A 57,671-nucleotide genomic window follows, 5' to 3' on the forward strand; every position below is an offset into this window, starting at 1 on the left:
ATGCTGTTTCGAAAACGTGAAGTTTAAAACTTAGTTGATTTTAGGAAGTCTGTCAAGAGTTATCAGGTCATTAATGACTCGTGACAGACTTTTTGTTTGGCTTTGTAGTGAATCAATGAAGTTTTAACGCAACTTGATCAGCAACTTAATGCATGCTTGGATTAGTGGCGCTATTGTTGGTATCGGCAATGATCCCTGCTTTTGCTTGTGCGCTTGTTGATCCAGCGATAGTGCAACCCAAAACGACTGATGCACCTAATAATGTCAGATAAACTAGTCTTTTCATGATAAATGATTCGCCCGAAGCGTTATTTGTTAAGTTCCAGTATAAAACAGGATAGAACCAGATACTAGATAAGCCTGAGTGGACTGAATATTCGGTCATTTTCTAATTCAATTTTTTAGAAAAATATTGGCAATAACTAAATGATCATTTAGTATAAAACACATGCGAAAGATAGATGAACAAAAGAAGCAATTGATTGAACAGACTGTTTTTGTGATTACCAAGGAAGAGGGGATTCAAGGATTATCGTTTGGTAAGATAGCAAAACGAGCCCAAGTCAGTTCTGGTGCACCGTATGTTTACTTCAAAGACAAAACAGATATGTTGTCACAACTGTATTTGAAGGTCAAACTTTTGGCTGATGATCATTTACAGCAGGACATTGATAAAGGTAAAACGATTGAAGAAAAGCTGTTCTTAAGTGTGAATCACTTTGCACGGGTGTACGCTAATTATCCATTAGAGGCGAACTTCATGACGGAGATTAGGGCTAATCCGAAACTAGTCACCGCTGAAGTGAGAGCGGCTGGTAATCGTTCGGCTAAACCATTAGTTGAGGTGATGCAGGCAGCGATTGCGCAAGATTGTGTGACAACGACTAATGTTGAGTATGCGACGGTGTTACTGTTTGCGCCGTTCATGATGTTATTGTCGGAGCGGGCGGCGGTAGGACAAACTGCTAGTTTGGATGAACTGGAAGCAGTCGTGCATTTAGCCGTTGAGGGTATTTTGAAAAAATAAAGTGAAGAAACGCTTTATTTTTTGCTATTTAACTAAATGATTGTTTAATTAAAAGGAGACGTTACACTTGCAAATAACTATTTTTGGCGAAACCGGTAGTGTTGGTGATTACCTGATTGATGAAGCGCTCCGTCAAGGTCATACGGTTGTGCCAGTGAGTCGGCATCAGCATACCGCTGACACGCGCATAGCAGTGAAGTGGCAAACGGTTGATTATGACGATATTGCTAGTCTTGCTAAAACAATGGCTGGCAGTGATGCGGCTGTCATTTCATTGGGGGATTATAGCGTGGTGAAACCGACTGAACATATTCTGCTTGCGATGAAGCAAGTTGGTGTGACTCGAGTCGAAATCATTACTGGATTCGGAACTAGTCCAGCAAGTCGTCAACAATTAAGTCTCGGCATGCGAGCGGTGATATTAGGCAAGCATCCGATGTTAGTAACGAAAGAGAAACAAGATAAGGTGGTTCGGCAATCTGGATTGGATTTTACGATTATTCAGCCGCCAACGCTGACGTTCGGACCGGCCACCCATGCTTATCGCTATGGCGATTATCCGCATAAGTCAATTCGAGGTAGTATTTCGCGGGCTGATCTAGCTGAGTTTATGATCACTAATCTGAGTGAAAATCGGTACCATCAAGAATCAGTATATATTCAAAACTAAATGAAATTATAAGGAGATTATGAAAATGCAAAAGAAAACAGTTTTAATTACCGGTGCTTCAAGTGGGATGGGCTACGCGGCGACAATGTTGTTTGCCCAAAAAGGTTGGGAAGTCTATGCTGGTGCTCGACGAGTGGATAAGATTCCAACTGGAAGTGGGATTCACCCAGTAAAATTAGACGTTACTGACGCAGTTTCAAGAGCGGCATTTGTACACGCAGCCCAAGTTGAGGGCAGCTTAGATGTGTTGATCAATAACGCTGGTTATGGCGAATATGGACCATTAGAAGAAGTGAGCTTAGCACATGCCCATAAACAATTAGAAACGAATTTGTTTGGCGCGACCGAATTAACGAAGTTGGTATTACCGACAATGCGTCGTCAACGTTCAGGTCGGATTGTTAACATCTCCTCAATTGGGGGTGACATGTATTCGTCATTAGGTGGCTGGTATCATATTGCCAAACACGGTTTGAATGTTTGGTCAGACGTCTTAGACACGGAAATCAGACAATTCGGACTACGGTCGGTTATTGTTGAACCAGGTGGTACCGCATCGTCATGGAGTGAGATTGCTATGGGATCGATTAAAAATAACCTCTCACCAAATACACCCTATCAAACGTTAGTAGATGGCACCTTAAAGATGATTACTAATGTGGGCAGTCATTCTTCCGCAACCTCAGAAGATTTGGCTAAAGTTTTCTATCGGGCAGCAACGGATCAGCGCGCAAAACGGCGTTATTACTATAATTTTAGTGATCGCATGATGGCACGGATGGCACGTGTTCATCCAGAAATTTTCCATCAAGTGGTCATGCGGATGTCTGCGCGGGCCATTCGCTAGCGTTGGTGTTAAGAAAATTAAGCTTTTGAGTTCAACGATTAATCGGCAAAATGAATGTTGCTCCATTACCAATGATTAAGAGACAGCCAACGAAAACGGTCCAATTTACACTAATCATGATGTATTTGATTTTGAATAGACTGACGAGGAGATGGCGCCAAAAAGGTTCTGAATGAATGGAAATTATGTCGACTCATTCAGAACTTTTATGTTTAAATCAATTGATATTCAATAGAGATTTGATTGGAACTAGCCTTGGTTGTTAAGCGTTCCGCAAGATTTAATTGCCAATAGTTATCAGCGATTTTTAATTGTTGCTGATGGACAGTTTTCTGAATCTTAGCTAAGGCGGCCATAATATCAACGCGTTCACTGGATGCCGTCATCACTAAATATCTGCCGGCTGGTCGCGTAATAATGGGTACCGTAGTTTGTTTTGTATTGCTAACGGTTTTAATGATGCGGAAGTTGGCTTCGGGATAGTGTTCAGGTGAGCTGTCTTTGAGTGCAGTTAAAAAGCCAGATTCTTGTTTATTAAGCAACTTCAGGGGATTAATTAAGCGATAAAATTCCTGATAAAGCTGACTAATATCATCGTCGGTGCAGCCAACAGATTGTGATGAACACCAAAAATCAGTAGCCGGTCGTTCAATAATGGTTGGGGTCAACGTCATCGTTGGAATTGCAGATTGCGGATGTTCGTAACGTTCAGTCAGCACCGTTTGTAATTCAGTTAAATTCGTGATTTCAGATTGGATTTTGGCAAGTGTTTGTTGTAATTGTTGATCCAAGCTTTCCGGTTGTTGCTGTGCTTGTAGGTGTTTAATATCTTTGACTGATAAACCGAGCTTACGTAATTGTAAAATGAATTTTAATTGATAAAGCTGATCATAATCATAGTAACGATAGCCATTAGGAGCAACTTTGGCTGGTTTGAATAATTCATTCTCGTCATAAAAGAGTAACGTACGCCGGGTCGTACCAGCTAAAGCGGCAAATTTTCGAATTGTTAACATTTTTTCAGTTTCCTCCTTGAGGTGTCCCTTACGTTACAGTTTACACTAAGCCTTGTAGAAATAAATGAGTTAACTTAATGGAGGTTCGATTATGAAAGCAGTTGTGGTTAATAAACCTGGCGATTCAAGTGTCTTAGAACTAGTTGATCGGCCAATGCCGGTTGCGGATGCCACGCATTCGGTAATGAAGATTAAAGCCTTTGGTGTGCATCGCTATGAAGTGTTGACGCGTGAGGGCGGGTCGCCCAGTGTTCAATTTCCACGCGTGATTGGGGTGGAAGCAGTTGGTGAAATTGCGGCTACTGATCCGGCGTCAGCCCTAACGGTTGGTCAACGGGTTATCACGTTAAACGGTGGGTTTGGTCGTGAATTTGATGGGAGTAATCAGGAATATGCCTTAGTCCCCAATGAACAACTTTATTCGGTTCAATATCAAGGCAGCTGGGTCGATCTCGCCCAATATCCAGAAACCTTTGTGACGGCTTGGGGCTCAATTAAGAGTTTGCGTTTACAACCAGGGCAAACGATGTTAGTGCGAGGCGGGACTAGTGCGGTTGGTCTGGCAATGATTCAATTGGCCCATGCGATTGGGCTTAACATCGTGGCTACGACGCGCAAATCAGAACGAGTTGCACAACTTAAAGCTTTGGGAGCAGATGAGGTCGTATTAGATGTTGATAGTCAATTGCAGACGGACCAACAGATTGATGGGATTGTTGATTTAGTTGGTACAGCCACGGTTAAAGACTCCATGCAACACCTACAAGTCGGGGGCACATGTTGTGTTGTCGGGTTGCTGGCTGGTGAATGGATCATGCCAGATTTCTCACCATTTGAGTTACAAAATCGGTATTTGACTGATTATGATTCTGGTTTCGTTGACCAAGCGTTAATTGATGAATTGTTTACTTTGATTAATCGTGACCATCTTGAAATTCCAATCACGAAAGTCTTCAAGTTAACGGAACTTGCGGCGGCCCATGATTTTGTGATGCGCAATCCAGCAATGGGTGAAGTCATCGTAACGACTGATTAAGTAGAAAAATTAGATTGAAAGTGCGTTTTAGTGCTTAGTTTTATTGGACTAAAGTACTAGCGCACTTTTTTGATTTTAAAATGAAATAATGTTCGAAATAAAAAAATTTATTTGTTGTGGAAAAAAGTGCAGTTCAACAGGGGGTTAAGCGGCAAACCATGATTGTGTGTTGACGGAATAATCTAGTCCATCAAGCTTAGTTTCAATGCGGCATAGATTCTTGGTTATGATCGTTGAATATTGTTGATAACGCAGTGATTAAGAGCAATAATCATTGAGTTTAATAGACTGGATAAAATAAGTATTAGTAATTAATAGTGTTAATTAAATTAATGATATTTTGAAGATAATTTCATATCTTGATATCAATGAAAATTGTAAGTCTTTTTATCATCATGCTCTACTCAAAATAATGTAAGATAATTAGTGTTCAGAGATGTTAGAATTAATAAATTGAAAGGAGCGATGAGTATGCAACACCGGCGATTATGGTACCGGAGCGGCCTCGGTCTAGCATTAGCAATAGGCATGATTGGCTACCCGGAACCACAAACGATTATTCGGGCGGTACCCCAATCGCAAGCGAGCATCGAGAAAAAATTATCATCGACTGCTAGTGTGTTTTCTGATACGACACCGGTGTCGGAGAGTGCCGCTAGTAGTCAGACATCATCGGCAGCAACTGATTCGTCTGTGGATGAGAAAGTGAATAATCATTCCGATTCAGAAGCAAGCAGTGATAGTCGTTCAAGTACAAAGCTGGAAAAAGATAAAAAATCAGAAACGGCTATGACGAAAGCGACTAGGGCAGCGGAGATGGTCAATGGGACTGTTGCGATGACATTGGATACAAATGGTACCTTGCATTTAAGTGGTGGCTCATTTGGGACTGATGTTGGAAATTGGATTACACAAACGTTGACCGCTAATGGCTATAATCCAACGCAAGTTTCAAAAGTGGTGATTGAGGGGCGAATTACGACCTATAACATCAGTAATTATAATTACCTGTTTGCGGGGTTAGCTAACTTAACAACTATTGAGGGTTTAGCTAATGTGGATCTGTCTAATGTGACCAGCCTAGAATATCTATTCAACGAAGACCGTCAGTTGCGGCAAGTTGATTTCGGACAACGTAACCTGTCGAGGGTTCAAAGTTTTAAAGGCATGTTTTATCAATGTTCATCTTTAACAACGATCACTGGGATTAGTCAGTGGCAGACCACGAGTGTGACGGATCTCTCACAAATGTTTACCGGTTGTTCGCAATTGGTGACACTAGACTTGAATGGTTGGGATGTTAGCCAAGTGGTCAGGCTGGTTGCAACATTTAAGGATTGTGCTAAGTTAACAACATTGAATGTCGCTGATTGGAGTACTGGCTCGTTGATTACGTTGGAAGATACATTTAATGGTGATAGTTCTTTAACGACACTGCCGGTTGGTAAATGGAATGTTGGTAAAGTCGGCACTTTAATTAGAACGTTTAATTATTGTTCTTCGTTAACGTCATTGGATGTTGCCAACTGGGATACGCGGCAGGTGATGGTCATGTCCGCAACATTTAGAGGAATGTCCAAGATAAAATCGTTACCGATTGATAAGTGGCAAACAGGGCGTGTGCATAATATGCAACTTACGTTCTATGAAGATGCCAGTTTGGAAAACATAAATATCGCTAATTGGGATACGAGTCAGGTTAATTCGTTAGATTATACTTTTGCAAAACTTTCTAGTATAACAACATTGCCAATTGATAATTGGAAGACAAGTAATATGCAGTCATTGCGCGGTACTTTTTATAACTCGCCTAAATTGACAACTTTGCCCATTGGTAATTGGGATGTCGGTCAAGTTTTCGATATGAATTCGACGTTTACTGATTGTAGCGGTTTAACAACGCTGCCGATAGCCGGGTGGAATACCAAAAATGTGCAAAATTTGGGTGCAACATTTGCTGGTATGATCAGTATCACAACGTTACCAGTCGATAATTGGCAGACAGGAAAAGTGACGAACATGTCGGAAACCTTTAGACAAGTTAATAAGGTAACTAACCTGCCGATTAGTAAATGGGATACGAGTCACGTGACGACGATGTCACAATTATTTGCCGACAATCCGCAATTAACCAGTTTGCCAATTACCAATTGGAATACTAGCTCATTACTTGATGTGTCTCAGTTGTTTTCCGGTGATTCAGGGTTAAAAACGTTGAGCCTAAGCGCTTGGAATACCGCTAAAGTGACTAAATTTGATGCAGCTTTTGAAAATACCAATCTAGATAAATTGGATTTATCGGGTTGGAATACGAATCAGGCGCAAAGTTATGCCAATACTTTTAGTGGCAAACTGCCGCCTAAACACCTTTTGTTAGGTAAGGGCTTTAATTTCTTTAATAGTACAAGCTGGAACTTGTCAGATCCTAGTCGTGAATCACCTTACATTGGTCGATGGCGCAGTTTAAATAATAATAAGGTTTATACGTCGACTGAGTTGATGACTAAGTATGATGGTAAATCGATTGTTGGTGAATTCGAATGGGCCACCGGTAGTACGATTACCGTGAAGTATGTCGATGCTAATGGCAAGTCGTTGGCGCCAGATACGAAGATTTCGGGTGCAGCTGACGAAGCTTATCATGTCAAGCCAATCGAGATTGAGGGGTATCTTCCTGATCAACCGGATGGCGTTAAAGGAACCTTCACGGACAAAGATGAGACGATTATATTAACGTACAAGGCTGAAAATGTTATGTTTACTTCAGTGCCTGAAAAAATCAACTTTGGGAATAATCAAATTACCGGTCAATCAGAAAGTTATGATGCCACATATGACACAGGATTAAGTGTTCAGGATAACCGGATCCTTGGGTCAACGTGGTCACTAACGGCCAAGCTTGAAGGCGCATTTACCGGTGAAAAGACTGATCGGCCATTAGCCGCAACACTCAGTTATAAAAATCAACAAACTGGTAGTGAATCTGTTTTAATTCCGGGATTTGACAATCAGATTATTGAGAATCATCAAACGACTTCGCATGAGAATGTCAATGTGATTGGAGAAAAGGCAGCTCTTGGGACGTTGTATTTAAAGGTGCCGACGGATCGTGCTCTGACGGATACGTATCGAGCGACAATAACTTGGTCGATCAATCAAATGGTTCCTAATCAGTGATGAGAATGGCTAGTTCGTATTGTATTTGTAGGTTTAGTTAATTAGTGAATATTAGTTATGTATATTTATTATTGTGCGATGCATAATAGTGAAGCTTATAAGTTGAATCTTTTAAACGAGGAGTGGTGTTGATGAAGCAGTGGGGATTCATCACAATTATCATCAGTACCCTACTTTGGTGGGGGTGGTTGTCAGCACCGATCGTCGGTGTGGCTAGTACGACTGATAGTCCGGCGACCATTCGGTTTAATGGCAAGACTGAATCGTCAACTCAAGGTACTGATGATGATCAGTTGAATGTTACTGAAAACTCAAAATCCAGTCATTCAGTACCCACTAAATCGAGTAATAGTCAGGCTGTGCACCATCGGCGTCCGGGATGGTTACCACAAACTAGTGAGCAATGGTGGTTACGGGCATTCATTGGTGGGATTGGATTATTGGTACTTTTAATTATTTGGCAATTAATTACTTATTTAAAAAAAAGGAGATCATTATCATGAAAAAAACATTATTAGGACTTTTATTCTCAGCAGCATTGATTGCAACTTCGGGGTTAGCAGCAAATGCAGACGATGCTAAGCCACAAACATCAAATGGGACAGTTGGTTTTGAAGGGGGCTCGATCACCATTGATAATGGTGATACAGACTTGTCAGGAGCCAGTCTGGATTTTGGGACGAACAAGATTCAAGCTGCTAATACGGATGATAATTATGATAATACCAATAAATCGGCCGCAGTTTCGGTAGTCGATTTACGGGGAACGGCTGCTGGCTGGGACTTACGTGTTAAACAAAATGATGTCTTTAAGAACGACAAGGCTGCCGCGAATAAAGAATTGACGGGTGCCGTTTTGACATTAAATGGGGTCTTAGACCAAAATGCTTCGACAACTGGTGCAGATGCAACTGTTAATACCGGTGTTGCCTTAGATACGATCAATAGCGATAAGTCTTTGATGGCTGCAACTACGGGTAAAGGGAATGGTAAAAATGTGGCTGATATTAAAGCGTCACAATTGATGGTACCAAAGACAACAGCACGAGCTGAGGGGAGTTACAGTACGACCTTAACTTGGAGCTTAAACGCAACGCCAGCCAATAGCTAATAGATATTGATCGGAAAAATAAGAGACAGGATTAGTTAATGTCATTTTTCCGAATCATGATTAGGGGGAGAAATGATGTTAACTAAAAGATGGTGGCAGCTGGGAATCGGATTGTTGGTCGGACTGGCTAGTTTGAGTTGGGGATATGCTGGATCAGCTAATACGGTTGGATTTGAAGTTGCGCCGATACCGTCTAAGTATCAAGTCGGCAAAGCAGCTGCATACTATGATTTGAAGTTGGAGCCCGGTCAGACAACGACATTGGCTGTTAAGGTCACAAATACTAGCACGCAAGAAATTACCGTGCATACGGGTGTTGCAACTGCGACAACTAACCCTAATGCTGTTGTTGAATATCAGGCGACGACAGCGGGAAAGAATATTGATGCGCCGGCCAAAGCCAGTCAGTTAATTACAACCAAAAGTGATAAATTAACTTTGGCTAAAGGCACTAGTAAGATTGTGTCCTTTAAAGTTAAGATGCCAATCCATAAGTATCATGGGGTTGTGGTTGGCGGGTTGAGTTTCTTGAAAAAGGCGGCAAAGCAACAGAGTAAGAGTGCAATGGCCATTAAGAACCAATATGCTTATTCTGTTGCAGTCGTCTTGCATGGGGATCATTTGCTCACCAAAAATCGATTGACCTTGGGCAAGATTGATGCAACCCAAAATAATGGCTACAACCAAATCAGTCTAGCTTTGGAAAATCGAACAGCAGCGTTTTTAAATCAGGTCAAAACCGATGTTAAAATTTATAGCCGCGGTGGCGATACAGTGCGCTATAAGCAAGTCAATCAACACGGACAGATTGCACCTAACTCGATTTATAATTTGCCGTTGCGAGTTGGACGTGATGCATTAAAACCAGGAAAATATACGGCTAAGTTGTCGGTCACATCGAAGAAACAACATTGGACTTTTTCGAAAGATTTTGAAATAACAAGCGATCGTGCTAAGCAATTAAATAAAACCGCGGTGATTGATGATCATATCAATTGGTGGTTGTGGATCGGCCTTGGGCTATTGGCGATCCTGTTATTGCTGATTGCTTGGTACATTCATCGTAAGCAACAAAAAATTAAACGTTTAGAAGCGCAACTTAAAGATAAGCAGTAAGTTGTCATCGTTATGAAAGACCTGGCCGAGTTGGCTGGGTCTTTTTTGGCTATAGGTGTCTTTATTAATGTCGATAAAATTGGTTATTTTACTACTCTATAATTAGTAATAGTCTTTTGTTAGTTTAACTGGTAAACTATGTAATGCAGTAATTATAAACAGTTGATAAAAAGACTAACTGTTACGATTTAGGGGAGAGACAAATTCAACAATGAAGCGAAAAAAGATAATTGGGATAGCAGCAAGTAGTTTTGCTACTATGATGATTGTGAGTAGTCTAAATTTAATTGCCCATGCAGATGATACGATGACTGACGTGACTAGTTCATTGGTGACTAATAATCAACAAATTTATGGCACCGGTCAGACAGCAAGTACTAATCCACTAGGAACCATCACGTATCCGACACTAACAAATATAACGGCCAACTATGCACCTGACGGCAAGATTACGCGACGGACCACAGTTATTCAAACGACATATAATGGTACTTTTGGCATTGGCTCTAAGTATCGTTTGAAGTCAGCGCAAACGGCGGTGTTTACGACGAGTACTGTTCAAGCAGCCTCGGGTAGTAGTTTAATAACGAGTGGAACACCTAGCTCAATTAGTCTGACCGATGTGACAACAAAGCATTCTTTAACATCATCAATAAATACACAAAACTGGTACTTAGGAATATATTCGCAAATTACGACGAGAAGTAGCTATGATAGAGTAGCGGTTGCTAAGATACCGACACCTGTTCAATATCCATTAAAGCCGACGATTGATGATGATCCTATTAAGGATAATGCAACCACGATTACTGGTAAGGGAACCTTTGCCGGTGATACCATTTCCAGCGATGCCAGTGATGCGACGACAAAAGTGGGCAGCGACTTGACCTATACGTTAGATGTTGGCAGTTCATTGAAGGGTAAAAGTAGTGTTGAAGTAACCGAAACAGGGACTACCAATGATGAACCTGGTACTGCTTCAGCAAGTATTAAGCCCGCTGTTGATCTTAAAATTAGCAGTACTAACCCCGATATTCAGTTGGCACCAGATGATGTTACTGAATTGGATTCGAAAACAGATGCTGAGATTGTGAGTTGGTTAGTTAAGGCCGCCGGAGTGACGGCTATTGATCAAACAACTAATACAAGTGATGATATCACGTTTACGAGTGATAAGAGTGACTTGGCAACTATCATTGATGAACTAGCTGATGATGATACCGTCACTGTACCAATTTATGCGGTTAAAGATGGCGTTAAGTCAGATCCAGTCGATGTGGTGATTAGTAAAACCGCGGGGAGTGTCAGTTTTAGTACGGTATCCGGTACAATGGCTTTTAAGACGATAGCTGTGCCGACTACGGAAACGTTGGTCCCGACGACTAGCAACTGGGATGTTGCAATCAAAGATACTCGTAAAGTTGGGTCCGCTTGGTCAGTTTACGCGACGGCATCAAAAATGACATCCAGTAGTCATGATTTAGCAGGTGATGTGGTATATGTTGATGGTAGCGATAAGCAGGTCATGACTAATAGCTCAGTATTGATTGGTTCAGGTTCACGACAGACCGGTTCCAATACTGAGACTGTTACGAGTGATTGGTCAAACACTAAAGGTATCTTTTTAGAGGCACAACCGAGCGTATATGCTGGTAGTTATCAGGGGAAGGTCAATTGGACCTTACAAGATACAGCCGCCAAATAGTGTTTTTCTAAATAATGCAATTCCGTACTAATCTCAACTAGTACGGAATTTTTTGATGCATCAAATTTAGGATTAGGTTGTTTTGAAAAGTGAATATTCTTATTCATATCATTAGCAATCGTCAATCGTTTTCCCGTATACTAAGGTTCACACTAAGATTAAAATGAAGGGAGTGGTTTGAATGTATTTGGGATTAAAGGAAATGGCTCACGAAAAGTTACGTTATACGCTCTTAACAAGTGTCTTACTATTAATTGCATTAGTTGTTTTTTGCCTAGCTGGCTTAGCATCTGGTTTAGCGTATGGTAATCGGCAAGCAGTCGATGCTTGGCAAGCAACTAGCATTTACTTGAATAAAGACGCTAATCAAAACTTGTCTGCTTCACAACTCAAATTAGCTGACGATAAATATATTACTGGTAACAAAGTAGAACCAATCGCAACCTTATCCGGTACTTTACGTACGAAGAATGATGGGTTAAAGACGTCGATTAGTGCGTTAGGAACGGCTCGTAAAAGTTTCTTAATGCCTAAGGTTACTAGTGGTCATCAGATTGACGGCAAAAATCAAATTATTATTTCGGCAGATATCTATGCCAAAGGATATCGAATTGGCGATCGTGTCCGTATTGGTACAACTGATAAGACAGTTAAAATTGTTGGCGTTTATGCCAAGAATACGTACTCGATTGCGCCGACAATCTACACCGATGTGACGACCCTTAATCAATTACGTTCAGCGCCCATCACTAGTGGTGATAATCAACCAGTTAACGGTTTTGTGACGCGGCGTAGTCAGTTTAAAACAGATCAACATGGCGAACTTGAAAAGTTGACGATCACTAAATTCATTCAAAAATTGCCAGGTTATCAAGCACAACAGTTAACGTTAAATACGATGATTTATTTCTTGTTCGTGATGGCCCTAGCGATTATCGGGATCTTCATGTTCATCTTAACTTTACAAAAACAGGCCTTGTTCGGAGTCCTAAAAGTTCAAGGGATTGGCACCAAGCACATCTTGGCCGCAATTTTAACACAAAGCATGGTGATGGCCATTGCGGGTATTGCACTAGGCCTGCTGATTACTGTAGGACTCGCTCAGGTCATGCCAGCGGCCTTGCCATTTACCATTGATTGGTTGCAAATGGGCATTTACAGTGCTGCGTTACTAGTTGCAGCCGTCTTGGGGGCATTATTATCATGGCGAACCATTGCTAAAATTGATCCGGTTGTCGCTATTGGTTAGGAGGGATAACTATGACAACACCGACATTGTCACTGCATCAAGTCGACAAGACTTTTGGGCACGGGCGAACCACGGTGCACGCGTTGAAAGGCGCTGACTTTGAGATCTATCCTGGTCAATTTGTGGCAATTATTGGGCCATCAGGATCTGGTAAGAGTACCTTTTTAACGATTGCGGCCGGCCTGCAAACACCGACTAATGGTGAGATTCGCTTAAACGGCGTGCCATTAACATCGCAAAGTGAAAAGTCGCGATTGGCTTATCGCTTCAATGAGATTGGCTTTATCCTACAGAGTTCAAACTTAATTCCATTTTTAACCGTGACCGAACAATTACGACTGGTGGATAAGGTAGCTCGACGCAAGTTTCAGCAGGAACACGCTCAGAAATTACTGACAGAATTTGGCCTAACTAAGGTGAGCAATGCCTATCCGAGTGAGTTATCGGGTGGTGAACGACAACGCGTGGCAATTGTGCGAGCCCTCTATAATCACCCCAGCGTTTTATTGGCCGATGAACCGACGGCTAGTTTAGATGTAGCCCGTTCACAAGATGTGGTTGCCCGCCTGGCGCAAGAAGCGCATCAACATCATAAAGCCATTATTATGGTAACGCACAATCAGCGCTTGATTGGTGACTGTGACGTGGTTTATCGGATTGAAGATGGGGTGATGTCTAAATCGTGAGAATAGATTCTAAATTAAAGTGAACCCCTAAAATTGGAAAATCCAATATTGAGGGTTCACTTTACCTTTTTGGCTAAATTATATTCGAAAAAATTTTAAATTCTATGAAAAACTGTGCAAAGTAGGAAACGTTCACAGCTAGATAGTTAACCGTAACAATCTTTATCTGAGTAACCGTTTTAGGATTTTGTAAATAAAATGCCACCTTTAAATATTACATAGATGATTTTAATATAATATCTAATGCTGACGAAAGGTGGTTTGATAATAGAAATTATAAGTTCTGATTATTGATTTAAACTGATAATGGCAGAAAAATTAAGTACTTTATTCATTTATTGGTTGCAAAATATATATGCATTCGATTATTTTTGTGCTATTATTACTTCGACAAAAAAATTAATTGATAACATTGATTGTTAAATCATTTTGATGTTAGGCCGAAGAGTTAGGAAATGACTTAACTAATCATTTGCATGGGGTGATGACATGAAGAAACAACAATTTATGGTAGTAAATGGGGTTACTCATTATAAACTGTACAAGTCAGGAAAGAGATGGCTAGTTGGTAGTATTACGGCATTGGTATTGACAGCAGGACTGTCAGCGTACCAACCATTCATTGGTCATGCGGATAGCACTGCAGATACATCAATTAACGAGAGCACGACTGCTAGTGATGCTAAAGCGGTTGTGACATCGGCTACTAGTGCTAATCCGTCTAGCCAGGCGACGTCATCAGCTATTAGTACTAATTCGGTTAGTGATACCGCAAAAAGTGCGACTATTCATCAAATCAGTCGCAATCTAACGTTACTAGTCATGATAGTAAGGCAAGTGAGGCATCAGCTCAGTCAGTAACAAGTCAGGCAGCTTCAGCGAATAGTACGGAAACTAAGCCAGCTGATGTTGTTACCAGTCAAAGTACAAGTAATCAGAGCAGTTTGGTTAGCGCATCAACAAGCACGGTAGTTAGTCAAGCTAGTTCGGCGGCAAGCTCAGCAACTAGTGCATCGGCAGTGACTAGTCAAGCCAGTTCCACGGCAATGACGGTGGCTGAACAAAAAGGCATTCGTTCAGCCACGACGACTAGTGCTGTTACTACGACATCACAAAAAAACTTACGATCATCGGCAGTAGCATCAACTGTTACACCACCAACTTTATCAAGTGTTCCTCAACCAGTAAACTTCTTTGTAAGTCCAAACGGAAAGTATATTCTATATAATGCTAAGGCAGCGTTAGAGTTATATCCGTATAATGGTAACGTAGCAAACACACAACTATATGGTTTTTACGTTATCTTACCGAATAGCATTACGGGTACTTTAGCAGATTTTCAAGCTGGCGCCGATGCATTTGTTAAAGGATTACCAGCAACCGGTATTTATGCTAATTTTAATTCCTTGAATGTTTACCAATTTAACAATACGACTGATGGCCGACAAATTTTTTATTTCCGACCAAATGATGGTGCTCAAAGAGTATCGGAACTGTTGCTTAGATCATGGCCAACTCTCAACTTAACCGTATCTACCGGTGCGGACACGAATAATACACCAGCAAGCATCCAATTTAACGCTAATAACGATAGTGAAATTGCTAGTAAAGATGTTATATTTGCTGGCGCCGGTAGTTACAGTTCGGGAGGGCCTGGGTATCCAGCGATTAGTTCAGCATCGTTAGGGACTAATATACCTGATCAATATTTAATGGGTATTTCATATAATGGTATTAACCGAATTGTGACCTATACGCATGTACAGGTTAAAGACAGTTATCAAATTATTGATCGTACGACTGGTAAGGTAATTAAGACGATCACGAGCACCGGTCAAGATGGCGCGACATATCAACGAAAAGGCTTAATTGATTCATTATCAGCATTGGGACTGGCAACCAATAAGTATTATCAACCTTCGTTAACAGTTAATAGTGGCCTTTTGACGGATACGATGGCTTATCAGCCGAGCAAGTTGTTTGTGTCGGATAGTGATGTTAGCAATGGTGTTGCCGGCAACACTTATCAAGTCTATGTTGATGAATTGAAAACAAGTTTGATTGCGCACGACACGACGGTGCCAATTATTGCGGGGCCCAAGGCACAATGGCAATTAAGCGATAATTTAACCACGGCCATTGGTCCAGATGGATCACCATTGACGATGAACCAGTTAACAACAAATTTGACGCCAGATGTTCAAACGCCGGGCACATATAACGTGATTTATCGTTATCATGATGATCAAGGAAATGTGACAACTGCGACAGCTAAAGTAATTGTCGTTTCTTCAAAGGCCAAGATAAATGCTCATGATAGTCATTTGAAAGTGGGGACAACTTGGAATCCAGCTGATAATTTTACGAGCTTTACGACTGCTGATGGACAAGTGTTGACGGACTTTAGTCAAGTAACGGTTGTTGGTTCTGTTAATACTAATCAGGCCAATCAATATCCGATCACGTATCGCTATACAGATTCTGTTGGGAATGTTAGTGAACAAACGATTACAGTGAGTGTCTTCAAACCAATTATGGTTCATTATCTCGATGAAAACGGTCATGAGTTGCAAGCGCCTACAGAGTTAATTACCAGTGTTAGCAATCCGGATGTTGGTCAAGAATATACTGGGCGAGCCAATACCGTCGCAATTGCTGGTTATCAATTTATGGCTTCGGCTGATACCACTAAAGGTATGGCTCTTTCGGGGACGTTGTCGTTAGCAGATTTATTGCAAGGCAATGGCATCTATCTTCAATATCATTCAGTTGTATATCACACATTAATTAACTATCCAGATCAACCAGTACAAACGATTACCCAGATATTCGTTCCGGCTAAGGTAGTTGTCATTGGTGGTCAATATGGGATAGATTTGGCTCAGTCGTATTTTGCAACAGATAGTGGGACTAAACTAACTTTGGCCGAAACCTTGAATAAAATGGGACTGACGACTAGTCAGACTCAAGTGTTTAGTGCAACGGATTTGGCAATTATTCAACAAGCTGTCGATGCGTTGACGCAATTAGCAACTAATGATGACCCAATGTTTAAGTACGACGGACCTTATCAATTGAATTATCAATTAATTACAAATCAGGCTAGTGTCCAAGCTCACGGACTCACTTTAATTGCAGGGCCAACTCAAACTTGGCAGGCTAGTGATAGTTTTGATGGGGCGATTGACTCATTTGGTAATGATGTTCCGCTTTCACCGACCGCATTAATTGTAAACGGTACAGTTAATCCACAAGTTGTTGGACAATATCCGATTACTTATATGTACACGGACGCAGCTGGTCGGACAGTGAAGGCTACCATTGTAATTAAAGTGGTTGCCACACAGAGTACGGTCAATGGTCATGACAGTACGTTGATTCAAGGGCCTTATACAAGCTGGAGTGCCAAAGATAATTTCGATGGTGGAATGACAGCAACGGGTCAGTCACTAAATTTTGCGGCGGTTACAACTATTGGTACAGTTGATCTGTCAACACCGGGTGTTTATCCAGTAACTTATCAATATACAGATATGGCTGGCAATGTGGTTACTAAAGAAGTTATGATTACCGTTAAGCAAACAGGTAGTGTGATCAATGGTCATGATAGTACATTAATCATAGGACCAAAGACGAAATGGCAAGCTAGCGATAACTTTGACGGTGTGACAGATGAAAATGGAAAGCCGTTAGACTTTAGTAACGTTAAAGTAATTGGTGATGTTGATTTAAGCAAAGCGGGTCAAAATAGTATTCGTTACCAATACACAGATGCGGCCGGTAATGTGGTTACCAAAGAAGTAACGATTACCGTTAAGCAAACAGGTAGCACGATTAATGGTCATGATAGTACGCTAATTATGGGACCAAAGACGAAATGGCAAGCTAGCGATAACTTTGACGGTGTGACAGATGAAAATGGAAAGCCGTTAGACTTTAGTAACGTTAAAGTAATTGGTGATGTTGATTTAAGCAAAGCGGGTCAAAATAGTATTCGTTACCAATACACAGATGCGGCCGGTAATGTGGTTACCAAAGAAGTAACGGTTACCGTTAAGCAAACCGCTGGTGTGATTAATGGTCATGATAGTACGCTAATCAAGGGACCAAAGACGAAGTGGCAAGCTAGTGATAACTTCGACGGTGCGATGGATGAGAATGGTAATCTAATTAATTTCCAGTCCATTAAAACAACGAACAATGTCGATTTAACCAAATTAGGTCAATACACAGTAACGTATCAGTATACTGATACGTTGGGTAATTCAATTGTTAAGTCTGTACAAGTTAAAGTAGTTGCTAGTGAAGGCGGATTGATTGTTCATGATAGTACAGTAGTACAAAATGATCAATTAACTTGGAACCCGGCTGATAATTTTACCGGTGGTACTGATGCGCTTGGTAAGCCTATCGAGTTAAAGAATGTGACAATTATTGGTCAGGTGGATTTAACAAAAGTTGGCACCTATAGAGTTAGTTATCAATATGATGATCGAGTTGGCAATCAGTTCGAACAAACAGCAACGATCTATGTTGTTGCACGGCCGATTGATCAGTCAAACGATAATCATCCGAGTCATCCGACTACAACTAGTCATAATGGCGGAAACCTAGTAGTAGAGAAGCAGGGTGTTAAGATTTCAAAATCACCAGTGATGACCCATAAAACGGTTAGTCGCTATCAAAAAGCTACTACTGAAGCCAAGAGCCTGAGTTGGCAAGTGAAACAAGTATCCACAAGTGAAAAAAAACAAACAGCATCAATGAAACCTAAAATGAGTGCATTGCCACAAACAAATGATGCTGATGATGTTGCCATAAGCTTGTTAGGATTAGTCCTTTTAGGTTTGAGCGCTACTACTTGGTATCTTGGTAAACGCAGCAGATTACGCTAATTTAATGATTTTTGTTTGAACATGAATCAATGTATTAGTGATGAAATGATCTACACTAAACAAATCTATATTTAGTTTTAGGAGATGACCTGCTCTTGGTGTGTGTTTACCAAGTCAGGTCATTTTTATAATGTGACATGGGCTTTATAGTTAAAACGTATGCTAGTTGGTGCCGTTTGCAGTCAAGGATCTTGGCTAATTGAGTTTGTTGGGGGTTATGCTTCTCTGGAATCATGAGAGAAATAGTCGATGATCATTCGGTTTTTAGTTGTGCAAATACTGATATTGGGTCGGGTACTATTGTGTTTAATATGTGTAACTTAACGAGTGACGAATATTTCATATGTTTGCCACTTAAAAAAGTCTATTACTAGTAGTTGTTGTCAAGACTGTTATCGTTTAGTGTCAAAAACTTCTGAAATAGTTGGGTGAAAAAATTGGCTGTTGAAATATTCTTGGGATCAAGTTTTATGATTAATTTATTCTAGTTGTCATCAACAAGTAGATCGCAAATCGAGAAAATAAATGTCTGTAATACTTGATCAAAAAGATGGCACTGTAGATAGTAGGGATAAAGGGGGAGTAACAGTCATGTTGAAAAAGATTTTTAAGACAGGTAAAAAAAGAGATATAAGTCGTACTAATAGAAAAATGCATTTTGAAGATCTCAATGACCAACGGGATGATCTAGGTGCATCTAATAACGAGTCAATAATTTCTGGATTTATTGGGTGCAACGATAATGGTCATAATGTGAATGTTGAATTGAACGACGATCATCCGGCCGTGTTGTTATATGGGATGACAGGATCTGGAAAAACACGGCTACTACACACATTTGTTCAGAGCGTAATGACAAATGCTTCCCCAAGCGATTTACGTGTTGCAATAATATCTTACGGATCAGATTTTGATTATTTGAAGTCTAGCTTGTTAGAAACCTCCAATCCGTTCATGTATTGTGAACCTGCCAGTATCCATACAAATATGGTGTATGCTCAGGCGGTCATAAAACAAATGGTTAAGGAAACTAAGCGAAGAATTGAAATCTTGAAGAAAAGTGCGGCTACAACGGTTTCTGAGTACAACTCCAAAAATGTCGATACTTTGCCAGAAATCTTACTTGTAATTGATCACTATACAGAGATAAAAGTGGATGACGAATTTGACGCAAATGAGATGCTAGCATTCCTAGTTCGTTTTGGACGAGTTGCCGGCATTAGGATGGTTTATTCAGAACGATTCGCACGTTATGAGGATGTCCCAGCAGTGATGAATCAAGATATCGTTGATCGAATTAGTTTAAAATTGAGCAATCCTTTTGAAAACGAAGTCGCAATGTGGGGGAGTAAAATTGATTTAACTCGTATTGAAAAGCAAGGCGAGTTCTATGCTTCGGTGGATGGTGATACAAAACATCCGATGCATGGTTATGGACTATACATGTCAAATCAAGAGTTGATCAAGTTAAATCATGATTTGACAGTAAAATTTTATAGCTATCACTATGGTTATGATTTTAAATGGAACGATCAAACCAAAACCTTAAAAGCTGAACAAAAAATATTTAGAGTCTTCGCAAGGATACCTCAGGTTGATTGCATATTGCTTATGGCAAATAACATGATACAGGCGAAAATAAAGTTTGAAAATTGGTATGGGTCAGCGGAAAAGGCCAATGTATTTGGTGTTGTTGAAGTTTCACTGGAAGAAGCTGGGAAAGTATTTTCTAATGAGAAAAGTGAATCAACACAGACTGAGATGAGACGTGATCTAGAACGTGGTCAACTAATTATGCATCGAAAGTTAGACAAAGAGGGAAAAAGCGATTGGCGACTATTGCAAATTATTAACGGTTGGTATCTAAGTAAGTTAGATGGATTCCAAAATGTTTTGACTAAGTCCCAGGTAGCTTTAATTCATGAGAAAGCATCCATAACTTCCAACATTGATGAAGCAGAACACTTTGATCTTAATTGTGTAGAAGTAGAAAAGATATTAGCTAAGTTTCCGAGCAGCCAATTTGTTAAAATACCAACTATTAGTTGTGATCGAGCATCAAAACATGAATATGCATTTGCGTGTGATGCGGTTAAAAAATAGATGACAATGTCAGATGCTAAAACACTAACAGCAATTAGTTATAAAGTTTAATAATTATGTTCAAATAGATTGATTTGGTAGAGCGTTTAAAGTGTGTGCTTGAATTTTGACATTCTGAATAAGAATAAGACACAAAAATTTGACTAATAGACCCATTGATGAAGTGAACCCTCAAAATTGAATTTTTTCAATTTTGAGGATTCACTTTAATTGTGATTGCGCAATTATGTTTTTGATGCGGTCTGAAACAATCGGTAGCTAGTGACTGCTGCACCCAAGATTAAAAGCGATAACAAGCTAAAAATCAGCCGGCAATTTTTAGCAATTGCGGGATATAACGTCGTTTTTAAAGGCAAGTAAAGTGGCATCAAACGTTGTGTCGATTGATCTGGCAAGTTGTTGTCCAAGTGCTATATAAGGCATTCAAATCCGGCTGTGCAGATTTAGTAATGTGTTGCATTGTTGCCGTGAACGTATTACCAAAATTCATCGTCCGGCCAATACTGAAGATAACGAAGCAACCAACGATGCCTAACAATGGCCATTCATGAGTGGTGAGCATTAAACAAATTAAGCCGATCAACATTAAGCATGGACCATCGCCAATTGTCAAGCTACCCCCGAAGCAATCGTACAGTTTGCCAGACAAAAGGTTAACCAAGGCAACTAGTAAACTACCAGGCAATAATAGCAGACCACTTTTAAAAGCAGTGACATGATGACCGGACCAAATTAGGGATAACCAGACTAACAGCTAGATTAACTAGTAAAAAAGCCAAGGCCAGTAGGGAAAACTGACGAACTGGAAATTTTAAAGGTTTGCCCGTTTGTGAGAATGGTTTTAAAGTCCGACGGCCACTTAACCAGGTTAGCATGACAATTGGTAGTGTCGTTAAAAAGATTAATTGCCAGTGGTCAAGCGTTAACATTAAGCCACCAAAACTTGGTCCTAAAGCTGGTGCCAGATTAACAATCATCCCGGCAGTACTCATGTAGTAACCCAACCGATTGACCGGCATCACGGCATTGATGAAGTTAATCATTAGTGGAATCGTTAAGCCAGCACAACCGGCTTGAATGAGGCGACCGATGATTAGTAAGCTAAACCAGTGTCGTGCAGCAGCTAAGGCGAGGCCGGCGCCCAGAATGAATAGTAAGGCCGCCAAATCGAACAATGCCAATAATGACAATCGGCGTTGCAAAAAAGCTGAACACATCATCGTGAGCGCCATGACCATTAGATAACCCGAAGTTAACCACTGAACGGTTGCTAATGACACTGAAAATGTTCGCATCAGTGTTGGAAATGTGACGTTCATCGAGGTTTCAATTAAAGTCCCAATAAAGGCTAATATGGCAATACTCATCAAGGCTGGCATTGGTCGTGCTGTTATTGTTTTAGGCATCAGCGAGCGGCAAGGTTAATGTACTAGGAACGTCTTTGTTTAAAACAAGTTGTTGATGCGCCAGTCGTGTTTGAGCTTGTTCTGACTGATTGCCACGATAGTTACTGTGGACTTGATATTGTGGAAAATCAGATGACGTCAAGTCTAATCGTAATTGACTACCGGCTGTAAGTTGCCAGTCAATTGGTAACATGGTCAAAGTTAATGTCGTCGTGTTACCAGCTTGATAGTCCGCATGTTGAGCAGCAACGGTGGTGATGGTGGTCCGAATATTAAATGTTTGACCATTGGGTTGAATCGCCATGACTTTAGCCACTAACGCTGTGTCATCAACGTCGGTTGCAAAGTTTACGGTCAGTTTAAGTTCACCGAGTAATCGCTGATTGGTAGTTAAGGGATGACTAACAAAACTAATGACATCATCACGATAGTTAAGATCTGGCTGTGGCCGACTCCCAATTTGATCGGCAGTTTTTATCAGTACTTCGCCACCAATTGAAGGGACTGACTTTCCAGGATCATAGGTGTAGTCAATATTACCCGCCTTGACTTCATTTAGTGTCGTTGTCAGGTGACGGTCTTGACTGAGGTAAAAGTTTAGCGTTGACGTCCCTGTTAAACTAGTCTGTTCGTGCCAGTTGTCTGCGTTAATTTCGTAGCTTTGTAATCGGCCTTGAGGGACTTGTTGATCAATTAAGATCGTTTTGAACCACTGTAACATGGTCTTAAAATCATTAAGTAATAGATTTGGTGTTTCGCGACCAAAAATGGCTGGTTGACCGAAATGATTCCAACCACCGATTTGTAAGACGGAATGTGCTTTGACCTCAGCCGATAATTCGGCATAAGTGGCGAGTGCATTTTCCAAATGATGATCATACCAACCTTCGGAAATGAAGAGCGGAATCTTAATCTTAGCAGCTACTTGTTTTAGGTTTTGACTCGTAATGCTGGACCAATAGTGTGACGTTTCGGTTGTGCTGCGAAGAACGTCGCGATACCAAGGTAATTCACCACCCCATAAGTCAACATCAACAGTCATTGCTGGGCGATATTTAGCGGCTGTTAGATAATCTGTATCGATGTTCCAACCAGCATTGTCCATCGCCCAAGCGGTGGTGATGTCGGGTTTAAGGATACCGTTATGATAGTTGGCTAAATAATCGTGAACGCCGTAGTTACTCAAAAACATGGTTTTTAATTTGCTAGGGACAATGTCGGCAATGGCCCAACCCGTCATGGCTAAATATGAACTGCCATAGTAACCCATGCTGGCAACCCAATCTTGAGCTTGCAACCAATCAACAAGATCTTTACCATCGCTGCGTTCATGGACTTTGGGTTCCCAGACGCCTTCGGATGGGCCAATACCACGACAGAATTGAAAGACGTAAGCCAAACCGCGCTTAGCGAATTCCTTACCCAATAAATCGTTCAAGGGTGCTTGTTCAGCGTAACAGCCACGTTGGACGATGGTTGGAAATTGTCCGATAGCGGTAGGAGTGTAAATGGTGGTGGCAAGATTGACGTTATCACGGGTTGGGATCATTGTCGATTTAGTAATAGGTTCAGGATAAATTACTGGAAAACCACTGTTGTTGATATTGGTCATAATGGCTGCGAAATAATCTTCATAATTCAAGTTATTGCCCCCTAGGCGTCAATTTAAAGTAAGCATCATTGGCTGTTAACACGCCAGTGACTTGTTGATCAGGTTGGTCGGCAACTGGGCCGAAGTTTAAGCGAACTTGGTCAGTAGTTGCTTGATAACCTTGATAAGTTTCATTAATAAGACGACCAAGGTAATTGATCTGATTAATTATCGTCTTGGTATTGGCAACGGCAGTGGCTAATGGTAAGCCAGTGTCAAGGCCCTGTTTAATAGCCATGACATTTAGTGCAGTTGACAGACTGTATTGACGCGCGTTGTTGGCCTTTTCAGGTAATGATTGAATGTAACCTTGGCTTTCCCAATAGCGTAATTGACGACTGGTAATACCGGCTGCATTGACTAGTTGGGTGCTTCCTAAAGCTAGTTTCGGTAAAATTTCAAATGGATTAATGTTTTTTGTCATTGCCAACCTCCTGCGATTGAGTATAAACGTCAAAAAACCAATTGTCAGTCTCGTTGACAATGTGCCTTGCCGTAATAAACTAACGGCTAACTTAAGTGTGGTTTGTCGGGTTGAAGACGGTGTCATGATAGCATCAAGGCGTATAATGAAGCACACGATAAGTTGTTATCGTGTGTTTTTTGAATGTTAAAGCTTAATCAAGCATCGTTAAATTAGTTGATAGAAAAAGGAGTGGGATTATGAATTATACATTTATAGGGGATATACATTCTGCCGCAGATGATTTAGAAGTATTGCTGCAAGCTCAAGATATACAGGGGAGTCGGTTGATATTTCTAGGTGATTATATTGATGGTGTGTCGACACGTACTGGGACTCACACTACGGATAGCTTGGAGCCATTGAAGGTACTAGATATTGTGATGGATAGGGTGCGACATTATGAGGATGTTGCACTTTTGGGTAATCACGATGATTTCTGGTTGCAAACCGCCTATGGTGATGATTTAAGCTATCAAACTTGGCGACTTAATGGTGGTGCGAATACTTGGAGTCAACTAGGCATCCATTCTAACAGCCCAATTATCGTCACCGACGCCTTGAATCAACAACCGTTAGCTCGTTATACAAAATTTTTAGCGCAATTACCATTAAGCTGGTCGACGGCGTCTTTATTAGCTGTCCATGCTGGGATCGATTGGAATTTTCCAGTAGATCAACAAGTTCGTGATGACATGATGTGGATTCGCGACGACTATTATTTTGATAAAACTAAAAATTTTCACCCAAATAAAATTGGTCGCATTATGGTTACTGGTCATACGCCCGTTCAATCAATCAAAAATGACGGGTATGGTTTTCTCAAAATGCAGGCTGACCCGCAAGATACGCCACGTTATTTGATCGATGCTGGTAGTCGATCGGGGGCGGCAAATGGGGGCATATTTGCCCTAACGCTCTCAGAAACGGGGGACGTGTTGGCGAAAAATTGGGTGATTAAGCAACAACTACTTGATGGTAATCTACCACATCTGTATGACTAGTCATATCTTTAATGGCTGTCATTTTCGGTCATCCATTCATAGAAATAAGGTGATTTTTGCTTATCGACGGTGCCATCGGGATTAAGATAAACGCGTTCCACTGGTAGTCCTCGAATGGCTTCTTTCCAATCTTTAGCTGTTGGTCGTTTAGCTTGGGGTGTTTTCTGCGCTTCTTTTGGCATAATGATCACTCCGTTCAATGGTTATGGGTTAGTCTAATCGAGTAACTTAGCAATTACAACTTATCGATCCCTTGAATATCCTTAAGTTAAGCGGTTGCATTCCTCAAAAAACTTCGATAGAGTAAAAGGTATAAACTTTTAAATTAGAGGGGTAAGCATATGTATAAAATGATCGTCTGTGATCTTGACGAAACACTGATGAACGATGACGGGAGCTTGTCGGCTGAAAATGCGGCGGCAATTCAAGCAGCGACGGCCAAAGGAGTCTACTTTGTGGCGAACTCTGGCCGTAGTTATACCTCGTTTCAAGATAATTTAGCCGAAATGCATTTACGAGATAAAAAGGATCAATATTCAATCTCTTATAATGGGGGATTAATTTTAGAAAATGCGGGTAATCGTCCGATTGCGGTTAATGCGATGCCATTTGACCTCGCTAAAGGTGTTTTTGAAGTGGGCGCCGATGATGCGGAAGCGGCGACGCATGTTTACACGCAAGATAAACTGTTTATTTACAATCCCATTCCTGATGATTCAGCCTATTTACGTAACCGCGGGGTTGAGTTCACCACGATTACTGATGACAACTTTGACCAATTTAAAGATTTAAATGTGATGAAAGTCATTATGGCGTTACCAACGGTGGCTAAACGCAAAGCGATGAAAGCGGCAGTTGAAAAAGTGGTTGATCCAAGTCAGCTTGCCGTGACATTTTCGTCTGGTCGGTACGTTGAATTTAATCAAGCCGGCGTCGACAAAGGGTCCGCTTCAGTCCAATTAGGTCAACTTCTGGGCATTCAACCTAGTGAAATTATTGCGGCTGGTGACAACAGCAACGACTTACCAATGTTAAATGCGGTTGGCCTTCCAGTTAGCGTGGCTAATGGGATTGAGAGTGTTAAAGCCGCGGCCAAATACGTCACTGAAGCCGACAACAATCACGCGGCAATTGCGGAAATTATCAATAAGTTTGTTTTGTAAACAATACTATCGGCAAGTTGTAACTTTCTCCGTTTGGATAATTGGTTTTGCAAGTGTTATGATGTTAGGTGGAATGTAGTGGACGCTACAACTTTTGCCGGTGAACGGGTACTGGCAACTATCAGCGAATGGAGGAACGCGCAATGAGTGCGATTCGAGATGATTTAGCTAAGGCAATTAAAGGGAAGCAACTCGTTGAGATCTATTCTAAGGGGACCAACGAACAATTTAGTGTCGGCTATATCTTGCAACAAGACGATAAATTCGTTTTAGTCGAAGCCATTAATGTTGACGGTGAGTTAGATGGGATTGTCGTATTCCGCAAAGCATCACTGGCAAAAATCGTGACGGGTACTGATTATTTGAAGAGTATGGCGACCATTGTGAGTTTGGCTCAACAACGGGGCTACTTTGATGTTTGGAACACTGAACATTTAGTGATGAAGTTCTTGAAGAAGGATCACCAGCATTCACTCTTAAAGTCGATGTTAAAGTTAGCTTTTAAGAAAGATCAAGTGATTCAGTTATCTGGGCGCATTAAAAAGCATGGCGATACGTATACTGGTTTTATTCATAGTGAACATAAGAAATATATCGAGTTTAACTATGTTGATACGTTCGATTTAAGCAAACGCCCACAAATTGCGGTCCGTTATGCGGAAATTGATGAAGCCAGTTTCCATAATTTTGAAACCTTTAATATTACTGCGGTGATTGAAAGTTATATGCCCGGTGATTTCCATTAAACTAATTGAGTTTAGGACAATGTCCTGAGCTCTTTTTTTGTGTGTCAACACTCTTAAAAATTATTAAGTTTCCAACATAAAATATACAAACCGTTGCTTGTTCGATACAATAGGACTATTGAACTATCGGTATTCTGGGGAGGGGCGCAATCATCGTTTACGTGACTTGGTATATTGCCGCGTTTGATCATTGGTATTCCGTCATGTTGGTTTTTCTATTGCAGATCATCACGAACCGTGAACTACGGCAACGCGCCGTATATCTGACGGTTGTGCTGATGGCTGTGTTCTTGACAGCGACGTATATGCTTTATGATAATTATTCGGATATCGCGACGTTTATTGTGAATTTAGGTTTACTGGTCTTCGTCCGTGACAAAAAGTTCTTTATCGTCACAAGTTTGACGGCGACACTAGCCTACATTTTATTTAGTTTTTTTGGAAATTATGCCACCGAGACTATTTTTGCCTTACTGCACCTGAGCTTGGGTGCTTGGAGTGGCTGGCTGTTTGAAATTATTGGTGAAATTGTGGTAACAGCTTGCATGTTGACAGTTGCCATTGGTTTTCAACTATTACGAAAACGACATGCAAAACAATTTAGTGATGATGTGACCTTAAACGTGATTATGAGCGCCCTGATTGTGGCGGCAATTGCGTATTTTTCCGTAGCCGCGGCGGCGGACAACTATAATATTGGTCACGGCTTCTTAGGCATCTTGATGATTATTTTGATTGCGGTGCTACTCATTAATGGTGGAACATTCATTTACTTGTTTTACAGCTATACGATGCGGGTACAAGCACACCGGCAAGCTTTGGAACGTCATCAGTATGATATTTATGTGCGCAATTTGGAAAATAGCTATCAAAACTTGCGTAAGTTCCGTCATGATTATCAAAATATTTTGTTATCGTTAGGCGAATATATTCATGACGTTGACGATGCAGAATTGAAACAATATTTTGCTAAAGTGGTGCAACGCTCGGATCAAAGCTTGATGCGTGATTTTGGTCACTTTGATCATTTGGAACAAATTAAAGACAAATCGTTAAAAGCGATTATTCAAGATAAGTTTTCAGTGGCGCGTCAGGGTGGCGTTACCGTGCAATTAGAGGCATCGTCGGTGGTACCTGAGTTAGACATTGATCCAATTACCTTGGCGCGAGTGAGTGGAATTTTACTCGATAATGCCATTGAAGCGGTCACCGGGCAACCTGGTGGTCAAATTGCGGTTGCCGTGGTAAAGTACCCGCAAATGGTGGAATCGAAGTTGCCAATTCATTGGCAACTTCGATTGATCGACTTGATGAGTTACTGGTGGCTGGTCATACGTCGAAAGGCGCGGGACATGGACAAGGTTTAGCAACGGTTCGCGAATTGTTAGATCCGTTACCAAATGTGACTTACGAAGTGAGTGCGCGCGATCGGTTTGAGTTTATTATTAGTATTGAAAGTGAGTGAGGGAATTGTGTTAAAGGCCTTTGTTGTTGAAGATGATCCCGAACAATTAGCGACTTTAAAACAGATCATTAGTAATCATATCATGATTAATGCGTTTGACATGGACTTGACATTGGCAACTGGTAAAGCGCAAGCCTTGTTGGACTATTTGCAAGCCCATCCAGGTGTGGAAGGGCTGTACTTCTTAGATATTGAATATACCGGACAAGCGTTAAATGGCTTGGAACTTGCAACCAAGATTCGAGAACAAGATGTGAATGCCAAAATTGTTTTTGTCTCGACTCATTCGGAGATGGCGTTTTTGACGTTTGAACGACGCATCGAACCATTGGACTTTGTGGTTAAGGATCTTGGCCATACGGTGGTCAAAGATAAGGTTGAAAAAGATATTCGGATTGCCTATGAACGCTACACCAAGCAAGGGGTCACCAATAAAGCGATGTTTTCGTATTCTAAAGGTGGCCAGTTGTTTAATATTCCGCTGGAACAAGTCTTGTTTATCGAAACGGGAGCTGTTCGAAATAAATTAGTCTTGCATCTGGCTGATCGTATCGTGCAATACAACGGCAAGATCAGTGATGAGACGGTGGCACATCCAGAATTGTTTCGTGTGCATAAAAGCTTCTTGGTCAATCCTAGCTCGCTAGTTCGGGTCGATAAGCAAGCCCAAATGGGTTATTTTGCTAATGGTGAAACGGTTGATATCGCTGTCCGTAAGATGCATGATTTAACGTCTTTGATTAAGAAATCGCAGTTAGCGGTGAAAGTTAATTAGCAAAAATGAACAATCATGTAACAAAATCGTTAAGTTTAATAAAATTAAGTTAACGTTGGTGCAAGCATCTTGATGCTTTGCACCTTTTTTATTTTGGCCGGACATTCAGCGCTATGATAAGACTATCGAAATAAACGGTCGTGGGGGCCGGATATTGATGGGGGAGACGTTAATGAAGCAATTTTGGTCGCTAACATTGATGATTCTCGCCGGATGCTTATTAATTCTAGGTTCAGAGTATAGTTTGCAAGGTGATTATCGTCATTATCGACATCGGGTCGTGGCTAAGTTGGATTACAATGCGGCCAATCAACAAGCAACCGTTAAAGGTCGGACGAAACATGGGGTTGTCGTCACCTTGCGAACGGGCCGCAAAATCCATCAAGTCATTTCGAATAAACAAGATGGCCGTTTCGTGACGCAGTTTTCCGTCAAAGGTCATCGCCAAATCAAAGTACAAGTTCCCGGTGTGAAAACCACCGTTTTAACGGTACCGGTAGCGTCAAAGCGTTAGGTTCAATTAGGTCACTAAAATATTATTAGGTGGATCATGACCAGTGGTGATGATCCTTTTTGTGTTGGCAACTAAGAATTGAAAAATAGGTATGCTAAATCGGCGCCCTCGCAGTGTTCCGGCTCAAGGTGGGCGGCAGGTGGCATTCATCATCGGCTAGGCTTTGCTAAAAAAACGTTAAGCTTCGACTTGAGATCTAGGTGTTTATACGGAAAGAGCGTATCGTTGAGGTAGTTTGAAGAGGGAGTGGTGAACAGTGCAATGGTTGTAATTGGGCTCATTTTAATTGTTGGTCTGATTGGCACGGTGATCCTTCGATTTCGTTACCATTATCGGTTATCGATGGGGGCGATGACGGAGACGGCGTTTGCGTGTTCGTTATTAAATATCGGGGTTTTTCTATTTTTTGTTTTATTGGCACAACTTTCAGGCCCCGCATTTGCGGCTGGGCATTTTTATTATCCAGTATACTGTTTATTGCAGGGCGGATTAATTCCCTTTATTGGGATGGTTTTAGCCATTATTGGAATGGTTCGAGAAAAAGGGCTCATGAATTGGTGGTTGTTGCAATTTAATGGCCTGTTTTTGATTTTTGATATTATGCTTGTTTGGTTTGGTGGCTACGCCCATTAATCACTCAGGTGAAGCGCATGGCGAATGGCTGCAAAAAATTGGCGTCCACTAGTAACGACGGTCTGATCAACTCGGATAGTCGTTTTTTTGTTGCGATCAAATCTTTCTTTCTTGGGAAGGTCCAAGGTTAATTTAATAGTTTGGACGTCTTGTTGCGGTAGTGTGACGTAGACGTTAATATTAGTGCTGGTCATTGGCCGAGCTTCGACACTAGTCCCTAAAAGCGTGGTGAGTGCTGGCTCTAGTTCGGCAGCATCGGTAGCTGTGAAATGTGTTTTTTCGCCATTATTTAAACGGATAATCATAAAATTAATCATATTAACTGCTTGCAAATAAGCCGACCGATCAGGAATGGTAGAGTTGGTATCAAGATTGGCTTGTTTGAAAGGTCGCTGATTTAACATACATAGGCGAACAATCGCGAAGACCAAGATAATAACGATTAAACTGATGGTTACAGGGTTGATTAGTATCATGATGAGGCTACTCCTTGTGTAAATGAGACATGATCGTTCGTCAAATCTTGAAATTGGTATATGTATAAAAATTCGACTTATCGGCCTGAGTCACTAGGCTGAATCATTAAGACTAGCGTATCATATTTTGTACAATAATGCCTGAATATCAGCATGAAAAAACTTATAATTTTCAAAAAACAATCAAAAAACGATTTCGTAAACGATTTTGATCAGAAAAATGGTCTAACTTATATTGAGCGATAAAAAAACCGTTAACGCGAGGGTTAACGGTTTTTAGTCAGCTAATCGGTGATTAATTCTTTAGGATGATCAGCCGTCGCAACGAGTTGATTAATCGTTTCAATCATTGTGTCGCGTTGATCCAAATCATCATCACATTCAAAGAATGCCCCTAATTCCATAGCAAGAATATCTTTACCAGTGTCCATGTACCGGTAATCGTAGCTGTTAATGTGGTAATGTTTAGCATCAGGCATTTGAATAATCACACTACCCTCAGCCGGTTTCCCTTTGGAGTCTTTGTCGGTAAATTCAATCGCCATGATATAAGGTGTGCTACCACTTCGATCGCTAATCGCATGGGCTGCGTTATGGGCAATATCTGTTAATTTCATTAGTTCACCTCAAAAAAGTATGCCCGCAAAATGGACAGTTTTAGTTTAGACAATAAGTTAAGTATACCGCATCTAATAACTCTTTTTTTGAATTTATAGGTTTGAAATAGGATCGCGATAAAACAAAAAATGACTCTACCGCTTAGTAGCAGTAGGGCCAAAGAGTTAGGTTTAAGTACAATATGGGGGATTGTACTTACTCGTCCATCCACTTTGGGGGAGTAAAATGAACAAGTGTATAATTATTAGGTACAAGGATATAATATTATACAATTGTGAAGATTTTGTGAAGATTTGCCCGAAATCAGTAAAAATATGGTTTTATTTTTAAAAATGTATATTGATTTATAATAAATGTAGATTACTTATTAGATAATAATTGTACTAAATTAGTGGAAAAATCGGTTTTTTAATTCCCCGTTATTGACTTTCAACGTAAAAATCTTGATACTAAGGGTATGTTAAGCAGAGAAGTGGGGGGTAACCATGAAAAAAGAATGGATTGCGGCGTTAACAATAGCCGTTGGTGTCAGTGGCGGCCTAATGGTAGCGCCATCAATCAACGGTCAAGCAGCGACTGCTACCTTATCAGATAAGATTGCACCACGAGTTAAAGCAACGAGTAATAAAAAAGCCGTTTCTAAAAGTAAAACTGAAGTTATTGATATTGTTTTAAAATCACGTAACAGCACGGCTTTAAGTAAATATAGTTATGCAACAGTTAATCCTAAATCTGCCAGTTACCATCAATATTTAACGCCAAGTGCGTTTGGACAGAAGTATGGGCAAACGACGCAAACGTTAACGACGATTAAGTCTTATTTAAAGAAGCATCATTTGAGTTATAAAGTTTACGGTGGTAATTTAGTGATCCGGGCGAGTGGTAAAGTTAGTAACATCAATAAAGCATTCGGTGTCACTTTAGTTAAGGTGAAGGTCAAAGGTAAAACGTACCAAACACATACAAAAAAAGCGAAGTTGCCAAGTAGCTTTAAGGGCAAGATCAGTGCCGTCCTTGGTTTATCAAGCTATGGGAAGTACAAATCGAATTTAACAACGACTGCTCATGCCACTAAAGGTCAATTGAATACGGGCCAATCGACGAAGCCACAAAAATTTGCGAAAGCTTACCAGTTAGATAAATTATACGAAAAAGGATTGACTGGGAAGGGTCAACGAATTGCTATTTTGTCGTTTGCCAATTTCCATCCGGCTGATGCGGCTTATTATTGGCAAAAAGAAGGCATTCCAGCAAGTCAAAGCAATATCACCCGGTACAATATTGATGGTGGCGCTAGTTGGACAGGCTACAATGAAACCACGCTAGATGTCGAACAGGCTGGTTCGGTTGCACCTGATGCGGCCTTAGACGTTTATTTAGCACCACAAACGGACACCGGTATGATTAATGCGTTAGCAACGATTATTGCGAAAAATAATGCGGCGCAATTGACGACCAGTTGGGGTCAAAGTGAAGGGGCCTTGTTATCGGCTATTAGTCAAGGGGCCGAAACGAGTGCTTATGCGAAAGCCTTTAATGCGTTATTTCAACAAGCAGCGGTGCAAGGGATCTCAACTTTTGCGGCGACTGGTGATAACGGTGCTTATGACAGCATTTTAGATAATGCTGGCAGTTATCGGACCGATAAAACCGTTGATTTTCCAGCCGATTCAGCCTATGTTACTGCGCTAGGCGGGACCACCTTACCATTTAGTGCCAGTTATACGTTAAATGGGAGCAAGGTCAAAGTTAATGTGAAAAATGAACGGGCTTGGGGATCTGACTATCTCTACAATCGCTTTGACAAGAGTTATTACAGCAATTATCAAGATCGGATTGATGATTATTTTGCTGGTGGTGGCGGTGGTTTTAGTCGGTTGAATAAAACCACACCAGCTTTCCAACGAGCGCTGATTGGACAAGGGGTTAATACGTTTGCGGCTGTTAATCTTTGGCAACTCAGTAATGAGACCTTAACGCGGACGAGTAAAACAACGACTACCACTGGAACCGGCACTGGTCGAAATGTGCCAGATTTGGCCTTTAACGCTGATCCTAATACGGGTTATGACTTGTATATGAGTTCAGCCAAAAAGGTTGGTAAATCACCAAAATGGTATACGTCTGGTGGGACTAGCGTTGTGTCACCACAAGTGGCTGCCGCTAATGCGGTGATGAACAGTGGGTTGACGACTCGGATTGGTTATTGGAATCCGCAAATTTATCGCTTAGCCCAAACCAAGACATCACCGTTTACACCATTAACGTCGAAGACGGATAATACGAACTTGTATTATACTGGTCAACCGGGCAAGCTATACAATCAAGCTACGGGGCTAGGAACGGCTAATTTTGAAACATTATTTGAACAGTTAAAATAGATTTTTAGAAAAACGTACCGATTTTTCGGGGCGTTTTTTGTTTGCCCATAATTCACATGAGTGAACAGGCGCGTTTTGAGAACGGTTGCGCTAAAATAAAAATGAGAGGTGAGGAGAATGATGCAGGCGGTTGATCGGGGGTTGAGTTGGTTATGGCGCGTAGGACTCACAGTGATGTTAATCATGGGAATTCTAGTGCCACCATTGTTATTACAATTAATTAATGAACTAACGGCTAATGGGGCGAGTTGGTGGTGGCGAGCGGCCGTGACGGTGGCCTATTTCGGGGTCTTCTGGGTCGTCAGCTATCTGGCTTATCGAATCTATCGTCATTATGCTGGTTTTTGGCGGTGGCCTAAACTCACCAAACACGATGTTTATGTTGTGATTGGTGGCTATTTATTAATCATTGGCTGTGAGAGTATTTTTCAATTATGCAACCAATTGTTATATCAACAAAATGAAACCCAAAATAACGTTGCGATTGAGGCCTTAATGAGCGGTAGTACGTTAGCCTTATGGTTACAAGCCATCAGCGCTATTTTTTTAACGCCAATTATGGAGGAACTGGTCTTTCGAGGCGTTTTGACAACCTTATTTTGGCGCCAAAATTGGTTGAAAGTCTTATTGAGTGGCCTAGTCTTTGGCAGCCTACATACGACAAATACGATTCCGAGTTTCCTGATTTATTTTACAATGGGACTGGTATTAGCAGGTGTTTATCTGTGGACTGGAAAATTACAGACTTCGATTGGGTTACATTTTTTGATTAATTTAGGTGCCATGAGCCTAATCTTGCTAACAGAATGGTCATAAAAAAAGACGCCGAGTGATCGGCGTCTTTTAGTTACCCTACAATTTGGGGCCTTGATAGTCAACTTTTTTAGGATCGGCATTTTTAATTCGTTCAGCCGCAAATTTAACGGTTTCACGAGTGGCATTATAAGTTTGTTCGTCCATGCCAAGGAGACTCATACATTCATTGACGTGCGAAAAAATCGTAGGTTTGGCGTCAATTGCTTTTTGAGAGAGCGAAATATTGACCTGCCGTTCATCGGCTGCATCGCGTTTGCGTTCAACCCAACCTTGAGTTTGCATGCGTTTTAATAGTGGGGTCAATGTCCCACTATCGAGGTTCACATGTGAGCCGAGTTCGCGGACCGTCATTGGACTGTTTTCCCAGAGTGCTAACAAGGTGATGTATTGTGGGTAAGTTAGCTTAAATGGTGCTAATGCTTCGGCATAGAAATGATTAAATCGTTTATTAGCCGTGTATAAAGCAAAACATAATTGTTCGTCCAGTAAAATGTTTTTATTTGAGGATGCCATCGGATCAACTCCTTTTTATATTCTAGTATATTGTACGCAATTAATTAGTTGTTTGCAATATATATTATTGTGGGTAATTGAAAATAACTACAATTTTATGAAAAAGGTTAGACATTTAGCCATCATAATGCCGCATTCGCTAGCTAAAAAAGTGATTTTGTGACCTGAAATGGCTTAGATAGTGAAGGACTGTAAATCGTTGTGGTGATAAGAAAGTAACCGCTTGATCTTATGAAGAGGTAAGCTTTTTTAAATGATTTTCTTGAGTTGATCATTTATTTTTTAAATTAAGTTAAAATTTTAGATTAGTGAGCGATATTTGCGCTTGGTAGGGCTTTCCAGTAAAATTAAGTTAAACTAAATTTTGTCGGGGGTATCTAAAAATGTTTATGACAACCGGTGATCTTCAACGGTCACATATGATTAAAACGGTCGTTTCGGCGACTGAACATACCATGTTTGAATCAGACGCTATTGATCAATTTGAAGGGTTCGATGATTTAATTGACAAGGTTAAAGCTGATTTGATGCAAAAAGCTGCGGCCAATGATGGCGATGGTTTGATTTACGTGAACTTTAATACTGAAGTAGTCCGGATGAGTGTCGCGCCACGTTTTCTAGTGGTGACTGGCTATGGGACGGTTGTCAAACTCGCTTAGTGAAGCCAATGGTTAGCGTGCAAGGGTTAGAGGTGATAATCTAGGTGTAAAGTCGAAGTGAGGGATGACGATGACTAAATCAACGACTGATAAGTCGAAGCAACCGGAAAAATTACCGAGTCGAGCAGAGGTTAAAGCCAAGCTAAAAGCCGCTTTACACAGTCCAAAATTCCGGCAAAAAATGGCTCAAGCAACGAAGAAGTAGTGTTAACCCAGAAAAAGGTTTATTTTTAGGTCGCTTTTCGCTATAATTGATATTGTTGTTGAGTAACATTGCCCTAGTGGCGGAACTGGCAGACGCGCAGCGTTCAGGTCGCTGTATTGGCAACAATGTACAGGTTCGAATCCTGCCTGGGGCATAAACAATATCTTTCAATAAAACGAGCATTTCGTTAAACCATCGTTTAACGAATGCTCGTTTTTGTGTTATTTGAAAGTGGCAATCATTTTAAGTAATCAATGACCCAATGGCCTTTTTTAGACAGCTTATACCAATTGTAGACAGGGACTTCTTGACTGCCGTAATTGTAAAGCCAGTATTGAGATCGATAAAAATGGGTGTGGGCTTTTAAGACAACTTTGTTTTGTTCGGTTGGTTTAACGGTTGAAATCAATTTGTGACCACTACGCCAGGTATTATAACGATAGAGGTAAGTATCGTTAGTGTTCATAAAATAATGTTTTTTCTTGTAGATAATTTCATAGATCTTTTTATTGACTGTTCTTCTAGCAGTAAATGAGTGGCGCTGATCGATTACTTTGCCGGTATCGGAATACTGTTTTTTAGCATTTTGGGCGGTTTTATAAAGCTCCATATAATCGTAATGGCCGTAGATAAACCCTTGATGAAACGTTGTTCTTGAAAAGGTATTAGCGGTGGTCGCCTTGTAATGCCAAGTCTTGGCTGATGCCGACGACGAAGCCAAGGCTAAAATAGCGATAATCGTACTGATTATTAATAAAATACGGCGTATACGCATCGTTAGTCTCCTCCTAAAAAATGAGTTGATAACATCAGTATATCAAAGTATAAGGCTGGATAATGTATGATTTGTGTAAAAATAATTAGCACAATTTTTACAAGTGATGTGACTAGTAAATGGGCGTGACAGTAACTATATTATGGTTGTACACAACTAAAATGGCGGAGAAATTTTGATGAATCGATTAAAGGCACTGCATGATGATGTGAAAACGAGTTATGAGCACGGCGACTATCAAACGGCCACTCAAGCTTATCAAGATTGGCAACGGATGACAGCAGATGACCAGCACCTACGCGATGACGACCCAAAAGATGACTATCAACGTGGTTATCAGGGGCCAAACAGGATTATCAGACGCAACACAAGTTTCAAAACTTTTCAACAAATTTGATTAATCTAGTTAACTTATTGTCACGAAATCAAGCTATCGAAGTTAGTAAGTTTATTGATGGTTATGAGGCTTATCGAAGTGAGATCAACCAAGAGTCTTAATTTGAATTTAATTTTATAATCGCTAATATAGAAGCCTAAGACAACGTTTATGGAATTTTGAAAAAAGTGTTGACAATTAACTCATGAAGTTTTAATGTTAGTGACAACTTAAATATTCGTCCATGAAACCGATGAAGTGGAGATCAAGATAATGATGCCCGTAAAGAGAGTCGCCGTTGCTGAGAGTGCGATCGAACGCAAATTATTAAATGGACCACTGAGGGCGCGATTAACCAACTGGAGTAGCTCCAGTTCAAGTACCTCGTGACGTAAAGGGAAGCGTCAATTCCCGGGAATGTGTTAGCATTCTGCTAAGCTGGGACGATTATGGGGTGTGGTCTAAGCTTTTTTAGCGCACGCTTAAATAATCGACCAAACAAGGTGGCACCGCGGAAAATCCGTCCTTGACTAAATCATTAGTCATGGGCGGATTTTTTTGATTAGGAGGAATTTGAGATGGGTAAAAACCGATGGCAACGCGTTGACTTGATGTGACGAACAATTAGTCAAGGAGGCGCAGTACATGCAACCAACATTATCAACTTTAACCACCTTTCAAGCCCATTACCCGTACGTGCCGGTAATGGTCAAACAACAGCTTGCTGAATTCGATGCGGTCAAGCTAACGGCTTATTTGCGACAACGGGGGACCAGTGGTGCTTTAACGATTCAACACCAACAAACGATTAGTTATTTTAACGACACTACCGTTGCCCATTTAACAGCGACATCGATGCAACTAACGAGTGAATTTAGTGATGGTCATACGACCATACAACCTGATATTAACGCCGGGTTACAGACTTTGTTAACGGCCTATCAAACGCCACGGATTGCGGGTTTACCACCATTTACGGGCGGGTTGCTAGGCTACTTCAGTTATGAATACGCGCAAAGGTTAGTCCCACATTTAACATTTAAAAATGCGAATCCGCATAAGTTGCCATTACTGGATTTGGTGTTAACGACCCGCGTAATATTTTATGATCATCAGCATCATGAAATTGGATTGACGCAATTAATACCAACAACCAACTTAGCAACTGCTTATGAAGCAGCGGCGCAGCAATTACCAAAACGGTTAGCAGAAATCATGGCGATTTTCGCCACACCTGCTGAACCCTTACCACCGCTGCGGTTAACGAGCGCATTAAAGAATCGGCAAACCCAAGCGCATTATGCGACTAAAGTAGACCAGATTCGACAACATATTGTTGCAGGTGATATTTTCCAACTGATTTATGCTAACCCACAAGTGGCGACGATGACGGGATCTCTATTACCGGTTTACGCAAACTTACCGGCAACTAGCCCGTATCAATTTTATTATCAACATGGTGATTTTGAAACCGTCGTTGCATCACCCGAAACGCTGGTGACCAAGCAAGGAACCCAAATTGCCACATATCCGTTAGCCGGGACACGGCGTCGGGGACGGGATGCCGCAGAAGACGCTAAGTTGGCTCATGAATTGACGACCAATCCGAAAGAAATTGCTGAGCACAATATGTTAGTGGATCTAGGACGCAATGACTTAGGGCGGGTTGCTAAATTCAAAAGTGTGCGGGTCACGAATTTACGCCAACTATTGAAATTTTCACAAGTGATGCACTTGGGATCACGAGTCGCCGCTGAAGTTGACGAGCAAGTCACGGCGTTACAAACGTTGGCAGCGACCTTTCCGGCTGGCACATTATCTGGGGCACCGAAAGTTCGCGCGATGGAATTAATTGATGAGTTTGAAACTGAAACGCGGGGCATTTATGGTGGCTGCTTTGGTTATCTGGATTGTAATGGCGATTTAGATATGGCGATCGGCATTCGACTGGCCTACCGGCAACGTGAACATCTGGTTATTCCAGCAGGTGCTGGGATTGTTGCTGACAGTATTGGGACGCAAGAATTTAAGGAATGTCAAAATAAAGAACGGGCGTTGGCACAAACCGTCACCCAAGTAGCGGAGGTTGCACATGGACTTACTCATTGATAACTATGATAGTTTTTCGTATAACTTGTACCAATTGTTGGGCAGTTTAAACCCCGATGTCCGGGTGATTCGCAATGATGAATTGACAGTTGCTGAAATTATGGCGCTGCATCCGCAACACCTTATTTTATCTCCAGGACCGGGCCGACCAGTTGAGGCTGGGGTGAGTTTAGCGGTTGTGAAAGCTTGCGCTGGTAAAGTACCTATTCTTGGTGTGTGCATGGGTCACGAAGTTTTGGTTGAAGCTTTTGGTGGTCAATTACAAGCGGCGCCAACCTTGATGCATGGCAAAACGTCATTGATACGTGTTCAAGCAACCAAGTTGTTTAATCAATGCCCGGGACAATTTCAGGCGGCACGTTACCATTCTTTGATTGCAGACCTAGCCGCATTACCAGCGAACTTTAACGTAACGGCAACGACGGCTGACGGTGAAATCATGGCGATTGAAGATTCAGCACGTCAGCTCTATGGGGTGCAATTTCATCCAGAGTCGATCATGACTGATCCTACAGCCGGCCGCCAAATCGTTCGCAACTTTTTACAACTGACGCATACCCGTTATGCATTAACGGCTTAATTGAAAGGGAGTTTTTTTAATGATTACAAAAGCAATTGCGCAAGTTGTTGCGCACGAAGATTTAGATTTTGAAACAAGCCAAGCGGTGATCACTGAAATTATGCAAGGAAAAGCGACGGATGCCCAAATTGCCAGTTTTTTAACCGCGTTAGCGATCAAAAAAGCAACGGTTGCGGAAATTACTGGGGCCGCTACGGCGATGCGTGATCAAGCCTTACCATTTAAAACCACAACGGATACGGTTGAGATTGTGGGGACGGGTGGTGATCATTCCAACTCATTTAATATTTCAACGACAGCAGCGATTGTTGTGGCCGCAGCTGGCATCCCTGTCACCAAACACGGTAATCGGGCAGCATCTTCTAAGAGTGGCGCTGCTGATGTTTTAGAGGCCTTAGGTGTGAAAATTGATGTCACACCAGCCCAGAGCTTGGCGATGCTTAACCAGCTTAACTTAGCGTTTATGTATGCTCGTGAATATCATCAAGCGATGAAATACGTTGCGCCAGCTCGCACGCAAATTAGAATTCCAACGTTATTTAACATTTTAGGCCCGTTAGCCAATCCAGCCCATGCCTCGATGCAGGTGTTGGGAGTCTATGACAGCGAGCTAATGATGCCACTAGCTCAAGTTTTACAGCATTTAGGCGTCAAAGCAGCTTTGGTGGTTCATAGTCAAGATGGGTTGGATGAAATTTCCGCGGCGGCCCCAACTGACGTCGTTGAACTACGCGACGGTCAACTAACACAGTATACAATCACGCCAGAACAATTTGGCTTAACTCGTTGCCAGCCAGCTGATCTCGTCGGTGGTAGTGCACAAGACAATGCCCAAATTACGCGAGATATTTTGACTGGCAAACATGGGGCTCCACGCGATGTGGTCTTGATGAATGCCGCTGCCGCCATTTACTTAGCCCGTCCGGCTTTGACGTTAACACAAGCGTTTCAAATGGCACAAGCCACGATTGACAGTGGTCGGGCTGCGCAAAAATTACAAGCGTTTGTTCAGCTGAGTCAGGCGGTGGTTGCGTGATTTTAGATGATCTCGTTGCTGCAACAACTGCCCGAGTGAACGCTGCACAACAGCAACAATCCTTGGCCGAGTTGAAAGTACAAGTGGCGACAATGCCCACGCCAGTTTCATTTTTGACCGTGCTTCGACAACCGGGACTACAAGTTATTGGTGAAGTCAAACAGGCATCGCCGTCAAAGGGACAGATTGTGACGACCTTTGAACCTGAAAAAATTGCCCAAGCTTATCAACAAGCCGGTGTCGCCGCGATTTCAGTGCTCACCGAACCGAGTTACTTTCATGGCAGCTTAGCGATCCTCAAGCAGGTTGCGGCAACTGTCGAGACGCCAGTCTTATGTAAAGATTTCATTATTGAGTCCTATCAGATTTATCAAGCTAAACTGGCTGGGGCTAGTGCGATTTTACTCATTGTGGCGATTTTGACGCCCAAACAATTGCGAGCTTACTTAGCCTTAGCTCACCAATTAGGCTTAACAGCCTTGGTTGAGGCGCATAGTGCGAGTGAAATCAAGCAGGCGCTAGCAGTTGGTGCGCAAGTCATTGGCGTGAATAATCGGAATTTGAAGGATTTCACAGTCGATTTAAATAATAGTATTCAATTACGGTCAGCGGTGCCAGCCGACGTGGTATTTGTCGCTGAAAGTGGTATTAAAACCGCCGCTGATGTGGCTCGCCTAACAGCGGCAAAAGTCGATGCCGTCTTAATCGGTGAAACCTTGATGCGGGCACCTGACAAAGCGGCCCAGTTACGAGCATTAAACTTAGGACGTGATCAAATTGCCACGAATTAAACTGTGCGGGTTGCGGCGGTTGGTTGATATTGATTATGCCAACCAAGTACAACCAGACTTAGTCGGTGTCGTCTTTGCACCCGAGAGTTTCCGGGCTGTCACTGGTGACCAAGCGCAACGATTGCGACAACGACTAGACGCAAAAATTCCCATGGTTGGTGTTTTTACCACCACACCATTAGCGCGAATTATGACGCTAGTGCAAGCTGGCATTATTCAACAAGTTCAACTGCATGGTCCAATCAATGATGACCGAGTCACGGCGTTACAAGCGGCCAAAATACCGGTTATGCAAGCAGTTACGCCAGTCAATGCCACTCAGAGTCAAGCCAACACGGTCTTGCTTGACAATGTGAATCCGGGCAGTGGTCAACCGCTTGCTTGGTCAGCGATAGCTCGACCGAAACGACCGTTCTTTTTAGCTGGGGGGTTAACCCCTGATAATGTCACTAATGCCATTCAAGTGTTACAACCAGCGGGTGTCGATGTCTCAAGTGGGATTGAAACTGCTGGCGTGAAAGATTTCAAAAAAATACAAGCTTTTATGAGGAGTGTTCGCAATGTCAACAACAACTAATCCTGAAATGACCATGACTAAAGCCGGTCGCTACGGTGATTTTGGCGGTCAATATGTCCCTGAAACGTTAATGCCAGAACTCATTCGGTTAGATAATGCCTTTCAACACTATCAACACGATGCCGATTTTCAAGCCGAGCTAACTGATTTACTCAATAATTATGCGAATCGGCCATCTTTGTTATCTTATGCTAAGCGCATGTCCGCTGATCTAGGCGGTGCCCAAATTTATTTCAAGCGCGAAGACTTAAACCATACGGGTGCCCACAAAATCAATAACGTGTTAGGGCAGGCCTTATTAGCCAAACGAATGGGAAAGACGCGGTTGATTGCTGAAACCGGTGCGGGCCAACATGGTGTGGCAACCGCAACAATTGCCGCGTTGTTCGGCATGGACTGTGAAATCTATATGGGCAAAATGGATACCGATCGGCAAGCTTTAAATGTGTATCGAATGGAACTCTTGGGCGCCAAGGTTCATCCGGTCACGACCGGATCGATGGTGCTAAAAGATGCGATTAATGCGGCATTACAAGCATGGACGCAACGTTGTGACGATACGGCCTATATTATGGGTTCTGCAACTGGCCCGCATCCATTCCCAACTATGGTTCGGACGTTCCAAAGCGTGATTAGTGAAGAAGCCCGAAAGCAAAGTCTTGAGCTGATTGGTCATTTACCAGATGCTGTGGTTGCCTGTGTCGGTGGTGGGAGTAATGCCATTGGGAGTTTTGCCAACTTTATTGATGATCCTGATGTCCAACTGATTGGTTGCGAAGCAGCAGGTAAAGGGGTCACAACGCCATTGACAGCTGCAACAATTGAATGCGGCCGCACTGGGATTTTCCATGGCATGAAGTCGATCTTTTTACAAGATGCCGATGGTCAAATCTCACCCGTCTACTCGATTTCAGCTGGCTTAGATTATCCAGGTGTTGGTCCCGAACATGCTCGATTAGCTGAAACCGGGCGCGCCCAATATGTTGGGGTGACGGATGATGAAGCGGTAGATGCATTTGAATATTTGGCGAAAACGGAAGGCATTATTTGTGCAATTGAAAGTGCACATGCCGTGGCTTATGTGCAAAAATTAGCACCAACGATGCGACCGGATCAAACGATTATTTGTACGTTATCTGGTCGGGGTGATAAAGATGTCGCAGCGATCGCGAAATATCGAGGGGTGACTTTAAATGAAGACTAAACTAACACAAGCATTTCGAAATCATAAAGCATTAATCAGCTTTGTGGTTGCTGGTGATCCAGATTTTAAGCAAACGGTTGACCATGTCGTGGCGCTGGCTGAAGCCGGTTGTGATATTGTCGAATTGGGGATTCCGTTTTCTGATCCCGTGGCGGATGGCCCGGAAATTCAGGCCGCTGATTTGCGAGCGTTTGACTCAAAGACAACGCCTGAGCGGGTATTTGAAATGGTTGCGGCGATTCGCGAACAGACAGATATCTCGTTAGTCTTTTTAACGTATGCTAATTTGGTCTATCAATACGGCTATGTGGCCTTTGCTAAACGGTGTGCGGCTTTGCGAGTTAGCGGCTTAATTATTCCAGATTTACCTTTGGAAGAACAAGGGGAATTACGACCAGCCTTGGTGGCGCAAAATGTGGCGTTGATTCCATTAATCGCGCCAACCACAACGCCTGATCGAATTGCAGCGATTGCCAAGGCTGCGACCGGATTTATTTATGTGGTGTCGTCAATGGGCGTTACCGGGATGCGGCAAAGCTTAACGACGGATTTAACACCTTTAATCACGGCTATTCGCGCGGAAACGGATACCCCGATTGCAATTGGTTTTGGGATTCATACGCCTGAACAGGCTCAGAAGATGGCCGAACAGGCAGACGGAGTAATTGTTGGGAGTGCGATGGTTCACGAAATTGCGTCACAACAAGATGTCGTGGCAAAGTTAACGACTTATACGCATGAGTTGCGACAAGCAGTTGATAGCGTGGCAAATTAACTGAAAATTGGTGGCGGTTTGATGTGATCACTGAAACTTTTTTACGGTAACCCCTAAAAAAGTCAGGCCAACTGGTGTATACTATTATCTGTTGGTTCAAACCAATACAATGGCGGTATTGGCGAAGTGGTTAACGCACCGGATTGTGGCTCCGGCACGCGTGGGTTCGATTCCCACATACCGCCCTAAATGATAAAAGCACGTTCATGACTAGTTTTGCTGGTCGTGAACGTGTTTTTTTGATTAACAATCTAAAGGTGAGAGATGTTTTATTAGCAATAACCGTTGATTGAAAGTAGACGAGCTTGCTATTGCCGTTTGCCCACCTTGAGCTGGAACGCTGTGGGATGGACTGGTCCAGCCAAAAAGCGGTCTGACCCATCGTTTTGAACCACCAACCCCGTGTGTTTCAAAAACGCCAGACTCTAAGCGATAAATCGCTAAGAGCCCCCACAGTCGGCAGAATTACTGGCTGACGTAGGTGGCTCATTTAGCATAGCTAACTCTTAATTAATGATATTGATAAGCAGCACTTTTACTTCGATAGTAAGTGCTAGGGTAACCGGCAGTCGAGATTTTTAAACTGGATCGGCTGTGTTTAGTCTGTTTAGTTAGTACCATGGAATCACTTGCTGGTTTTAAAATACCGTATTGCGTGCCGTAAAAGGATACCTTTTTTGAAGAATGAATAATGACCATGAATCGTTTGCCATGAAGATTGGCGCCAATTTGTGGGCGCTGGTGAGCACGGTAAATCGTTTCTTTGATGCCGTGTTTGGTTATTTGGGCTTTTTTATATTGGGTCTTACTATCATAGCAATACCAAGTATGCCGAAATGTAGCGGGAACCGTCCGTGTGTATCGGGCAGCTTGCGCCGATTGACTTCCAGCTAATAGCGCTAGCCCAAGTGTTAAGCCAAGAATTGACTGTTTTAAATTCATTAAATTTACGGCTAAAGTAAATGCTAAAATTAATCATAGCATTAAAAAATCCCAGTCAACTGTTCTAAGGTGACTGGGATTTTGATTATGAAGTAAGTTGTTTAGTCGTGATCCGACCATCTGGATAGACAAAGTAGCTTTGTAGCAGGTGACCGCGCTGACCATTGCTTAATTGATGATAAGCATCGACTTGATAATAGTGACGACCGCGACCATCTTGATTGATCGTCGGGACAGCATGAATAAGTTGCTGTTTCGGATCATTCAACACTTGTTTCACTGCAGCGGCTGCATTGGTTGCACTTGTAATGTGATCATTATCAGCCTGATACTGCTGACCAGATTTTTTAGCGGCACTGGTATCTTGTGCTTTATCTTGTGCGGCTTGACTTTGTCGCCGATTTTCAGCGGCAATCTGGTCGGTTTTATGTTGAGAAATTGTCGGTTCCGCGGCCGCACAGCCACCAAGCAAGAAACTAAGTCCAACGATACTGATTAATAAAGGTTTCATTGATTTTGAGACTCCTGAGCCAACGTTGGGTAAGTTGCCCCCTGAATGGTTTGATAATCGACGTAGGCCATGACTAGAATACTTGCCACTAATAATGTTGCTAAAATTAAATTTTTCATGTGATTAACCTCGTTTATTTCCAATTAGGCACCCAAATAACCCGATCAATTTGGTCTGGGGTAATGGTTAGATGTTGTCCAGCTTCTGAGCCAGCTTCTACTGAAAGCACATAACTTACCGGTTCAGCTTCGACGGTCACGATCGAACCGCGTTGACCAGTTGTTGTATCAACCAAACTGTAGAGTGGAATTTTATCATTGGCAATATCTAATTCATACAGCGTAAATTGTAGAAAGTAAGACTTACGACCGGTTTTAATTTGTAGTGGAGTATCGGTTGAGCCGTAATCCGCTAATTGTCGATGTTGGGCATTCGGATCGTTCATATATTGTAAATCATCGACAGCATCGATGGCCATTTTCCATTGTCCACCCATTAGTCGTGTCTTTGAAGATAAAGTCATGACGGAGTTGGCATAAATATCAATGACATTGAAGGCTTCGTTGACTTGTTTTTTAGGTAAATAACCAATAACGTAGCCATGATCAGCGACTTTTAATTCGACTCGCACAGCACGTTTGGCGCCATCGACTTCCTCAACTAATTGAATTTCGCCGATATTATCATCGCTGTCAACTTGATACTTTTTGGCATATAAGTAGTCAGCTTTGAGACCAGCATCGTTATAATTGGCATAAGGTCTAAAGTAGCCTCGATGAATCGCATCCTGTAATGCCGCTTCAAATTCTTTTTGATAATAGTCGAGGCCGACGACATAAGAGCGGAAAATGGCACGCGAATTCGCATCGATTCGATGTTTTTGTGGCGCTTGCACTGGTTTAGGCACCGTTTGTCGCAGTTTACTTTTAATGGTGTCATTCGTTGTTTGCAGTGCCGTCAGTGAAGCCGCCTGATCTTGGTTAACCAAGGTTTGTTGGACTAGCCGTGTGCGAATATCTTTTAGTAGGGCAGCCTGTTCCGCCTGGGCTTGTTTACGCCGATGATTGTGGACTAAACTAAGCCACAAGCTAATGATAAGGATAAGACAAAGTAGCATTAGGCCGAATAATAGCAAATACAAATTCATACAGATTCACTCCAAATAATTGCAAAATTAAAGGTTATGTAACCGGTTGATTGGCTAGTTAGACTTGTCAACCGTTAGTCAAATAAGGTAATATGAGTCGAATGCAGTTTTCAAGTTTAGATTATAAGAAACGGCGGCGAAAGCAGTGCAGCAAATTAAACGCATTTATTGGCGGTATCGTTATTTTTGGAAATATGCCATTTTTGGTTTCTTAGCCGCCCTCGTGAATGTCATTGCCTTTTGGGTCTTACATTCCGTGATGTTAGAGCACTATTTGTTTTCGAATACGATTGCGTGGATCTTAGCGACCTTGTTTAGTTTCTTTACCAACAAAGCGGTTGTCTTTCAATCGAAATCCAGCAGCTTTTGGCATTGGTGTCGCGAGTTTGGGATCTTTATGATCACTCGCGGTCTATCGTATTTCTTTGATACGTTCTTAATGTTTGTCGGAATTTCCATATTTATGTGGGCGCCGATGTTGGTAAAAATTCTAGATCAAGTTTTGGTTGGTATTTTTAACTATGGGACATCACGACTGATCTTTATGGAACATAATCAGAAAATGTTGATGCGCCAACAAATTTTGAAACGATTTAATAAGTAAGCGGGGTCGCCAAGTTGGCGGCGCCGTTTTTTAAATGTTTGTGACTAAGTATAGCACGCCACTGACTAACAATGTTAGTACGATGCCGCTGACTAGTAGGGTAATTAGCTTGGGTGTTAAATGGCTGTCTTGTTGGCGGGCGAAGGCCAGTTCAATCAAGCCAATCGTGACGAGACTGCAACCTGCTTTTAAAATAGTCAGGCCAGTTGCGGTTGTTAAAGATCGTGTGCTTAAGTAGACGCCGGTAATAATAAAGGCCAGATAGCCTAACCGACTTAAAATTAAATAGCGGTTGGCACTTTTGGCGAACTGGCGGGTGAGACCAAGCCCCACCATCAATAGTAACCAGACACCACTCAATACGTGTAAAAATAAAACCAAAAAAAACGCCTCCAATTAGCAGCTCATGTTTAATTTTAGCATGAAGTGTTAGTTGGCGGTGTTAATTTTTTATTGGACCGGTGTTAAATTTTTTTGTTGCACATAATCGACTAGTTCGATAATCGTTTTGAACCGATTGAACGGGGTGACTAGATGAACGCCATTAAAGACATTACAGATACCATCAATGAGTTCTTTAGCAATTTGAATGCCAACAGCACGTTCGTTACCATCTTGTTCGGCTTGCTTCATTCGAGCGAGCACTGTTTCAGGCAATCGAATGCCGTGAACTTCTTGATGTAAGAACTCAGCATTGCGATAAGAAACTAGTGGCAATACGCCGACGAAAACTGGGACGTGGATATCATTGGTTTTTAAGGCATCTGCTAAGGCGGTGACGTTGGCTAGATCAAACACCGGTTGGGTGATGAGGTAGTCACAACCGTAGCTTAATTTACGCTCAATCGATTTGGTTGAAACGGTTGTTCGATACGCATTGGGATTAAAAGCCGCGGCGACACGAAAATCGGTAGCTTGCTTGAGCGACTTACCAGTTGGTCCGATGCCACTGTTAAATTGCTTAATCAGTTTAATGAGTTCGACTGAACGGACATCACCAACTGAGGTTGCGCCGGGAAAATCGCCTAATTTAGCGGGATCACCGGTGACCGCTAGAATGTCGTCAATGCCGAGACTGTGTAAGCCCATGATCGTTGATTGTAGCCCGATTAAGTTGTGATCTCGGGTAGTTAAATGCACAATCGGCGTGATTCCATAGGTCAATTTAAGCTGAGCAGCAATGGTCGTATTGGCGATGCGAACACTAGCTAGGGAGTTATCCGATAAGGTAATGCCATCAACACCGGCAGCTTTTAACCGTTGAGCACCGTTGAAAAATTTAGTGGTTTCAAAATCCTTCGGCGGGTCGAGTTCGACTAGCGCTGTTTTTTGCGTTGCCACCTTCTGTAAAAAGGGGTGGCGACCGATTGCGGCTTTAATCGTTGGTGCGGTAACGGGTTGGGTCGCCGCCGTATGAGGTACTAAAGTTCGGCTGGCAAGACCACGCACCAACGCCGCCGTGTGTAGTGGGGTGGTGCCACAGCAACCACCAATCAGATTCAACCCGAGTTGCCGAAAGCGTTCAGCGTAATCTTCAAAGTAACTTGGATCACCATCGTAAACCACTTGCCCATCTTGATCAGTGCCTGGTAAACCGGAGTTGGGATAAACGGCCAACTGAACATTGGCCGGTACTGCCAAGTTTTCAAAAGATTGTGCCAAGTAGTAAGGCCCGAGTCGACAGTTAGTCCCAACCACATCGGCACCAGCGGCTGCTAACTGAATCACCGCATCGGCAAAGGTCGTCCCGTCTTGCAAGACGCCTGGAGCTAACATGGTTAAGTTGGTGATTACTGGTAAAGTGGTTTGGGCCTTAACAAGTTTGAGTGCCGCTAGCAATTCCGGTAAATTATAGTAGGTTTCCAATAAAATACCGTCAAGATCGTCAGTGGCAAGCAAAGCCTGTAGCTGTTCGGTCAGACTGGCTTGGCGGGCGGCGGTATCGGCTTGTTGAACCGTTTGATCGGTATCGCCAGCCAAACCACCGATTGTGCCCAATAAATAAACTGGATGATCAGCTTGTTGCTGCGCTTTTACGGCTAGTTTTACGGCTGCTTGGTTGATTGCGACAACTTGATCCTGGAGACCATAGCGGGTTAACTTTAGGCGGTTGGCTGCATAGGTGTTGGTTTGAATGACATCAGCACCGGCGCTGATATAGGAATTGTGCACCCGTAAAATAGTGTCTGGATGGGTCAAATTAAGTTGTTCAAAGGCCGAGTTAATGCCGTAGTTGCCATATAGCAAGGTACCCATCGCGCCATCGGCAACTAAGACGCGTTGTTTTAAAGCGGTTCTAAAGTCCATCGATCGTCCCTCCCGTCGTGGTTTCTAACCGGGACTGGACTGCATCACGAGCGGCGATCATGTTTTTCAAGGCGGCAATCGTTTCAGGCTCTTGACGGGTCTTTAAGCCACAGTCGGGATTAATCCAGAATTGCCGAGCGTCAATGACGCGTAGTGCGCGTTCGATATTGGCTTTGATTTCGTCAACGGTTGGAACGCGGGGACTGTGGATGTCGTAGACGCCAAGCCCAATTTCTTGTTGGTAACCAGTCTGTTCAAACGCACTGATGATTTCACCATGACTACGCGACGTTTCAATTGAAATGACGTCGGCGTCAAGGGCTTTGATCGTGTCAATAATATCGGTGAAGTTTGAATAACACATATGCGTGTGGATTTGCGTGTCATTGGCAACACCGGTTGTGGTGATCTTAAACGAGTAAACGGCTTCGTCTAAGTAGGCTTGCCAGTGGCGTTGCTTCAATGGTAGGCCTTCTCGCAAGGCGGGTTCGTCGACTTGAATAACCTTGATACCAGCTTTTTCCAAATTTTGCACTTCTTGTCGTAAGGCGAGGGCAATTTGGTTTTGCACTTGAGCGGTTGGTAAATCATCGCGAACGAAGCTCCAGTTGATAATCGTCAGTGGGGCCGTCAGCATGCCTTTGACTGGTTTGTCGGTTAAACTTTGAGCGTATTTGGATGCCGCTACAGTGATTGGTTCAGTATAGGCTACATCACCAAAAATCACTGGTGGCCGCACACCACGTGACCCGTAGGACTGAACCCAGCCGTTTTGAGTGGCATAAAAGCCAGTTAATTTTTGACCGAAATATTCAACCATGTCAGTGCGTTCAAATTCGCCATGTACTAAAACATCCAAACCGAGGTCGTTTTGAATATCAATCCAACGTTTGGTTTCAGCGTTTAAGAAAGCTTGATAGTCAGTATCACTTAAATCGCCATGGCGCCAAGCAGCCCGTTTTGAACGCACGAGTTTGCTTTGTGGAAAACTCCCAATTGTGGTGGTCGGGAGTAGTGGTAAATTAAGGCGATCATGTTGCAATTTGATTCGGGTGGCAAATGGCGCTTGCCGCTCAAATGTTTGATCGGCTAAATGTTGTTCAGCTTGACGTACAGCTTGATTGTTCCGATGACTTGACGTGTTTAATGCTTGTAAGTGTGCTTGGTTGTCATCGAAACGAGCTTGAACACTGGCAATCCCTTGGTTAGCGGCAGTCGTCAACGTGGCCAATTCTTGTAATTTTTGATCCGCAAAAGCAAGGCCACCTAACAGGACTGGATCAGCTTGCGTTTCATTTTTAGTCGTAATCGGTACGTGTAGTAAGGAGTTAGCAGGTTGTAACCAGAGTCGATCGGTCGTCACAATATCAGTGAGTTGTTGGACTAAAGCAAATTTCTTAGTCAAATTACTAGCCCAGACGTTGTGACCGTCAATAATGCCGGCTGCTAACACTTTGTCACTTGGAAAACCGTGATCAACCAAGTGAGCTAAATTTTCACCGTGATCGTGGACTAAGTCTAATCCAATGGCTTGAACCGGCAAATCAACGACTTGATCATATAAATCTAAGCTATCAAAGTAAGTTTGGAGTTCGATTTTAAGTGCCGGGACTGCTTGATGCAATGTGGTAAGTGCTTGTTGATAAGGCAAGATTTCAGCGGAATCTGTGGTTTTAACCAAAGTTGGTTCATCCAGCTGAATCCATTGAGCGCCCGCGGCAACTAATTCGGTGAAGACTTGTTCGTATAACGGTAATAGTTGTGGTAATAATTCGGCTACAGCGGCGTCATCCAGATATTGCCCGTGACGTTTGCCGAGTTTTAAGAACGAAACGGGGCCTAAGATGACGGGTTTGCCATCAATACCAAGTTCAGTTTTAGCTTCTTGATAGTAGCGGAGCCACCGGTTGTCTAATAATTGAAAGTGGACGTCATCGAATTCTGGCACGATGTAATGATAATTAATGTTAAACCATTTGGTCATTTCCGCGGCGGTAGCCGTTTTGGTTCCACGAGCGATAGTATAGTAGTCAGTCAATGTCAGGGCATGATCAAAATGACCAAAGCGGGTTGGAGTAGCGCCAAATGCCGCCAACGTATCTAAAACGTGATCATAATCTGAATTATCGGCGACTGGAATATAATCGACCCCCAAGTCACGTTGCTTGGCTAAATTAGCTAAACGTAAGGTTTTAGCGGTTGCGTGAAATTGGTCTTCATCTAAATCGTGACGCCAGTAATGTTCTAATAAATGCTTCCATTCGCGATGTTCACCTAAGCGGGGATATCCTAAATTACTACTAATAACAGTCATGTATGCCAACTCCTTAAGGTTGTGATTAAATTTTTAGGTTAAAAAAACGGCAACTTGTCCTCTTAAAAGGACGAAGTTGCCGTTCGCGGTACCACCTTAATTTATCAACACCTCACGATATTGATCTTAACCCGTACGTTTCATACGGTCGCCATGTAACGGTGGCTGACTGTCATCACCTAGCAAGTGCTTAGCAATGCCGTTTAGAGGCCATTTTCAAGCGATGCGCCCAGATTCGGTTCCCATTAGCCCGAACTCCCTGTGCTGGTTGTCATCGATTTACTTTCCTCATCAAGACGTTTCTGTTTTTTTGATTGCTTAAAAAATACCACCTTAAAATGATAAAGTCAAACTAAATTTTAATCTTTTTGCCATTCTTGGTTAATTGTTAACTGAAAACTTGCAACACTTGCCACCTGCCGTTCGCCCACCTTGAGCCGGAACGCTGTGGGCGGACCGGTTCAGCTTAACTCAGGTCAGTACGGGCAAGGTTTCTATCGCCATAATGTTTAGTTAATATAAAAAAAGCCAAGTAGCGTCGAAACGCTACCTGGCTAGTGTGGTTACTGAAGGGCTGATTGAACAACCCAGTAGGATTTTTGATTACCTTTGAATCGGTACCAAGTTGTGGTTTTACCAGCTTGTACTTTTACGGCTTTAGCATTAACCGTGACTGTTTGACCAGCAAAATCAGCTGCTGAGCCTGTGTTCTTAGATAGGTAAGGGGAGCTCAAAACATGATTACGTAATGGTGTTTTGGTCGTTGATTTGACCGTCATGTTTTGGCTTAAACTAGTGGTATAACTGATTTTTGCTAATGATAAAGCTTTGCCATAAACCCAGTAGCGTTTAGCATTAGTGGCTTTACTGTAACGGATGCGATACCAAGTGCTCCCGCCAGCTTTGACACCACGCATATCAATGTAAACTTTGCGACCAGTATAAGCATAGCCCCAACCAAGTTGTTTAACGTTGGCTTGGCTACCTTTTACGTGGTTATAGGCGCGATATTTACGATAATTAGCGCTTAAATTGGCCCAGTTGCCGCCGTTAGCTTTATAGTAGCTGACTTTGGCGAACTGCGGTTTCACACTGGTTGTTGCGGTAGTTGAAGACGATGTATCGGTTGTAGCTGTAGGGGTACTACTACTTGCGGCACTGCTACTACTCGTATTGGTTGTTGCATTAGCTGTTCCGCCAAGCGCGTCATATTGTTGTTTAACCAATTGGTAGAACATCGCAAAGGTGTACGCTTGACCAAAATAGGTTTTCCCAGCATTAGCGTAGTAAGTTTTTGGATCGGTGTGATCGGTCCCACCTAGATAAGTAGAAATCGCCCCATGAGACCAGACGGTGCCTTTACCATCATAGGCGGCATCGTCAGGTTGTAAGTTGTATTGCTTCAAAATATAAGCGGTATAGTAGGCCGCGTTGTTCACTTCGCTAGCAAAAGCAGCTTTTGAATGCACTTCAACTTGTTCGAATTGGACGAAGCGTTGATTACCATAGTAACCAGACCCCCAGGCTAAATAATTGGTGTTAGCAATGTTGATAATTTTGCCAGCATCAATAAAGGTATGCACGAAGGCATTTTGATAATTGTTTTTCATATAAGCAATTTCGTTATAAATAGTTGAATTTGGGTTAGCCGTTTCATGAACAGCGACCCCTTCAGGCTTACCGACCCCGTTACGATAAGCATTTTTCGGAAAACCATTCCAAATACTTGAGGTAATTGAAGCTGGTTGTAAATGATTGTTATTAATGTAAGTGTTCACCACAGAATCAGCAGCTTGCGCTGAAGGACCGTGTGTGTTCGTTGCAACCAAACCGATGGTGGTTGCGGCCATCCCCAAAAGTAGGTTGGCTTGCCAAGTTTTCATAATTGAATTTCTCCTTTTTTGGACCACGCCAGACTATCAGCATTGATTATACCGGGTTTTAGCGTAAAAAGTAACCGGGACGATCGAGGATTGGATGGATAATAGGGCGTTTGGTTGTATAAATATGTAAGTTACTAACGGTATAACCCTTAGGCACTAGTATGTATATTGAAATGGACTGAAAGTTTATGCTTGAATGGGCGACTGCGTGAAAATATTTCATTCACTTAACAATTTCATGACACAGTAACATTTGTTAAAAGGCAGTTTCGCTTGTAACAATAATTTAATTTATATTTGGGGCTAAACGCTAGTATTCCCGGGATAAAGTTGGTATACTGGCAAAGTTTGTGTAGCTGGTGGCCCGGTCTGACGGGATTGAGCGCCAAGTTTAATTAACGAAAGGAGCGTAAAAGAATGAACGATTTAACGAAGGGAAAACCATTAAAATTAATTTTTTGGTTTACGATTCCATTATTGATCGGGAATATTTTTCAGCAATTTTATAGCTTATCAGATACGTTGATCGTCGGGCAGACCTTAGGGGTTAAAGCACTGGCGGCCGTGGGTTCAACTGGGAGTGTCCAGTTTTTAATCATTGGGTTTGCCCAAGGGTTAACGGCGGGGCTCTCGATTTTGACGGCCCAACACTATGGTGCCAAAGACTTTAAAGGCGTTCGGCGTAGTTTTGCGATTAGTATTATTGTCAGTTTGGTTGTTGGGATTATATTAACGATTGTTTCATTGATTTTTGTGGATCATATCTTGGTCTTGATGCAAACGCCGACGGATATTATTGATGATGCTCGGACCTTCTTACAAATCATGCTTGGTGGTATGTTAGCGCCAATTGCGTTTAACTTGTTATCCAACATCATTCGGGCGCTCGGGGATAGTCGAACACCATTGTGGTTTTTGATTATTAGTTCGTTGATTAATATTGGCCTGGAATTGCTCTTTATCTTAGGTTTTCACTGGGGAATCGCTGGCGCAGGTTGGGCGACGATCTTGGCCCAATTATTGGCTTCAGTCATGTGTGTTGTTTATATTGTGGTACGCGTGCCGATCTTGCATATCGGACGACGGCACTTTAAGTTACGGCGGGCAGAAGTTACTAGTCATTTGCGGGTTGGACTACCGATGGCTTTTCAAATGTCGATCATTGCGATCGGAACGATTGTCTTGCAGGCGGCTTTGAATAGTTTAGGAACTGATTCCGTGGCTGCAACGACAGCTGCCCAAAAAATTGACCAGTTGGCAACACAACCATTAATGTCTTTTGGGGTCACCATGGCAACGTTTGCGGCGCAAAACTTTGGCGCGCATCAGTACGGCCGAATTATTACGGGTGTCAAACAAACGATGTGGCTATCTGGAGCGTTTAGTGTCGCGGCCGGGGTGATTGAAATCATTTGGGGTCAACAATTAGTCGGTTTATTTGTCGGACATCAAGATATGGCTGTCCTGCATTTGTCACAAACGTACTTTAATATTATCGGAAGTTCGTATATTTTACTTTCAATGTTGTTCATTATGCGAAACACCTTGCAAGGGTTGGGTCGGAGTGCGATTCCAACGTTAGCTGGGGCCGCAGAACTCTTTATGCGCGTCTTTGCGGCATTGATCTTAGTCCGTTTCTTTGCCTATCCAGGAGCTTGTTTCTCAGAACCGTTAGCCTGGTTGGGGTCAGTGGCGGTATTATTACCAGCTTATATTCGGGCCGTTCATGAATTACGGCAACGGATGGCCACCGACAAGACGAATAAAGCGGTCGATTCGACAGTTTCGGTAACAGAATAATGAAAAATGGACTTTTAGTCTTGCAAGTTTGACAAGGATTTGATAATATTTGTTATCATTTAAATGAAGGAGTTATCTTATGACGGTAGAACTAAAGATTGGCGATTACGTCCAAGGTAAAAAATTCGCTTCACTTGAACATGATTTTAAAGGTGAAATTGAAAAAGTTTATGAAAATTCAGTTTTGATTTTAATCAAAGAGTTTGCACAACCTGACAAGCCTGTGGTTGATGAATACAATCACCGGGCAGTTGTTCGCAAAGGTGACGCTAAGTTAATCAAGGCGGCGCCCGTTGTTGCTGAAAAAGTGGAACCAGAAGCATAATTTTTTAAATTTAAGCTGACAAGGCAGAAAATATATGCTATACTATTTTCTGTTGTCAACGCGGGTGTAGTTTAGTGGTAAAATTCAAGCTTCCCAAGCTTGCGTCGCGGGTCCGATTCCCGTCACCCGCTTAAGTTATTAAGCGATCGACTAGTTATGTGCATTCACATGACTAGTTTTTTTTTGCATTAAATTTTGGAGGTCGAATACGAGATGAACTTTAAAGTAGTCACATTCACGGCGTTAACGCCACAACAACTCTATACAATCTATCATTTGCGCGTCGCGGTGTTTGTTGTTGAACAAACTTGTGCTTACCAAGAAGTTGATGATTTAGATTTGACTGCTGAACATTTATTGGGCGTCGATGCCGATGGCCGCTTAATGGCGTATGCGCGACTCATGCAAGCACCCAACCAGCAAGCGAGAATTGGTCGGGTGCTAGTTAATCCAGCTGATCGTGGGCATGGTTACGGTCAATTACTCGTCCAGACAGCTATCGAACAAATTCAGCAGCTATGGCCTGAAACCACCCAGATTAAGATTCAAGCGCAACATTATTTAGATCAATTTTATCAGTCATTTGGGTTTAAACCGGTTTCATCAGTATATTTAGAAGATGATATTCCGCACCAAGACATGATTTTGGCGCTTTAAGCGGCTAGCGCTAGTCAAAGTTAACAAATTCTGTTATACTTACGCATGTTAAAATGAACCACGTTCAATGAGAAAGAGGAGTACGTTAGTTATTTTGCTTAGCAAGTTCGGGATGTTGGGAGCCGAACCAAAAGGCTAACGGAAGCGCGCTTTTGAGAACGACAATTCGATAATCATAAGTGGATATAATATCAATTAGAGTGGTACCGCGGGAAATCTCGTCTCTTACATATTTTTAAATGTGTAGGGGACTTTTTTTGCGGTCCGAGGAGGATAATATGGATTACAAACAACAAGTGGCTAATGCCTTAGCACCAGCTTTAACGGACTTATCCGTTGAAGATATTATGGCTAAGATCGAACAACCAAAGACGTCAAAACAAGGGGACTTAGCGTTTCCAACGTTTACGTTAGCAAAAACGTTACACAAAGCCCCGCAAATGATTGCTGGGGATATCGTTGAAAAGATTGATCAAACTGGTTTTGAAAAAGTCGTTGCCATGGGCCCTTACGTAAACTTTTTCTTGAAAAAGGACGCTTTTGCAGCTGATGTGTTACAACAAGTGTTAACGGATGGCGCCAACTTTGGGGATGCTAAAATCGGCGGTCAAGGCCAAGTGCCAATTGATATGTCTTCACCTAATATCGCCAAACCAATCTCAATGGGTCATTTACGGTCAACTGTTATTGGGAATTCATTAGCGAATATCTTATCAAAGATTGATTACAAACCAGTTAAGATCAATCATTTAGGTGACTGGGGGACGCAGTTTGGGAAGCTTATCACGGCTTACAAGATGTGGGGTAGCGAAGCAGAAGTTAAAGCTGACCC

General features: G+C 42.2%; 57 protein-coding genes, 3 tRNA genes and 1 other annotated feature (1 of these 61 only partly in view). Of the genes, 41 read left to right on the forward strand and 19 right to left on the reverse strand.

Going from position 1 to position 57,671, the window contains the following annotated elements; genetic code table 11:
* Positions 1–145: 145 nt before the first annotated feature.
* Positions 146–286 carry a hypothetical protein gene (locus FFM84_RS16020; RefSeq protein ID WP_165444319.1) on the reverse strand — a complete coding sequence of 47 codons (141 nt, stop codon included), beginning with the start codon at positions 284–286 and terminating at the stop codon, positions 146–148.
* Between the two features lie 162 nt (positions 287–448).
* Here FFM84_RS16020 and FFM84_RS00315 point away from each other — a divergent pair, with 162 nt between their 5' ends.
* From FFM84_RS00315 to FFM84_RS00325, 3 genes are all read left to right on the forward strand, one after another.
* Positions 449–1,027, forward strand: a complete 579-nt coding sequence (locus FFM84_RS00315) for a TetR/AcrR family transcriptional regulator (RefSeq protein ID WP_130846076.1) — start codon at positions 449–451, stop codon at positions 1,025–1,027.
* 67 nt (positions 1,028–1,094) lie between these two features.
* A complete protein-coding gene (locus FFM84_RS00320) occupies positions 1,095–1,697 on the forward strand; it encodes an NAD(P)-dependent oxidoreductase (protein WP_130846075.1) in 603 nt (200 codons plus the stop codon).
* 25 nt (positions 1,698–1,722) lie between these two features.
* A complete protein-coding gene (locus FFM84_RS00325) occupies positions 1,723–2,544 on the forward strand; it encodes an SDR family NAD(P)-dependent oxidoreductase (protein WP_130846074.1) in 822 nt (273 codons plus the stop codon).
* A gap of 212 nt (positions 2,545–2,756) precedes the next feature.
* Here FFM84_RS00325 and FFM84_RS00330 read toward each other — a convergent pair whose 3' ends face one another.
* Positions 2,757–3,560, reverse strand: a complete 804-nt coding sequence (locus tag FFM84_RS00330) for a MerR family transcriptional regulator (protein WP_130846073.1) — start codon at positions 3,558–3,560, stop codon at positions 2,757–2,759.
* 91 nt (positions 3,561–3,651) lie between these two features.
* On the opposite strand from FFM84_RS00330, the gene FFM84_RS00335 reads away from it, so the two are divergent.
* From FFM84_RS00335 to FFM84_RS00385, 11 genes are all read left to right on the forward strand, one after another.
* A complete protein-coding gene (locus tag FFM84_RS00335) occupies positions 3,652–4,596 on the forward strand; it encodes a zinc-binding dehydrogenase (RefSeq protein WP_130846072.1) in 945 nt (314 codons plus the stop codon).
* Between the two features lie 471 nt (positions 4,597–5,067).
* Positions 5,068–7,773, forward strand: coding sequence for a BspA family leucine-rich repeat surface protein (locus FFM84_RS00340; protein WP_130846071.1), 2,706 nt, complete (start codon positions 5,068–5,070; stop codon positions 7,771–7,773).
* 131 nt (positions 7,774–7,904) lie between these two features.
* On the forward strand, positions 7,905–8,276 hold the full coding sequence (locus FFM84_RS00345; protein WP_130846070.1) for an EF2685/EF0750 family sortase-dependent surface protein: 372 nt from the start codon (positions 7,905–7,907) through the stop codon (positions 8,274–8,276).
* Positions 8,273–8,884, forward strand: a complete 612-nt coding sequence (locus FFM84_RS00350) for a WxL domain-containing protein (protein WP_130846069.1) — start codon at positions 8,273–8,275, stop codon at positions 8,882–8,884. Before FFM84_RS00345 ends, FFM84_RS00350 begins: the two co-directional genes overlap by 4 nt.
* A gap of 72 nt (positions 8,885–8,956) precedes the next feature.
* The gene (locus FFM84_RS00355) at positions 8,957–10,000 is read left to right on the forward strand and encodes a WxLIP family cell surface protein (protein ID WP_130846068.1); all 1,044 of its coding nucleotides are present in this window, start codon (positions 8,957–8,959) and stop codon (positions 9,998–10,000) included.
* A 259-nt stretch (positions 10,001–10,259) separates the two neighbouring features.
* Entirely contained in the window at positions 10,260–11,705 is a 1,446-nt protein-coding gene (locus tag FFM84_RS00360; RefSeq protein ID WP_130851820.1) for a hypothetical protein, read from the forward strand.
* A gap of 181 nt (positions 11,706–11,886) precedes the next feature.
* Positions 11,887–12,954, forward strand: coding sequence for an ABC transporter permease (locus tag FFM84_RS00365; protein ID WP_130846066.1), 1,068 nt, complete (start codon positions 11,887–11,889; stop codon positions 12,952–12,954).
* A gap of 11 nt (positions 12,955–12,965) precedes the next feature.
* Positions 12,966–13,640, forward strand: coding sequence for an ABC transporter ATP-binding protein (locus FFM84_RS00370; RefSeq protein ID WP_130846065.1), 675 nt, complete (start codon positions 12,966–12,968; stop codon positions 13,638–13,640).
* A gap of 489 nt (positions 13,641–14,129) precedes the next feature.
* Positions 14,130–14,501, forward strand: a complete 372-nt coding sequence (locus FFM84_RS00375; protein ID WP_130846064.1) for a KxYKxGKxW signal peptide domain-containing protein — start codon at positions 14,130–14,132, stop codon at positions 14,499–14,501.
* A gap of 83 nt (positions 14,502–14,584) precedes the next feature.
* Complete coding sequence (locus FFM84_RS00380) at positions 14,585–18,535, forward strand: bacterial Ig-like domain-containing protein (protein ID WP_130846063.1); 3,951 nt, start codon at positions 14,585–14,587, stop codon at positions 18,533–18,535.
* 591 nt (positions 18,536–19,126) lie between these two features.
* Positions 19,127–20,638, forward strand: a complete 1,512-nt coding sequence (locus FFM84_RS00385) for an FtsK/SpoIIIE domain-containing protein (protein ID WP_165450334.1) — start codon at positions 19,127–19,129, stop codon at positions 20,636–20,638.
* A 367-nt stretch (positions 20,639–21,005) separates the two neighbouring features.
* Here the strand turns inward: FFM84_RS00385 and FFM84_RS00390 are convergent, their stop codons facing one another.
* The 4 genes from FFM84_RS00390 to FFM84_RS00405 all read right to left on the reverse strand — a co-directional run bounded on the left by FFM84_RS00390 (position 21,006) and on the right by FFM84_RS00405 (position 24,119).
* Positions 21,006–21,251 carry a hypothetical protein gene (locus FFM84_RS00390; protein ID WP_130857079.1) on the reverse strand — a complete coding sequence of 82 codons (246 nt, stop codon included), beginning with the start codon at positions 21,249–21,251 and terminating at the stop codon, positions 21,006–21,008.
* 88 nt (positions 21,252–21,339) lie between these two features.
* On the reverse strand, positions 21,340–22,044 hold the full coding sequence (locus tag FFM84_RS00395; RefSeq protein ID WP_130846060.1) for an MFS transporter: 705 nt from the start codon (positions 22,042–22,044) through the stop codon (positions 21,340–21,342).
* Positions 22,037–23,686, reverse strand: a complete 1,650-nt coding sequence (locus FFM84_RS00400) for a CocE/NonD family hydrolase (RefSeq protein ID WP_130846059.1) — start codon at positions 23,684–23,686, stop codon at positions 22,037–22,039. Before FFM84_RS00400 ends, FFM84_RS00395 begins: the two co-directional genes overlap by 8 nt.
* A gap of 1 nt (position 23,687) precedes the next feature.
* Complete coding sequence (locus FFM84_RS00405) at positions 23,688–24,119, reverse strand: MerR family transcriptional regulator (RefSeq protein ID WP_130846058.1); 432 nt, start codon at positions 24,117–24,119, stop codon at positions 23,688–23,690.
* Between the two features lie 239 nt (positions 24,120–24,358).
* On the opposite strand from FFM84_RS00405, the gene FFM84_RS00410 reads away from it, so the two are divergent.
* Entirely contained in the window at positions 24,359–25,162 is an 804-nt protein-coding gene (locus tag FFM84_RS00410) for a metallophosphoesterase (protein WP_130846057.1), read from the forward strand.
* Between the two features lie 8 nt (positions 25,163–25,170).
* Here the strand turns inward: FFM84_RS00410 and FFM84_RS00415 are convergent, their stop codons facing one another.
* Complete coding sequence (locus tag FFM84_RS00415) at positions 25,171–25,344, reverse strand: AbrB family transcriptional regulator (RefSeq protein WP_130846056.1); 174 nt, start codon at positions 25,342–25,344, stop codon at positions 25,171–25,173.
* A gap of 159 nt (positions 25,345–25,503) precedes the next feature.
* Here FFM84_RS00415 and FFM84_RS00420 point away from each other — a divergent pair, with 159 nt between their 5' ends.
* The 6 genes from FFM84_RS00420 to FFM84_RS00445 all read left to right on the forward strand — a co-directional run bounded on the left by FFM84_RS00420 (position 25,504) and on the right by FFM84_RS00445 (position 30,458).
* Complete coding sequence (locus tag FFM84_RS00420; protein ID WP_130846055.1) at positions 25,504–26,325, forward strand: Cof-type HAD-IIB family hydrolase; 822 nt, start codon at positions 25,504–25,506, stop codon at positions 26,323–26,325.
* A gap of 143 nt (positions 26,326–26,468) precedes the next feature.
* Positions 26,469–27,071, forward strand: a complete 603-nt coding sequence (locus tag FFM84_RS00425; protein WP_130846054.1) for a hypothetical protein — start codon at positions 26,469–26,471, stop codon at positions 27,069–27,071.
* Positions 27,072–27,232: 161 nt separating this feature from the next.
* Complete coding sequence (locus tag FFM84_RS00430) at positions 27,233–28,438, forward strand: sensor histidine kinase family protein (RefSeq protein WP_225428138.1); 1,206 nt, start codon at positions 27,233–27,235, stop codon at positions 28,436–28,438.
* A gap of 66 nt (positions 28,439–28,504) precedes the next feature.
* Positions 28,505–29,311: a response regulator transcription factor gene (locus FFM84_RS00435; RefSeq protein ID WP_225424586.1), complete on the forward strand. Its 807-nt coding sequence runs from the start codon at positions 28,505–28,507 to the stop codon at positions 29,309–29,311.
* Between the two features lie 172 nt (positions 29,312–29,483).
* Positions 29,484–29,825, forward strand: coding sequence for a hypothetical protein (locus FFM84_RS00440; protein WP_130846053.1), 342 nt, complete (start codon positions 29,484–29,486; stop codon positions 29,823–29,825).
* A gap of 261 nt (positions 29,826–30,086) precedes the next feature.
* Entirely contained in the window at positions 30,087–30,458 is a 372-nt protein-coding gene (locus FFM84_RS00445; RefSeq protein WP_130846052.1) for a hypothetical protein, read from the forward strand.
* On the opposite strand, the gene FFM84_RS00450 is transcribed toward FFM84_RS00445, so the two are convergent.
* A complete protein-coding gene (locus FFM84_RS00450) occupies positions 30,455–30,934 on the reverse strand; it encodes a hypothetical protein (RefSeq protein ID WP_130846051.1) in 480 nt (159 codons plus the stop codon). The two genes, FFM84_RS00445 and FFM84_RS00450, sit on opposite strands and share 4 nt — an antisense overlap.
* 284 nt (positions 30,935–31,218) lie before the next feature.
* The gene (locus FFM84_RS00455) at positions 31,219–31,551 is read right to left on the reverse strand and encodes a hypothetical protein (RefSeq protein WP_130846050.1); all 333 of its coding nucleotides are present in this window, start codon (positions 31,549–31,551) and stop codon (positions 31,219–31,221) included.
* A 486-nt stretch (positions 31,552–32,037) separates the two neighbouring features.
* Between FFM84_RS00455 and FFM84_RS00460 the strand changes: the two genes are divergently transcribed.
* Complete coding sequence (locus FFM84_RS00460) at positions 32,038–33,933, forward strand: S53 family peptidase (RefSeq protein WP_130846049.1); 1,896 nt, start codon at positions 32,038–32,040, stop codon at positions 33,931–33,933.
* Between the two features lie 117 nt (positions 33,934–34,050).
* Entirely contained in the window at positions 34,051–34,749 is a 699-nt protein-coding gene (locus tag FFM84_RS00465) for a CPBP family intramembrane glutamic endopeptidase (RefSeq protein WP_225425328.1), read from the forward strand.
* A gap of 36 nt (positions 34,750–34,785) precedes the next feature.
* On the opposite strand, the gene FFM84_RS00470 is transcribed toward FFM84_RS00465, so the two are convergent.
* On the reverse strand, positions 34,786–35,262 hold the full coding sequence (locus tag FFM84_RS00470) for a MarR family winged helix-turn-helix transcriptional regulator (RefSeq protein ID WP_130846048.1): 477 nt from the start codon (positions 35,260–35,262) through the stop codon (positions 34,786–34,788).
* A 383-nt stretch (positions 35,263–35,645) separates the two neighbouring features.
* Here FFM84_RS00470 and FFM84_RS00475 point away from each other — a divergent pair, with 383 nt between their 5' ends.
* From FFM84_RS00475 to FFM84_RS00480, 3 genes are all read left to right on the forward strand, one after another.
* Positions 35,646–35,921, forward strand: a complete 276-nt coding sequence (locus tag FFM84_RS00475; protein WP_130846047.1) for a hypothetical protein — start codon at positions 35,646–35,648, stop codon at positions 35,919–35,921.
* Between the two features lie 70 nt (positions 35,922–35,991).
* Positions 35,992–36,126, forward strand: coding sequence for a hypothetical protein (locus FFM84_RS16370; RefSeq protein WP_263854322.1), 135 nt, complete (start codon positions 35,992–35,994; stop codon positions 36,124–36,126).
* Between the two features lie 70 nt (positions 36,127–36,196).
* Positions 36,197–36,280, forward strand: a tRNA-Leu gene (locus FFM84_RS00480).
* Positions 36,281–36,364: 84 nt separating this feature from the next.
* On the opposite strand, the gene FFM84_RS00485 is transcribed toward FFM84_RS00480, so the two are convergent.
* Positions 36,365–36,901, reverse strand: coding sequence for a hypothetical protein (locus tag FFM84_RS00485; RefSeq protein WP_130846046.1), 537 nt, complete (start codon positions 36,899–36,901; stop codon positions 36,365–36,367).
* A 178-nt stretch (positions 36,902–37,079) separates the two neighbouring features.
* On the opposite strand from FFM84_RS00485, the gene FFM84_RS00490 reads away from it, so the two are divergent.
* The 9 genes from FFM84_RS00490 (at position 37,080) to FFM84_RS00530 (ending at position 44,534) form a co-directional block, all read left to right on the forward strand.
* A complete protein-coding gene (locus tag FFM84_RS00490) occupies positions 37,080–37,298 on the forward strand; it encodes a hypothetical protein (protein ID WP_130846045.1) in 219 nt (72 codons plus the stop codon).
* Between the two features lie 624 nt (positions 37,299–37,922).
* Positions 37,923–39,386, forward strand: a complete 1,464-nt coding sequence (locus FFM84_RS00495; RefSeq protein WP_130846044.1) for an anthranilate synthase component I family protein — start codon at positions 37,923–37,925, stop codon at positions 39,384–39,386.
* Positions 39,370–39,966, forward strand: a complete 597-nt coding sequence (locus FFM84_RS00500) for an anthranilate synthase component II (RefSeq protein ID WP_130846043.1) — start codon at positions 39,370–39,372, stop codon at positions 39,964–39,966. The genes FFM84_RS00495 and FFM84_RS00500 overlap by 17 nt, the downstream gene beginning before the upstream one ends.
* 19 nt (positions 39,967–39,985) lie before the next feature.
* Entirely contained in the window at positions 39,986–41,002 is a 1,017-nt protein-coding gene (trpD, locus tag FFM84_RS00505) for an anthranilate phosphoribosyltransferase (protein WP_130846042.1), read from the forward strand.
* Positions 40,999–41,793 (forward strand): indole-3-glycerol phosphate synthase TrpC, encoded by a 795-nt coding sequence (trpC, locus tag FFM84_RS00510; RefSeq protein ID WP_130846041.1) that lies wholly within the window; start codon positions 40,999–41,001, stop codon positions 41,791–41,793. The genes trpD and trpC overlap by 4 nt, the downstream gene beginning before the upstream one ends.
* A complete protein-coding gene (locus FFM84_RS00515; RefSeq protein ID WP_130846040.1) occupies positions 41,780–42,370 on the forward strand; it encodes a phosphoribosylanthranilate isomerase in 591 nt (196 codons plus the stop codon). The genes trpC and FFM84_RS00515 overlap by 14 nt, the downstream gene beginning before the upstream one ends.
* Positions 42,354–43,574, forward strand: coding sequence for a tryptophan synthase subunit beta (gene trpB, locus FFM84_RS00520; protein ID WP_165444304.1), 1,221 nt, complete (start codon positions 42,354–42,356; stop codon positions 43,572–43,574). The genes FFM84_RS00515 and trpB overlap by 17 nt, the downstream gene beginning before the upstream one ends.
* Positions 43,564–44,349, forward strand: coding sequence for a tryptophan synthase subunit alpha (gene trpA / locus FFM84_RS00525; RefSeq protein ID WP_130846039.1), 786 nt, complete (start codon positions 43,564–43,566; stop codon positions 44,347–44,349). The genes trpB and trpA overlap by 11 nt, the downstream gene beginning before the upstream one ends.
* Before the next feature lie 112 nt (positions 44,350–44,461).
* A tRNA-His gene (locus FFM84_RS00530) sits at positions 44,462–44,534 on the forward strand.
* Between the two features lie 325 nt (positions 44,535–44,859).
* Here the strand turns inward: FFM84_RS00530 and FFM84_RS00535 are convergent.
* The 4 genes from FFM84_RS00535 to FFM84_RS00545 form a co-directional block, all read right to left on the reverse strand.
* A complete protein-coding gene (locus FFM84_RS00535; protein WP_130846038.1) occupies positions 44,860–45,291 on the reverse strand; it encodes a hypothetical protein in 432 nt (143 codons plus the stop codon).
* A gap of 85 nt (positions 45,292–45,376) precedes the next feature.
* On the reverse strand, positions 45,377–45,802 hold the full coding sequence (locus FFM84_RS00540; protein WP_130846037.1) for a hypothetical protein: 426 nt from the start codon (positions 45,800–45,802) through the stop codon (positions 45,377–45,379).
* On the reverse strand, positions 45,799–45,921 hold the full coding sequence (locus tag FFM84_RS16375; RefSeq protein WP_263854421.1) for a hypothetical protein: 123 nt from the start codon (positions 45,919–45,921) through the stop codon (positions 45,799–45,801). Before FFM84_RS16375 ends, FFM84_RS00540 begins: the two co-directional genes overlap by 4 nt.
* A 14-nt stretch (positions 45,922–45,935) precedes the next feature.
* Positions 45,936–46,949 carry a hypothetical protein gene (locus FFM84_RS00545; RefSeq protein WP_130846036.1) on the reverse strand — a complete coding sequence of 338 codons (1,014 nt, stop codon included), beginning with the start codon at positions 46,947–46,949 and terminating at the stop codon, positions 45,936–45,938.
* A gap of 145 nt (positions 46,950–47,094) precedes the next feature.
* On the opposite strand from FFM84_RS00545, the gene FFM84_RS00550 reads away from it, so the two are divergent.
* Entirely contained in the window at positions 47,095–47,553 is a 459-nt protein-coding gene (locus FFM84_RS00550) for a GtrA family protein (protein ID WP_130846035.1), read from the forward strand.
* Positions 47,554–47,583: 30 nt separating this feature from the next.
* Here FFM84_RS00550 and FFM84_RS00555 read toward each other — a convergent pair whose 3' ends face one another.
* The 4 genes from FFM84_RS00555 to FFM84_RS00570 all read right to left on the reverse strand — a co-directional run bounded on the left by FFM84_RS00555 (position 47,584) and on the right by FFM84_RS00570 (position 54,057).
* Positions 47,584–47,934 carry a DUF1516 family protein gene (locus FFM84_RS00555; RefSeq protein ID WP_130846034.1) on the reverse strand — a complete coding sequence of 117 codons (351 nt, stop codon included), beginning with the start codon at positions 47,932–47,934 and terminating at the stop codon, positions 47,584–47,586.
* 69 nt (positions 47,935–48,003) lie between these two features.
* On the reverse strand, positions 48,004–49,860 hold the full coding sequence (locus FFM84_RS00560) for a bifunctional homocysteine S-methyltransferase/methylenetetrahydrofolate reductase (RefSeq protein WP_130846033.1): 1,857 nt from the start codon (positions 49,858–49,860) through the stop codon (positions 48,004–48,006).
* A complete protein-coding gene (gene metE / locus FFM84_RS00565; protein WP_130846032.1) occupies positions 49,850–52,174 on the reverse strand; it encodes a 5-methyltetrahydropteroyltriglutamate--homocysteine S-methyltransferase in 2,325 nt (774 codons plus the stop codon). The genes FFM84_RS00560 and metE overlap by 11 nt, the downstream gene beginning before the upstream one ends.
* 63 nt (positions 52,175–52,237) lie before the next feature.
* Positions 52,238–52,478 (reverse strand) — a binding site (T-box leader).
* A 259-nt stretch (positions 52,479–52,737) separates the two neighbouring features.
* Positions 52,738–54,057, reverse strand: a complete 1,320-nt coding sequence (locus FFM84_RS00570) for a peptidoglycan recognition protein family protein (RefSeq protein ID WP_130846031.1) — start codon at positions 54,055–54,057, stop codon at positions 52,738–52,740.
* Positions 54,058–54,474: 417 nt separating this feature from the next.
* Here FFM84_RS00570 and FFM84_RS00575 point away from each other — a divergent pair, with 417 nt between their 5' ends.
* The 5 genes from FFM84_RS00575 to argS all read left to right on the forward strand — a co-directional run.
* Positions 54,475–55,857 carry an MATE family efflux transporter gene (locus tag FFM84_RS00575; protein WP_130846030.1) on the forward strand — a complete coding sequence of 461 codons (1,383 nt, stop codon included), beginning with the start codon at positions 54,475–54,477 and terminating at the stop codon, positions 55,855–55,857.
* A 79-nt stretch (positions 55,858–55,936) separates the two neighbouring features.
* On the forward strand, positions 55,937–56,182 hold the full coding sequence (locus tag FFM84_RS00580; protein WP_130846029.1) for a DUF2187 domain-containing protein: 246 nt from the start codon (positions 55,937–55,939) through the stop codon (positions 56,180–56,182).
* 60 nt (positions 56,183–56,242) lie between these two features.
* Positions 56,243–56,313, forward strand: a tRNA-Gly gene (locus FFM84_RS00585).
* Between the two features lie 82 nt (positions 56,314–56,395).
* Positions 56,396–56,839 carry a GNAT family N-acetyltransferase gene (locus FFM84_RS00590; RefSeq protein WP_130846028.1) on the forward strand — a complete coding sequence of 148 codons (444 nt, stop codon included), beginning with the start codon at positions 56,396–56,398 and terminating at the stop codon, positions 56,837–56,839.
* 278 nt (positions 56,840–57,117) lie between these two features.
* Positions 57,118–57,671 carry the 5' portion of an arginine--tRNA ligase gene (argS, locus tag FFM84_RS00595; protein WP_130846027.1) on the forward strand. Its footprint extends 1,135 nt past the window's final position, so 554 of the gene's 1,689 nt are visible here — the first part of the coding sequence; its start codon is at positions 57,118–57,120; its stop codon lies off the right edge, out of view.

Origin of the sequence: Lactiplantibacillus mudanjiangensis, from assembly GCF_005405385.1 — a bacterium.
GTDB lineage: Bacteria > Bacillota > Bacilli > Lactobacillales > Lactobacillaceae > Lactiplantibacillus > Lactiplantibacillus mudanjiangensis.

Excerpts from the sequence above, each read along its gene's own strand:
- FFM84_RS16020 (WP_165444319.1), bottom strand. The coding sequence starts at position 286 with ATGAAAAGACTAGTTTATCTGACATTATTAGGTGCATCAGTCGTTTTG.
- FFM84_RS00315 (WP_130846076.1), top strand. The coding sequence starts at position 449 with ATGCGAAAGATAGATGAACAAAAGAAGCAATTGATTGAACAGACTGTT.
- FFM84_RS00325 (WP_130846074.1), top strand. The coding sequence starts at position 1,723 with ATGCAAAAGAAAACAGTTTTAATTACCGGTGCTTCAAGTGGGATGGGC.
- FFM84_RS00330 (WP_130846073.1), bottom strand. The coding sequence starts at position 3,560 with ATGTTAACAATTCGAAAATTTGCCGCTTTAGCTGGTACGACCCGGCGT.
- FFM84_RS00335 (WP_130846072.1), top strand. The coding sequence starts at position 3,652 with ATGAAAGCAGTTGTGGTTAATAAACCTGGCGATTCAAGTGTCTTAGAA.
- FFM84_RS00340 (WP_130846071.1), top strand. The coding sequence starts at position 5,068 with ATGCAACACCGGCGATTATGGTACCGGAGCGGCCTCGGTCTAGCATTA.
- FFM84_RS00345 (WP_130846070.1), top strand. The coding sequence starts at position 7,905 with ATGAAGCAGTGGGGATTCATCACAATTATCATCAGTACCCTACTTTGG.
- FFM84_RS00350 (WP_130846069.1), top strand. The coding sequence starts at position 8,273 with ATGAAAAAAACATTATTAGGACTTTTATTCTCAGCAGCATTGATTGCA.
- FFM84_RS00355 (WP_130846068.1), top strand. The coding sequence starts at position 8,957 with ATGATGTTAACTAAAAGATGGTGGCAGCTGGGAATCGGATTGTTGGTC.
- FFM84_RS00360 (WP_130851820.1), top strand. The coding sequence starts at position 10,260 with ATGATGATTGTGAGTAGTCTAAATTTAATTGCCCATGCAGATGATACG.
- FFM84_RS00365 (WP_130846066.1), top strand. The coding sequence starts at position 11,887 with ATGTATTTGGGATTAAAGGAAATGGCTCACGAAAAGTTACGTTATACG.
- FFM84_RS00370 (WP_130846065.1), top strand. The coding sequence starts at position 12,966 with ATGACAACACCGACATTGTCACTGCATCAAGTCGACAAGACTTTTGGG.
- FFM84_RS00375 (WP_130846064.1), top strand. The coding sequence starts at position 14,130 with ATGAAGAAACAACAATTTATGGTAGTAAATGGGGTTACTCATTATAAA.
- FFM84_RS00385 (WP_165450334.1), top strand. The coding sequence starts at position 19,127 with ATGTTGAAAAAGATTTTTAAGACAGGTAAAAAAAGAGATATAAGTCGT.
- FFM84_RS00395 (WP_130846060.1), bottom strand. The coding sequence starts at position 22,044 with ATGCCTAAAACAATAACAGCACGACCAATGCCAGCCTTGATGAGTATT.
- FFM84_RS00405 (WP_130846058.1), bottom strand. The coding sequence starts at position 24,119 with ATGACAAAAAACATTAATCCATTTGAAATTTTACCGAAACTAGCTTTA.
- FFM84_RS00410 (WP_130846057.1), top strand. The coding sequence starts at position 24,359 with ATGAATTATACATTTATAGGGGATATACATTCTGCCGCAGATGATTTA.
- FFM84_RS00415 (WP_130846056.1), bottom strand. The coding sequence starts at position 25,344 with ATGCCAAAAGAAGCGCAGAAAACACCCCAAGCTAAACGACCAACAGCT.
- FFM84_RS00420 (WP_130846055.1), top strand. The coding sequence starts at position 25,504 with ATGTATAAAATGATCGTCTGTGATCTTGACGAAACACTGATGAACGAT.
- FFM84_RS00425 (WP_130846054.1), top strand. The coding sequence starts at position 26,469 with ATGAGTGCGATTCGAGATGATTTAGCTAAGGCAATTAAAGGGAAGCAA.
- FFM84_RS00440 (WP_130846053.1), top strand. The coding sequence starts at position 29,484 with ATGAAGCAATTTTGGTCGCTAACATTGATGATTCTCGCCGGATGCTTA.
- FFM84_RS00445 (WP_130846052.1), top strand. The coding sequence starts at position 30,087 with ATGGTTGTAATTGGGCTCATTTTAATTGTTGGTCTGATTGGCACGGTG.
- FFM84_RS00450 (WP_130846051.1), bottom strand. The coding sequence starts at position 30,934 with ATGATACTAATCAACCCTGTAACCATCAGTTTAATCGTTATTATCTTG.
- FFM84_RS00455 (WP_130846050.1), bottom strand. The coding sequence starts at position 31,551 with ATGAAATTAACAGATATTGCCCATAACGCAGCCCATGCGATTAGCGAT.
- FFM84_RS00460 (WP_130846049.1), top strand. The coding sequence starts at position 32,038 with ATGAAAAAAGAATGGATTGCGGCGTTAACAATAGCCGTTGGTGTCAGT.
- FFM84_RS00465 (WP_225425328.1), top strand. The coding sequence starts at position 34,051 with ATGATGCAGGCGGTTGATCGGGGGTTGAGTTGGTTATGGCGCGTAGGA.
- FFM84_RS00470 (WP_130846048.1), bottom strand. The coding sequence starts at position 35,262 with ATGGCATCCTCAAATAAAAACATTTTACTGGACGAACAATTATGTTTT.
- FFM84_RS00475 (WP_130846047.1), top strand. The coding sequence starts at position 35,646 with ATGTTTATGACAACCGGTGATCTTCAACGGTCACATATGATTAAAACG.
- FFM84_RS16370 (WP_263854322.1), top strand. The coding sequence starts at position 35,992 with ATGACTAAATCAACGACTGATAAGTCGAAGCAACCGGAAAAATTACCG.
- FFM84_RS00485 (WP_130846046.1), bottom strand. The coding sequence starts at position 36,901 with ATGCGTATACGCCGTATTTTATTAATAATCAGTACGATTATCGCTATT.
- FFM84_RS00490 (WP_130846045.1), top strand. The coding sequence starts at position 37,080 with ATGAATCGATTAAAGGCACTGCATGATGATGTGAAAACGAGTTATGAG.
- FFM84_RS00495 (WP_130846044.1), top strand. The coding sequence starts at position 37,923 with ATGCAACCAACATTATCAACTTTAACCACCTTTCAAGCCCATTACCCG.
- FFM84_RS00500 (WP_130846043.1), top strand. The coding sequence starts at position 39,370 with ATGGACTTACTCATTGATAACTATGATAGTTTTTCGTATAACTTGTAC.
- trpD (WP_130846042.1), top strand. The coding sequence starts at position 39,986 with ATGATTACAAAAGCAATTGCGCAAGTTGTTGCGCACGAAGATTTAGAT.
- trpB (WP_165444304.1), top strand. The coding sequence starts at position 42,354 with ATGTCAACAACAACTAATCCTGAAATGACCATGACTAAAGCCGGTCGC.
- trpA (WP_130846039.1), top strand. The coding sequence starts at position 43,564 with ATGAAGACTAAACTAACACAAGCATTTCGAAATCATAAAGCATTAATC.
- FFM84_RS00535 (WP_130846038.1), bottom strand. The coding sequence starts at position 45,291 with ATGAATTTAAAACAGTCAATTCTTGGCTTAACACTTGGGCTAGCGCTA.
- FFM84_RS00540 (WP_130846037.1), bottom strand. The coding sequence starts at position 45,802 with ATGAAACCTTTATTAATCAGTATCGTTGGACTTAGTTTCTTGCTTGGT.
- FFM84_RS16375 (WP_263854421.1), bottom strand. The coding sequence starts at position 45,921 with ATGAAAAATTTAATTTTAGCAACATTATTAGTGGCAAGTATTCTAGTC.
- FFM84_RS00545 (WP_130846036.1), bottom strand. The coding sequence starts at position 46,949 with ATGAATTTGTATTTGCTATTATTCGGCCTAATGCTACTTTGTCTTATC.
- FFM84_RS00560 (WP_130846033.1), bottom strand. The coding sequence starts at position 49,860 with ATGGACTTTAGAACCGCTTTAAAACAACGCGTCTTAGTTGCCGATGGC.
- metE (WP_130846032.1), bottom strand. The coding sequence starts at position 52,174 with ATGACTGTTATTAGTAGTAATTTAGGATATCCCCGCTTAGGTGAACAT.
- FFM84_RS00570 (WP_130846031.1), bottom strand. The coding sequence starts at position 54,057 with ATGAAAACTTGGCAAGCCAACCTACTTTTGGGGATGGCCGCAACCACC.
- FFM84_RS00575 (WP_130846030.1), top strand. The coding sequence starts at position 54,475 with ATGAACGATTTAACGAAGGGAAAACCATTAAAATTAATTTTTTGGTTT.
- FFM84_RS00580 (WP_130846029.1), top strand. The coding sequence starts at position 55,937 with ATGACGGTAGAACTAAAGATTGGCGATTACGTCCAAGGTAAAAAATTC.
- FFM84_RS00590 (WP_130846028.1), top strand. The coding sequence starts at position 56,396 with ATGAACTTTAAAGTAGTCACATTCACGGCGTTAACGCCACAACAACTC.